At 63.0% G+C, this 53,094-nt stretch carries 58 protein-coding genes and 2 pseudogenes; 20 read left to right on the top strand and 40 right to left on the bottom strand.

Annotation, left to right across the window (positions count from 1 at the left end):
• Positions 1–52: 52 nt before the first annotated feature.
• On the bottom strand, positions 53–265 hold the full coding sequence (locus NKH50_RS12590; protein ID WP_006202520.1) for a cold-shock protein: 213 nt from the start codon (positions 263–265) through the stop codon (positions 53–55).
• A gap of 498 nt (positions 266–763) precedes the next feature.
• On the opposite strand from NKH50_RS12590, the gene NKH50_RS12585 reads away from it, so the two are divergent.
• Entirely contained in the window at positions 764–1,159 is a 396-nt protein-coding gene (locus NKH50_RS12585) for a Kazal-type serine protease inhibitor family protein (RefSeq protein ID WP_352879031.1), read from the top strand.
• Positions 1,160–1,169: 10 nt separating this feature from the next.
• Here NKH50_RS12585 and NKH50_RS12580 read toward each other — a convergent pair whose 3' ends face one another.
• Genes NKH50_RS12580 through NKH50_RS12565 form a run of 4 tightly spaced genes read right to left on the bottom strand, consistent with a single transcriptional unit; the run spans position 1,170 to position 2,118 of the window.
• Positions 1,170–1,394 carry a hypothetical protein gene (locus NKH50_RS12580; RefSeq protein ID WP_254819206.1) on the bottom strand — a complete coding sequence of 75 codons (225 nt, stop codon included), beginning with the start codon at positions 1,392–1,394 and terminating at the stop codon, positions 1,170–1,172.
• 32 nt (positions 1,395–1,426) lie between these two features.
• Entirely contained in the window at positions 1,427–1,564 is a 138-nt protein-coding gene (locus NKH50_RS12575) for a hypothetical protein (RefSeq protein WP_254819207.1), read from the bottom strand.
• Between the two features lie 45 nt (positions 1,565–1,609).
• The gene (locus tag NKH50_RS12570) at positions 1,610–1,855 is read right to left on the bottom strand and encodes a hypothetical protein (protein ID WP_352687863.1); all 246 of its coding nucleotides are present in this window, start codon (positions 1,853–1,855) and stop codon (positions 1,610–1,612) included.
• The gene (locus tag NKH50_RS12565) at positions 1,852–2,118 is read right to left on the bottom strand and encodes a hypothetical protein (protein ID WP_352687861.1); all 267 of its coding nucleotides are present in this window, start codon (positions 2,116–2,118) and stop codon (positions 1,852–1,854) included. The genes NKH50_RS12570 and NKH50_RS12565 overlap by 4 nt, the downstream gene beginning before the upstream one ends.
• A 336-nt stretch (positions 2,119–2,454) precedes the next feature.
• On the opposite strand from NKH50_RS12565, the gene NKH50_RS12560 reads away from it, so the two are divergent.
• The 3 genes from NKH50_RS12560 (at position 2,455) to NKH50_RS12550 (ending at position 4,753) form a co-directional block, all read left to right on the top strand.
• Entirely contained in the window at positions 2,455–2,637 is a 183-nt protein-coding gene (locus NKH50_RS12560) for a hypothetical protein (RefSeq protein ID WP_352737736.1), read from the top strand.
• Between the two features lie 10 nt (positions 2,638–2,647).
• Entirely contained in the window at positions 2,648–2,914 is a 267-nt protein-coding gene (locus tag NKH50_RS12555) for a DUF1488 family protein (protein ID WP_254819211.1), read from the top strand.
• Positions 2,915–3,097: 183 nt separating this feature from the next.
• Entirely contained in the window at positions 3,098–4,753 is a 1,656-nt protein-coding gene (locus NKH50_RS12550; RefSeq protein ID WP_352879026.1) for a tetratricopeptide repeat-containing sulfotransferase family protein, read from the top strand.
• On the opposite strand, the gene NKH50_RS12545 is transcribed toward NKH50_RS12550, so the two are convergent.
• The 6 genes and pseudogenes from NKH50_RS12545 to NKH50_RS12520 all read right to left on the bottom strand — a co-directional run bounded on the left by NKH50_RS12545 (position 4,740) and on the right by NKH50_RS12520 (position 12,655).
• The gene (locus NKH50_RS12545) at positions 4,740–5,093 is read right to left on the bottom strand and encodes a DUF1428 domain-containing protein (protein WP_352508113.1); all 354 of its coding nucleotides are present in this window, start codon (positions 5,091–5,093) and stop codon (positions 4,740–4,742) included. The two genes, NKH50_RS12550 and NKH50_RS12545, sit on opposite strands and share 14 nt — an antisense overlap.
• 78 nt (positions 5,094–5,171) lie before the next feature.
• Complete coding sequence (locus NKH50_RS12540) at positions 5,172–5,600, bottom strand: VOC family protein (protein ID WP_254819275.1); 429 nt, start codon at positions 5,598–5,600, stop codon at positions 5,172–5,174.
• 127 nt (positions 5,601–5,727) lie between these two features.
• On the bottom strand, positions 5,728–5,901 hold the full coding sequence (locus tag NKH50_RS12535; RefSeq protein ID WP_023719167.1) for a hypothetical protein: 174 nt from the start codon (positions 5,899–5,901) through the stop codon (positions 5,728–5,730).
• A 103-nt stretch (positions 5,902–6,004) separates the two neighbouring features.
• A pseudogene (locus NKH50_RS12530) lies at positions 6,005–7,535 on the bottom strand (ABC-F family ATP-binding cassette domain-containing protein).
• A gap of 439 nt (positions 7,536–7,974) precedes the next feature.
• A complete protein-coding gene (uvrB, locus tag NKH50_RS12525; protein ID WP_352879023.1) occupies positions 7,975–11,289 on the bottom strand; it encodes an excinuclease ABC subunit UvrB in 3,315 nt (1,104 codons plus the stop codon).
• A 112-nt stretch (positions 11,290–11,401) separates the two neighbouring features.
• Positions 11,402–12,655: a hypothetical protein gene (locus NKH50_RS12520; RefSeq protein WP_352879020.1), complete on the bottom strand. Its 1,254-nt coding sequence runs from the start codon at positions 12,653–12,655 to the stop codon at positions 11,402–11,404.
• Between the two features lie 143 nt (positions 12,656–12,798).
• Between NKH50_RS12520 and NKH50_RS12515 the strand changes: the two genes are divergently transcribed.
• Entirely contained in the window at positions 12,799–13,839 is a 1,041-nt protein-coding gene (locus NKH50_RS12515; protein WP_352879018.1) for a CapA family protein, read from the top strand.
• 72 nt (positions 13,840–13,911) lie between these two features.
• Positions 13,912–14,883 (top strand): hypothetical protein, encoded by a 972-nt coding sequence (locus NKH50_RS12510; protein WP_352879015.1) that lies wholly within the window; start codon positions 13,912–13,914, stop codon positions 14,881–14,883.
• Between the two features lie 13 nt (positions 14,884–14,896).
• Here the strand turns inward: NKH50_RS12510 and NKH50_RS12505 are convergent, their stop codons facing one another.
• The gene (locus tag NKH50_RS12505) at positions 14,897–15,445 is read right to left on the bottom strand and encodes a YegJ family protein (protein ID WP_352879012.1); all 549 of its coding nucleotides are present in this window, start codon (positions 15,443–15,445) and stop codon (positions 14,897–14,899) included.
• A 135-nt stretch (positions 15,446–15,580) separates the two neighbouring features.
• Between NKH50_RS12505 and NKH50_RS12500 the strand changes: the two genes are divergently transcribed.
• Positions 15,581–17,203, top strand: coding sequence for an FAD-binding oxidoreductase (locus NKH50_RS12500; RefSeq protein ID WP_352879009.1), 1,623 nt, complete (start codon positions 15,581–15,583; stop codon positions 17,201–17,203).
• A gap of 7 nt (positions 17,204–17,210) precedes the next feature.
• Here NKH50_RS12500 and NKH50_RS12495 read toward each other — a convergent pair whose 3' ends face one another.
• The 3 genes from NKH50_RS12495 to NKH50_RS12485 all read right to left on the bottom strand — a co-directional run bounded on the left by NKH50_RS12495 (position 17,211) and on the right by NKH50_RS12485 (position 19,457).
• Positions 17,211–17,726, bottom strand: a complete 516-nt coding sequence (locus NKH50_RS12495) for a hypothetical protein (RefSeq protein ID WP_352879007.1) — start codon at positions 17,724–17,726, stop codon at positions 17,211–17,213.
• Positions 17,727–17,885: 159 nt separating this feature from the next.
• Positions 17,886–19,016 carry a hypothetical protein gene (locus tag NKH50_RS12490; RefSeq protein ID WP_352879004.1) on the bottom strand — a complete coding sequence of 377 codons (1,131 nt, stop codon included), beginning with the start codon at positions 19,014–19,016 and terminating at the stop codon, positions 17,886–17,888.
• Between the two features lie 6 nt (positions 19,017–19,022).
• Positions 19,023–19,457, bottom strand: coding sequence for a DUF4383 domain-containing protein (locus NKH50_RS12485; protein WP_023719157.1), 435 nt, complete (start codon positions 19,455–19,457; stop codon positions 19,023–19,025).
• Positions 19,458–20,193: 736 nt separating this feature from the next.
• Here NKH50_RS12485 and NKH50_RS12480 point away from each other — a divergent pair.
• Positions 20,194–21,132 (top strand): diacylglycerol/lipid kinase family protein, encoded by a 939-nt coding sequence (locus tag NKH50_RS12480; RefSeq protein ID WP_352879002.1) that lies wholly within the window; start codon positions 20,194–20,196, stop codon positions 21,130–21,132.
• A 615-nt stretch (positions 21,133–21,747) separates the two neighbouring features.
• Here NKH50_RS12480 and NKH50_RS12475 read toward each other — a convergent pair.
• The 4 genes and pseudogenes from NKH50_RS12475 to NKH50_RS12460 form a co-directional block, all read right to left on the bottom strand.
• Positions 21,748–22,959 carry a mandelate racemase/muconate lactonizing enzyme family protein gene (locus NKH50_RS12475; protein ID WP_352506696.1) on the bottom strand — a complete coding sequence of 404 codons (1,212 nt, stop codon included), beginning with the start codon at positions 22,957–22,959 and terminating at the stop codon, positions 21,748–21,750.
• Positions 22,956–24,572: a GMC family oxidoreductase gene (locus tag NKH50_RS12470; protein ID WP_352878999.1), complete on the bottom strand. Its 1,617-nt coding sequence runs from the start codon at positions 24,570–24,572 to the stop codon at positions 22,956–22,958. Before NKH50_RS12470 ends, NKH50_RS12475 begins: the two co-directional genes overlap by 4 nt.
• 112 nt (positions 24,573–24,684) lie before the next feature.
• Positions 24,685–25,058: pseudogene (locus tag NKH50_RS12465) on the bottom strand (VOC family protein).
• Positions 25,059–25,085: 27 nt separating this feature from the next.
• Positions 25,086–25,670: a GNAT family N-acetyltransferase gene (locus NKH50_RS12460; RefSeq protein WP_352878996.1), complete on the bottom strand. Its 585-nt coding sequence runs from the start codon at positions 25,668–25,670 to the stop codon at positions 25,086–25,088.
• 482 nt (positions 25,671–26,152) lie between these two features.
• Between NKH50_RS12460 and NKH50_RS12455 the strand changes: the two genes are divergently transcribed.
• The 3 genes from NKH50_RS12455 to NKH50_RS12445 all read left to right on the top strand — a co-directional run bounded on the left by NKH50_RS12455 (position 26,153) and on the right by NKH50_RS12445 (position 28,075).
• Positions 26,153–26,983 carry an MBL fold metallo-hydrolase gene (locus NKH50_RS12455; protein WP_352878993.1) on the top strand — a complete coding sequence of 277 codons (831 nt, stop codon included), beginning with the start codon at positions 26,153–26,155 and terminating at the stop codon, positions 26,981–26,983.
• A 232-nt stretch (positions 26,984–27,215) separates the two neighbouring features.
• On the top strand, positions 27,216–27,611 hold the full coding sequence (locus NKH50_RS12450; protein ID WP_023678380.1) for an acyl-CoA thioesterase: 396 nt from the start codon (positions 27,216–27,218) through the stop codon (positions 27,609–27,611).
• Between the two features lie 143 nt (positions 27,612–27,754).
• A complete protein-coding gene (locus tag NKH50_RS12445; protein ID WP_352646535.1) occupies positions 27,755–28,075 on the top strand; it encodes a hypothetical protein in 321 nt (106 codons plus the stop codon).
• 50 nt (positions 28,076–28,125) lie between these two features.
• On the opposite strand, the gene NKH50_RS12440 is transcribed toward NKH50_RS12445, so the two are convergent.
• Positions 28,126–28,494, bottom strand: a complete 369-nt coding sequence (locus NKH50_RS12440) for a winged helix-turn-helix transcriptional regulator (protein ID WP_352646534.1) — start codon at positions 28,492–28,494, stop codon at positions 28,126–28,128.
• A 90-nt stretch (positions 28,495–28,584) separates the two neighbouring features.
• On the opposite strand from NKH50_RS12440, the gene NKH50_RS12435 reads away from it, so the two are divergent.
• Positions 28,585–29,190 carry an NADPH-dependent FMN reductase gene (locus tag NKH50_RS12435; protein ID WP_352477902.1) on the top strand — a complete coding sequence of 202 codons (606 nt, stop codon included), beginning with the start codon at positions 28,585–28,587 and terminating at the stop codon, positions 29,188–29,190.
• 75 nt (positions 29,191–29,265) lie between these two features.
• Here the strand turns inward: NKH50_RS12435 and NKH50_RS12430 are convergent, their stop codons facing one another.
• Positions 29,266–29,658: a winged helix-turn-helix transcriptional regulator gene (locus NKH50_RS12430; RefSeq protein WP_352878989.1), complete on the bottom strand. Its 393-nt coding sequence runs from the start codon at positions 29,656–29,658 to the stop codon at positions 29,266–29,268.
• A gap of 98 nt (positions 29,659–29,756) precedes the next feature.
• Here NKH50_RS12430 and NKH50_RS12425 point away from each other — a divergent pair, with 98 nt between their 5' ends.
• Positions 29,757–30,737, top strand: a complete 981-nt coding sequence (locus NKH50_RS12425; protein ID WP_352878987.1) for a quinone oxidoreductase family protein — start codon at positions 29,757–29,759, stop codon at positions 30,735–30,737.
• Between the two features lie 49 nt (positions 30,738–30,786).
• Here NKH50_RS12425 and NKH50_RS12420 read toward each other — a convergent pair whose 3' ends face one another.
• The 5 genes from NKH50_RS12420 to NKH50_RS12400 all read right to left on the bottom strand — a co-directional run bounded on the left by NKH50_RS12420 (position 30,787) and on the right by NKH50_RS12400 (position 33,920).
• Positions 30,787–31,464 (bottom strand): HAD family acid phosphatase, encoded by a 678-nt coding sequence (locus NKH50_RS12420; protein ID WP_352878985.1) that lies wholly within the window; start codon positions 31,462–31,464, stop codon positions 30,787–30,789.
• Between the two features lie 281 nt (positions 31,465–31,745).
• Positions 31,746–32,180, bottom strand: a complete 435-nt coding sequence (locus tag NKH50_RS12415) for an FKBP-type peptidyl-prolyl cis-trans isomerase (RefSeq protein ID WP_352878982.1) — start codon at positions 32,178–32,180, stop codon at positions 31,746–31,748.
• 234 nt (positions 32,181–32,414) lie between these two features.
• Positions 32,415–33,140: an SDR family oxidoreductase gene (locus NKH50_RS12410; RefSeq protein WP_352878979.1), complete on the bottom strand. Its 726-nt coding sequence runs from the start codon at positions 33,138–33,140 to the stop codon at positions 32,415–32,417.
• 35 nt (positions 33,141–33,175) lie between these two features.
• Complete coding sequence (locus NKH50_RS12405) at positions 33,176–33,661, bottom strand: VOC family protein (RefSeq protein ID WP_352878976.1); 486 nt, start codon at positions 33,659–33,661, stop codon at positions 33,176–33,178.
• A 73-nt stretch (positions 33,662–33,734) separates the two neighbouring features.
• Positions 33,735–33,920, bottom strand: coding sequence for a DUF1127 domain-containing protein (locus tag NKH50_RS12400; protein WP_254819235.1), 186 nt, complete (start codon positions 33,918–33,920; stop codon positions 33,735–33,737).
• Between the two features lie 204 nt (positions 33,921–34,124).
• Between NKH50_RS12400 and NKH50_RS12395 the strand changes: the two genes are divergently transcribed.
• Positions 34,125–35,018: a transcriptional regulator GcvA gene (locus NKH50_RS12395; RefSeq protein WP_352506712.1), complete on the top strand. Its 894-nt coding sequence runs from the start codon at positions 34,125–34,127 to the stop codon at positions 35,016–35,018.
• A 33-nt stretch (positions 35,019–35,051) separates the two neighbouring features.
• Here the strand turns inward: NKH50_RS12395 and NKH50_RS12390 are convergent, their stop codons facing one another.
• From NKH50_RS12390 to NKH50_RS12380, 3 genes are all read right to left on the bottom strand, one after another.
• Positions 35,052–35,846 carry a class I SAM-dependent methyltransferase gene (locus tag NKH50_RS12390; protein ID WP_352878973.1) on the bottom strand — a complete coding sequence of 265 codons (795 nt, stop codon included), beginning with the start codon at positions 35,844–35,846 and terminating at the stop codon, positions 35,052–35,054.
• Between the two features lie 81 nt (positions 35,847–35,927).
• Positions 35,928–36,401 carry a VOC family protein gene (locus NKH50_RS12385; RefSeq protein WP_352879134.1) on the bottom strand — a complete coding sequence of 158 codons (474 nt, stop codon included), beginning with the start codon at positions 36,399–36,401 and terminating at the stop codon, positions 35,928–35,930.
• A 259-nt stretch (positions 36,402–36,660) separates the two neighbouring features.
• Positions 36,661–38,643 carry an ABC transporter ATP-binding protein/permease gene (locus tag NKH50_RS12380; RefSeq protein WP_352878970.1) on the bottom strand — a complete coding sequence of 661 codons (1,983 nt, stop codon included), beginning with the start codon at positions 38,641–38,643 and terminating at the stop codon, positions 36,661–36,663.
• 367 nt (positions 38,644–39,010) lie between these two features.
• Between NKH50_RS12380 and NKH50_RS12375 the strand changes: the two genes are divergently transcribed.
• Positions 39,011–39,301, top strand: coding sequence for a hypothetical protein (locus NKH50_RS12375; RefSeq protein WP_352506715.1), 291 nt, complete (start codon positions 39,011–39,013; stop codon positions 39,299–39,301).
• Positions 39,302–39,353: 52 nt separating this feature from the next.
• Here the strand turns inward: NKH50_RS12375 and NKH50_RS12370 are convergent, their stop codons facing one another.
• Positions 39,354–39,647, bottom strand: a complete 294-nt coding sequence (locus tag NKH50_RS12370; RefSeq protein WP_352704151.1) for a hypothetical protein — start codon at positions 39,645–39,647, stop codon at positions 39,354–39,356.
• Positions 39,648–39,837: 190 nt separating this feature from the next.
• Between NKH50_RS12370 and arr the strand changes: the two genes are divergently transcribed.
• Positions 39,838–40,245, top strand: a complete 408-nt coding sequence (arr, locus tag NKH50_RS12365; protein WP_352506717.1) for an NAD(+)--rifampin ADP-ribosyltransferase — start codon at positions 39,838–39,840, stop codon at positions 40,243–40,245.
• A gap of 118 nt (positions 40,246–40,363) precedes the next feature.
• On the opposite strand, the gene NKH50_RS12360 is transcribed toward arr, so the two are convergent.
• From NKH50_RS12360 to NKH50_RS12350, 3 genes are all read right to left on the bottom strand, one after another.
• Positions 40,364–41,101, bottom strand: coding sequence for a class I SAM-dependent DNA methyltransferase (locus NKH50_RS12360; protein WP_352878966.1), 738 nt, complete (start codon positions 41,099–41,101; stop codon positions 40,364–40,366).
• 76 nt (positions 41,102–41,177) lie between these two features.
• On the bottom strand, positions 41,178–42,488 hold the full coding sequence (locus tag NKH50_RS12355; protein ID WP_352704156.1) for a hemolysin family protein: 1,311 nt from the start codon (positions 42,486–42,488) through the stop codon (positions 41,178–41,180).
• Positions 42,489–42,547: 59 nt separating this feature from the next.
• Positions 42,548–43,489 carry a LysR family transcriptional regulator gene (locus NKH50_RS12350; RefSeq protein ID WP_352704158.1) on the bottom strand — a complete coding sequence of 314 codons (942 nt, stop codon included), beginning with the start codon at positions 43,487–43,489 and terminating at the stop codon, positions 42,548–42,550.
• A gap of 126 nt (positions 43,490–43,615) precedes the next feature.
• Between NKH50_RS12350 and NKH50_RS12345 the strand changes: the two genes are divergently transcribed.
• Positions 43,616–44,635 carry a zinc-dependent alcohol dehydrogenase family protein gene (locus NKH50_RS12345; RefSeq protein WP_352878963.1) on the top strand — a complete coding sequence of 340 codons (1,020 nt, stop codon included), beginning with the start codon at positions 43,616–43,618 and terminating at the stop codon, positions 44,633–44,635.
• A gap of 42 nt (positions 44,636–44,677) precedes the next feature.
• Here NKH50_RS12345 and NKH50_RS12340 read toward each other — a convergent pair whose 3' ends face one another.
• Positions 44,678–45,385, bottom strand: coding sequence for an LssY C-terminal domain-containing protein (locus NKH50_RS12340; protein WP_352506721.1), 708 nt, complete (start codon positions 45,383–45,385; stop codon positions 44,678–44,680).
• A 250-nt stretch (positions 45,386–45,635) separates the two neighbouring features.
• On the opposite strand from NKH50_RS12340, the gene NKH50_RS12335 reads away from it, so the two are divergent.
• On the top strand, positions 45,636–45,953 hold the full coding sequence (locus tag NKH50_RS12335; RefSeq protein ID WP_352506722.1) for a hypothetical protein: 318 nt from the start codon (positions 45,636–45,638) through the stop codon (positions 45,951–45,953).
• On the opposite strand, the gene NKH50_RS12330 is transcribed toward NKH50_RS12335, so the two are convergent.
• The 3 genes from NKH50_RS12330 to NKH50_RS12320 form a co-directional block, all read right to left on the bottom strand.
• On the bottom strand, positions 45,935–46,774 hold the full coding sequence (locus NKH50_RS12330; protein ID WP_352878960.1) for an extensin-like domain-containing protein: 840 nt from the start codon (positions 46,772–46,774) through the stop codon (positions 45,935–45,937). The genes NKH50_RS12335 and NKH50_RS12330 overlap by 19 nt on opposite strands.
• 115 nt (positions 46,775–46,889) lie before the next feature.
• Entirely contained in the window at positions 46,890–47,855 is a 966-nt protein-coding gene (locus tag NKH50_RS12325) for an extensin family protein (RefSeq protein ID WP_352822126.1), read from the bottom strand.
• A gap of 76 nt (positions 47,856–47,931) precedes the next feature.
• Positions 47,932–48,357 (bottom strand): DUF3775 domain-containing protein, encoded by a 426-nt coding sequence (locus tag NKH50_RS12320; protein ID WP_254819248.1) that lies wholly within the window; start codon positions 48,355–48,357, stop codon positions 47,932–47,934.
• Between the two features lie 236 nt (positions 48,358–48,593).
• Here NKH50_RS12320 and NKH50_RS12315 point away from each other — a divergent pair, with 236 nt between their 5' ends.
• Positions 48,594–49,151 carry a tetratricopeptide repeat protein gene (locus tag NKH50_RS12315; protein WP_254819249.1) on the top strand — a complete coding sequence of 186 codons (558 nt, stop codon included), beginning with the start codon at positions 48,594–48,596 and terminating at the stop codon, positions 49,149–49,151.
• 316 nt (positions 49,152–49,467) lie between these two features.
• The gene (gene greA, locus NKH50_RS12310; RefSeq protein WP_023719113.1) at positions 49,468–49,941 is read left to right on the top strand and encodes a transcription elongation factor GreA; all 474 of its coding nucleotides are present in this window, start codon (positions 49,468–49,470) and stop codon (positions 49,939–49,941) included.
• Between the two features lie 138 nt (positions 49,942–50,079).
• Here greA and waaC read toward each other — a convergent pair whose 3' ends face one another.
• Genes waaC through rfaD form a run of 3 tightly spaced genes read right to left on the bottom strand, consistent with a single transcriptional unit; the run spans position 50,080 to position 52,981 of the window.
• Entirely contained in the window at positions 50,080–51,054 is a 975-nt protein-coding gene (waaC, locus tag NKH50_RS12305) for a lipopolysaccharide heptosyltransferase I (protein WP_352878957.1), read from the bottom strand.
• Entirely contained in the window at positions 51,051–52,058 is a 1,008-nt protein-coding gene (gene waaF / locus NKH50_RS12300; RefSeq protein WP_352822134.1) for a lipopolysaccharide heptosyltransferase II, read from the bottom strand. Before waaF ends, waaC begins: the two co-directional genes overlap by 4 nt.
• Positions 52,031–52,981, bottom strand: coding sequence for an ADP-glyceromanno-heptose 6-epimerase (gene rfaD / locus NKH50_RS12295; RefSeq protein ID WP_352878954.1), 951 nt, complete (start codon positions 52,979–52,981; stop codon positions 52,031–52,033). Before rfaD ends, waaF begins: the two co-directional genes overlap by 28 nt.
• Positions 52,982–53,094: the final 113 nt, after the last annotated feature.

Below are 53,094 nucleotides of genomic sequence, written 5' to 3'. Positions count from 1 at the left end.
CCAAAGCCTTGCAGCATCCTCACACCCGAAAGGACGCGCGGCACGCCGCCGTTCAGGCGGCGCGGAGATTGACCGCTTTCGGACCCTTGCCCATACGGTCGGGCTCGACATCGAAGGTGACCTTCTGACCGTCGACGAGCGTGCGCAGCCCGGAAGCCTCGATCGCCGAGATGTGGACGAACACATCCTTGGCGCCGCCATCGGGCGTGATAAAGCCGAAGCCTTTGGTAGCGTTGAAGAATTTAACGGTGCCGGTCTGGGCCATTGGGGAAACTCCTTCACCCGTGTCAGTCTTGGTGGTTCCGCCCGCCGCCTGGCGCCGTGGGCAAGTCCCGGTGGTTGCTTCGGCAGTCATGCATTGGCGCATGGTAAAACCCCCCGCCGAAAACGGGGCTGTCAGAGATTCACAGTATCGGGGAAAGGTCGTCCAAAACGTTCCGCTCTCCGGGTCGCAAATGCCCGAACACAAAATTTATCGCACGGAAACGTGATGCTTGCAAGATAGAGCCGCGGGCGGCCCAACAGGCGCATCCCGACGCATCGCACCGATAGTCCCGGTTCTCCGCGCGGTCATCGGCCAGACGCAGCCCAGGCATGGTCCAGCAAGCAGGGCCGGTGCTGTTTTGCCTTTGCGCCGGCATACCGCCTTGGTTGGCCATGCCGCCCGTTGCAAACAGGGGTTGCATTTGGCGGCGGAATGACGAGGATCGGCCGGACGCAGGCACCATTTGTGCAGGCACGAGCTTCGAGGGAGGGAACATTCATGCGGTTTCTTGCGGCAATCTTCTCGCGGCAGGGTTTTTCCATCCTGTTCCTGTCGGCAATTCTCGCGGCCTGCACCGTCGTGGTCGATGAGGGGCCGGGGCCGCGCCCGCCACGGCCGGGACCGCAATTCTGCACCAGGCAATATGACCCGGTCTGCGCCAGGCGCGGCGGCGACCGCCAGACCTTCGCCAACGCCTGCCTTGCCGAACGCGCCGGATACCGCATCATCCGTGAAGGCGAGTGCCGTCGCGGTGGTGGCGGCGGGGAGCAGACATTCTGTACCCGCGAATACCGCCCGGTCTGTGCCCGTCGCCATGGCGAACTGCGCACGTTCCCCAATGAATGCGAGGCCCGCGCGGCTGATTATCGGGTCGTCGATGATGGGCCGTGCTAGCGCACCGGCCTCACTGTTCGTCCGGATAGGCACCATCGGCGGGGCCGACGTAGAGCTCGGCGCCGTCCTCGTTGGAGATGCGCAGGCGATCGGGGATCTGCGGCATCATCAGCGTGTGAAGCAGCGTGGCGGCGCCTTGCAGGGCGGCGCGCAGGTTCGGCGCTTCCAGCGACACCCGGTCGAGTGTCGCTTCGTCGGCATCGCGCGAGCGGTAGAACTCGATGACGAAGTTCAAGCACGCCTCCAGCAGATTGTCTGCGATCGACCCTAGCCTTTGGACTTGGGTTTCGTACCGGTCTCCGCCTGCTTGACCGCCGAGCCGAACGGCGAGGCCGGCTTTGCAGCCACCTTGTCCTTCTTGGGCTTGCGTGTCTCGCGGTTGCTTCGCTGTTGACCCTTGGCCATTTCTGATCCCTCGTGCGTGGGTGGTAATGTCGAGAGTGCTATCGCTCAGCCGGCCGGGTTGTCGACCGGTTCGAGATTGTCTTCCGTGGTGACCCGCTCGTGGGTCTCCTGCTCGCTGCGGATGCGGTATTGCGGAGAGCCGTCCTTGACCGGCAGCCGGCTCTTGATCTGGAACAGCTCCGCGGTCTTTTGGACAAGGCCGATGCGGCTCTTCATGCGGACGGTCTGGCCGACGGTGAAGATATGCGACGGCGTATCCGTGCGCCGCGCACTCTGCTGGAAGCGGATCATGTAACATTCTCCTGATCGTGCCGAAGCGCTGCTTCGAGTTCGGCGTGGTCGACGGCGACAAGCTGGCTGGTCGGGCTTTTCACCGTCCTTGACGGCAGGTGGATGAAAGTGGCGACGCGGCGCCAGGCAAGCCACGACATGCCGTCGATCAGTTCCTCGTCGTGGTCGATGTCATACTCGCCGGCCGGCTGTACGCCATCTAGCCCGCCAAGCACGAAAGGTGCCGCGAAATGCGCGATGGAATGAGTGGTGCGGGCAGACATTCCTGTGCCTTGAAGTTTCTTTCCGGCCTGGCCCTGAAAACGGGGCCTGCATTGCGGTACCGGGTATCGGCGATTTGTATGAGTTTTGACGGGCCGAGAACCCCTGACGCCGCGAGGGGACCAAGCACGGCCCAAAAACGGTTCCATACCAATATTCTGAAAATGCGGCTTATTCAAGAAGATTCCGGCTTTTTGCCGCTACCAACGTAAAATTACTTTTCTATGGTTATTTGCGAAACGATGATACGGTGCCCAGAACCTCAAAAAATGTTTGAAGAAGTTCCGGAAGAGTTCCTCCGGCATTTGTGTTTATTTAGGTATGAAGGGAATAGAGTCATGAGTTCCGCAAGAACACCGGATGTCCCGACAGTTGCAGTCGATCCTGTCGTCAAGCCGACAAAGGTCATGTCGCCGCGCCTCACGATAAGAAGCGACGAGGCGGCAAGGCGAAGGATTGCCGACACCGACGGCACGGTGCGGCGGGCGCGCCAGCTTGCCGAAAGCAACCGCCTTATTTGACGCGCAAGCCATGACACTCAATTTTCCCAATCCCAGCCGCTCCTACGACGCTGCGGCCAAGCGCGTTCGTTTCGTCGGGCATGACGGCATGTTCGAAGTCCCGTTCTTTATCGAGGTTACGGCACTTTCGACGGTAAACCCGGCTGCAAGCGGAGCCGAAGCCGAATTCCTCAGTGCCTTCGACGCCAAGCGTTCGTCGATCCACGATATTGCGCGCGAAGCCTACTCGCACGGCCGCAAGAACATGTATGTGCTGACGCCGGCCGACTTTCGGTAAGTTCCCCGGGTTCGGAGGTTTGCTTCGTAGCGACCGCCGTCTGCTCTTGCACGTGCCGCAGCGATGGCCTAGATCGCGGCAGGCGGACAACACGGCAGGTTTCCCATCAACAGAGATCCGAGACAACCGGCAGGCGCACGTTACGGCTCAGGCGGACAGCCGCCGCTGGGGCTTGACCAGTACGTGCAGCGGGCGCTGCAGCTGCACCAGGCGGGGCGCCGGCAGGAAGCCGAGGCGCTTTACCGTCAGGTGCTGGCGCAAAAGGCCAACCACCCGGCTGCTGCGCATTTCCTCGGGCTTCTGCTGCACCAGACCGGGCGCAGCGCCGAGGGGCTGGCGCTGATCGAACAATCGGTGCGTCTGCAGCCGAACAATCCGGATTTCCTCAACAATCTCGGCACCGTGCTGCGCGACCTCGGCCGGGTAGCGGCCGCGGCCGATCTCTTCCGCAAGGTGGTGGCGATTCGGCCGGACCAGTTGGCGGCGCGCGACAATCTCGGCTCGTCGCTGAAGCAGCTCGGCCAATTCGAAGGCGCCGAAGATATTTATCGCGGCACGATCGGCCGCAACCCGTTCCATGTCCGCGCCCGCGTCGGGCTTGCCGAAACGCTGCAGGAAGCGGGCCGGCTGGATGAGGCACTGGCTGTTTTTCGCGAGGCGCTGACGATCCGGCCGAAGGATGCCGATCTTTTGCACGGCCTGGGCGTCGGGCTGATGGAAAAGGGCAATCTCGACGAGGCTGCGGATCTTTTCAGGCAGGCGCTGGCCGTGGACCCCGGCATGGCCAGGGCCTGGCTGATGCTCACGCAGGTCAAGCGCCAGAAGGAGCGCGACGCCGAGCTTGCCCGCATGGAGGCGGAGCACGCCAAGGCGCCGCAAGGCAGCCTGGCGCGCATGCAGCTTTCCTTCGGCCTCGGCAAGGCCAACGACGACCTCAGGGATTATGGCCGCGCTTTCGACTATTTCGCCGAAGGCAACGCGATCCGCCGCCAGGGCATCGACTACGATGCCGGCAAGACGCGCGGCGAGTTCGAGGCGATGAAGGCCGTATTCGACAAGACCTTTTTTGAAAAACACAGGCCGGGCGGGATCGCCGACGACACGCCGATCTTCGTTGTCGGCATGCCGCGATCCGGCACCACGCTGGTCGAGCAGATCATCGCCAGCCATCCGCAGGTCTATGGCGCCGGCGAGCTCAGCATATTGAAGACGGCGGTCGGTAAGCAGTTTCCGCTCAGCATGAAGGGCGGCTTTCCCTGGGGCATCGCCGACATGTCCGACAGGGCCTATGCCGAGGCCGGCCAGGCCTATCTCGATATGCTGCACGCCCGCTATCCAGGTTTTCGGCACGTCACCGACAAGATGCCCGGCAATTTCCTCTTGGTCGGCTTTATCCATATGATGCTGCCGAAGGCCAAGATCATCCATTGCGCGCGCGATGCGGCGGCGACCTGCCTGTCGATCTACAAAGTGCATTTCCGCGGCGACAGCCACCGCTACGGCTACGATCTCGACGAGCTCGCCGATTTCCACAACCTCTACACCGATATCATGGCGCACTGGCACGCCGTGCTGCCTGATGTCGTGCACGACGTTCGCTACGAGGATTTCGTCGCCGACCAGGAAGGCCAGTCGCGGGCGCTGATCGCCCATCTCGGCCTCCCGTGGGACGACGCCGTGCTGTCGTTTCACCAGACCGACCGGCCGGTGCGCACGGCGTCGGCCGCGCAAGTGCGCCAGCCGATGTATCAGGGCTCGGTCGATCTGTGGAAGCGCTATGGCGACCGGCTGAAGCCGCTGCTCAATAAACTTGATCGAGGGGCGCCTACAGCTCGATGAAGGGCTGAAAACCGCCAAAGATCATGCGCTTTCCGTCGAACGGCATGGTCTCCCAGTCCGGCTTGAGGCGCGGATCGGCCATCACCTTGGCCATCACCGCATCACGATGCTGCCTGGATTCATAGACGACCCAGGAGAAGACGACGACCTCGTCTTCCTTGGCCTGCACGGCGCGCGGGAACGAGGTGAGCTCGCCATGGGGTACGTCGTCGCCAATGCATTCGACATAGGCCAACGCGCCATGCTCCTTCCAGACGGCGCCGGCCGTCTGCGCCATTTTCTTGTAGGCATCGAGATTTGCCTTGGGCACGGCCAGTACGAAACCGTCGACATAGGACATCTGACTTCCTCCATGTGATCGTTTTCCTCTCCCTTTAGAGCGGGGAGAGGTGATTTCAGACACAGCCTGTGTTGGATGTTAAGCTGCTTTCACCGGTGCGTTCATTGCCCATTCGACGCCGAACGGATCACGCATATTGCCCCAGCGGTCGCCCCAGAACATCACCTGCAACGGCACGACTTCCTCGCAACCCGCCTCGATGGCCCGCTTCCACCAGGCGTCGATGTCGTCGCTGCCGAGATGGAGCTGCATGGTGTAGCCCTGCGGCTTCACAGCGGCCATTCCATGCTCAGGATAGAAGTCGGAAAGCATCAGGGTCGAACCGTTGATGTGCAGATGGATATGCATGGTGCGGCCCTGTTCATCCGGCGGATAGGCAAAGACCTGCTCGGCACCGAAGGCCTTTTGGTAAAATTCTGCGGCTTTGAAAGCGCCGTCCAGCTGAAGGTAGGGCGTCAATCCGCCAAGCACTTTGGCGGCGGACTGGGTCTGCGGCTGATCATTCATGTCATGCTCCTCTTTGCGTCTGGTTGGCCTTTGCGAACCACAGGACGAACGGAACGGCGAAGATCCTACACGGCCGATGGTTTTTGGATTCGAAATGGCGCCTGCCGCGACGGCCAACTGCCACCTTTCAACCTTCGATGCGAATCCGCGGGCTGTTTTGCGCGTCGACGACGATTTCCGGCCAGCCGATATCTTTGCGCAACTCGATCGGCAATGAAAGGATGGCGCGTTCGCTGCGATAACGGGCGCGAGCCGCCGAGTAACGCGTCACGGCGTGACCTATGGATGACAGAATAGACATGATGCTTTCTCCTCGATTGGCGCCGGCATCACCGTGTCGGCGTCCCAAGGACGTGGCATGCGATCATCATCCGACAGAGCGCCGGATTTTTTTCCGCAATTTTTCAACCGCCCGCTTCGGCTACCTCCTGGAAGAAAGCTTCCGGGCTATCGATCTCGGTCAGCCGCCGTTTCTCGATCAGCCAGAAGCGGTTGCCAACCGCGCGGATGAAGGAGCGGTCGTGCGAGGCAAGCAGGCAGCTCGCCTGACGTTCCAGCAATTCCGCTTCCAGCGCTTCCTGGCCATCGATATCGAGATGATTGGTCGGCTCGTCGAGCAAATAGAAATTGGGATTGGCGAGCCTGAGCGCCAGCATCATCAGCCGCGCCATCTGTCCGCCCGACAGCACGCCGATCCGGCGCTCCTGCATGTCGATGCTGACGCCGACGCCCGCCAGCAACGAGCGGGCGCGCTGCTCGCCGACATCGAATCTGCGCGAGAGCATCGCCAGCGGCGTGTCATCGCCGCTGATGCCCGACAATGCCTGGTCGCTATAGCCGAGCACGGTCGACGGCGTCACCTTCACGCTTTGCGCCACCGTTTCCGGCTCGACGATGGCGTTCCGGATCAGGCCGATCAGCCGTGATTTGCCGACACCGTTACGGCCGAGCAGGACGATGCGGTCGCCTTGGCAGATATGGCGCTTGCCGGTGCTGAACAGAACCGTGCCGTCAGGTGTTCCGACCACCAAGTCGTCGAGCGTGATCAGCACCTTGGCATGGCTGCCGCGATTGGCGAGCTTGATCGCGCCCGCCGATCTTTCGCGGTGTGCCGGCGCTGCCGCTTCTTCCAGTCGCTCTGCCCGCTGGTTGAGCTGCTTGGTCTTGACCGTCAAAAGGTCGCTGCCGGAATTGATGCCGATATTGTTGAGCTTGGCCGCCTGCCGGCGCAGCTGCTGCGCCACTTTCATGTCGCGCTGGAATTTGCGCTCGGTCGAGGCGTCGACCTCGTCCAGCGTAAGCCTCGCCCGCGAATAGGGCAGCGAAAACACCGGCGATTGTTCGGGGCGTAGAAACAGCGTGCGGTTGGTCGTCGCGTCGAGGAACGCCCCTGTCATGGCTGGCGATCACAATCGGCACCTCGCGCGGCAGCGCGTTCAACCAGGTTTCGAGTTGGCTGATCTTGCCGAGATCGAGATGGTTGGTCGGCTCGTCGAGCAGCAGGACGTCGGGATCGGTGACCCAGACGCGGGCGATCAGTGCCAATCGCTGCCAGCCGCCGCTCAAGGCCCGCATCGGCCGCGCGCGCATTGGCTGCGGCACGTCGAGCGAGTCGAGAACCACATCGATGCGCCATTGTTCGCTTTCGGCCTGCTCGGCCGGCAAGACGTCGGCCACCACTTCATGAAAGCTGCGCCCGGCCAGCGCTGCGGGGATGATTTGCTCGACATAGCCGACGCGCAGGCCGCGCGTGCGGGTGATGTCGCCTGATGTCGGCTCCATGTCGCCGGTCAGGCACTTCAACAAAGTGGATTTGCCGCGACCATTGGCGGCGACGATGCCGAGCCGATCGCCGGTGCCGATGGTGAGGTCGAGATTGGAGAAGAGCGGCGCACTCATAGTGACGCCGAGGGACTTGAGGCTGATCAGGGCCATGTCGATTTCTCTGGTCTGTCCGGAGTGAGCTCCGGTTGATGCACTTTGACGGTGCGCAGGCTGGCCATCAGGCTCGGCGTTGCAGCACCACGAAGGGCAGACCAAGAAAATCGAAGCGGGAGAACCCGGACCGTCTCTGGTCAGCCCTGCAAGCAAGCTCGCAGGGCAGAGACAGGGCCGCGCTGACGGTGGTGAGAAAATAACACGCAGCCCTCCTTTCAAGACGTTCAAGTTGTAGAAACTGGCTACACCAAGGGTAGCGCCGATGGCAAGTGGCTAGGCTCCCCCTTCTCCCCTTGCTTGGTGGGAGAAGATGGCCGCGAAGCGGTCGGATGAGGGGCGCTCCAGCTTGGCACCGACGGCGATCCGTCCAGCACCCTCAACCGTCTCGGCGCTGCGCGCCGATCCACCTTCTCCACAAGGGGAGCAGGGAAGCTCGCTACCGTCCCGGCCGACCCGTCTTGCCCGGCCGGCGCTTTTCACGGCGGGCGTCGGCGGGGTCTTCGTAGGAGCCGATGCCAGCGCGCTGGCGGACGATGGGTTTGGCTGAAACGTGGCGTTCCTTCGCGCCCCCCTCTACCCTGCCCTCTTTGCCACCACTTGGCATCTCCCCCACGAGGGGGGAGATTGGCTGTGGTTTCGCCGGCGCTTTTCCCTCGACCGGCTTCTCGGTCCGCCGCACCGTCATCTCGTCCAGTGAGTTCTTCCTGAACAGTGGCTTGGTCGGTTCACCCGGTATACCGAAATCCGAACCGTGCGCTTCCTGCGCCGACTGTTTCTTGAACAGCGAACGGGAGACCGCGCCTGACGGCGTCGGCATGTCGGTCCCAGGTCCCATATCGTCCAGCGAAGGTTTCGCAAACAGCGGCTTCTTGACCGGCACGGCGCCGTCGGCGCCCATTTCGTCGAGCTCCGGCTTGCGGAAGAGGTTGGGCCGGGCAGCCTTGGCCGCCTCTTCGGCGGCATGTGCCTCGTCGAGCTTCCGGAAACGCTCCTGTTCCTCTGCTGTACGATGTTTGGCCACGCCCTTGTTGTGCTTGCCCTTTTCGCGGCCCGAAACCGGGCTTTCCATGTCGGCATATTTGGCCAGCGGGTCGTCCGAGATGGACAGTTCCATCTCGCGCAGCCGCTTGATCTCGTCGCGGATGCGGGCCGCTTTTTCGAAATCGAGGTTGGCGGCGGCGTCGCGCATCTGCTTTTCCAGGGCGTCGAGATGCGCCTTCAGATTGTTGCCCATCATGGCGCCGGCGCTGTCGGTGAACTGCGAAATGTCGGCGCGGACATGATCTTTCTCGTAGACCGAATCGAGAATGTCGGAGATGCGCGACTTGACCGATTCCGGAGTGATGCCGTTGGCCGCGTTCCATTCCATCTGCTTTTCGCGGCGGCGATTGGTCTCGGCCATCGCCCGCTCCATCGAGCCGGTGACCTGGTCGGCATAGAGGATCACCTTGCCGTCGACGTTTCTGGCGGCGCGGCCGATGGTCTGGATCAGCGATGTCTCGGAGCGCAGGAAGCCTTCCTTGTCGGCGTCGAGAATGGCGACGAAGCCGCATTCGGGAATGTCGAGGCCTTCGCGCAGCAAATTGATGCCGACCAGCACGTCGAAGGCGCCGAGGCGCAGATCGCGCAGGATTTCGATGCGCTCCAGCGTGTCGATGTCGGAGTGCATGTAGCGGACGCGAATGCCTTGCTCATGCAGATATTCGGTCAAATCCTCGGCCATGCGCTTGGTCAGCACGGTGACCAGCGTGCGGTAGCCGGCCCTCGTGGTCTCGCGGATTTCGCCGACGACGTCGTCGACCTGTGTCTTGGCCGGGCGCACTTCAACCGGCGGGTCGATCAGGCCGGTCGGGCGGATGACCTGCTCGGCGAAGACGCCGCCGGACTGCTCCATCTCCCAGGCGCCGGGCGTCGCCGAAACCGCGACGGAAAGCGGCCGCATGGCGTCCCACTCCTCGAAGCGCAGCGGCCGGTTGTCCATGCAGGACGGCAGGCGGAAACCATACTCGGCCAGCGTCGCCTTACGGCGAAAGTCGCCGCGATACATGCCGCCGATCTGCGGTATGGTGACATGGCTTTCGTCGATGAAGACCAGCGCATTGTCGGGAATGTATTCGAACAAGGTCGGCGGCGGATCGCCCGGCTTGCGGCCGGTCAGATAACGCGAGTAATTCTCGATGCCGGCGCAGGAACCGGTCGCCTCCAGCATCTCCAGGTCGAAGCGGGTGCGCTGCTCAAGCCGCTGCGCCTCAAGCAGGCGGCCAGCCTTTTCAAGCTCTTGCAGCCGATATTTGAGTTCTTCCTTGATAGACTTGATGGCTTGATTCAAGGTCGGGCGCGGCGTGACGTAGTGCGAATTGGCGTAGATCTTGACGCTCTTCAGCTCGCCGGTTTTCTGGCCGGTCAGCGGATCGAATTCGGTGATCGCCTCGATCTCGTCGCCGAACAGCGAGATGCGCCAGGCGCGGTCTTCCAAGTGGGCCGGGAAGATCTCGATCGTGTCGCCGCGCACCCGGAACGAGCCGCGGACGAAGTTGATGTCCTGGCGCTTGTATTGCTGGGCGACGAGGTCGGCGAGCAGCGCGCGCTGGTCGAGCCGGTCGCCGATCTGCATCTGGAAGGTCATCGCCGTATAGGTCTCGACCGAGCCGATACCGTAGATGCAGGACACCGAGGCGACGATGATGACGTCGTCGCGCTCGAGCAGCGAGCGCGTCGCCGAATGGCGCATGCGGTCGATCTGCTCGTTGATCGAGGATTCCTTCTCGATGTAGGTGTCGGTCCGGGGCACATAGGCCTCGGGCTGGTAGTAGTCGTAGTAGGAGACGAAATACTCGACGGCGTTTTCCGGGAAGAATTTCTTGAACTCGGAATAGAGCTGCGCGGCCAGCGTCTTGTTGGGCGCCAGGATCAGAGCGGGGCGCTGCGCCTCCTCGATCACCTTGGCCATGGTGAAGGTCTTGCCCGAGCCGGTGACGCCGAGCAGCACCTGGGTGCGGTCGTTGCTGTTGACGCCCTCGACGAGATCCTTGATCGCAGTCGGCTGGTCGCCGGCCGGCTCGAAATCCGAGACCATCCTGATGGCGATGCCGCCTTCGGACTTCTCCGGCCGGGCAGGGCGGTGCGGCGTCCACAGCACGCCGTCCTTGTGCAGCGGATTGCCGGATTCGATCAGCGCCGAGAGCGCTGCGACGGTGGCGGTGACGCCGCCCGAGGCCATGGTCTCGGCGTCCTCCAGCGAAATGTCGAGGCCGGCGACAGGATTGAGACCGGCCGCAGTGCGCTCCCGCGCCGAAGCCGCGCCGCCCATCGAGGTGCCGCGTGCAGTACGGCCGGGGGAAGAGGAGCGCTCCGGGATCTTCTTGGCAGACTTGGCGCCTTCCCTCCCCCTCGAGGGGAGGGTGGCGGCGGAGCCGCCGGGTGGGGTCGGTGCGGCAGTGCTCTGCGACCCTTCATGCCGAGCGCTTCCTTTGCCGACCTCCTCTGTCGCCTTCGGCGACATCTCCCCCTCGATGGGGGAGATTTGACGCCCTTCCTTCTCGGCTTCCCGCTCGATCTGCTCGGCCCAGTCGGCAATCGAGCCGGTCAGCGGCGCGCCGGTGAACTCGGCCTGCGGCGCCTCGGCAAAGCCGCCCTTGTACAGGGGCTCCGAGGCATCGAGGAAATCGGTCAGCGGACTGCGCCGCTTGGGCGGCGAAGCGCGCTCGTCATTCGCCGGCGGCGGCGTTTTCTTGTCGGAGAGTCTGGCCATGGCCCGAATATGGGAGGTATCGGCCAAAATGGAAAGAGCGGAGTGGCGGGTGGCGCGAGGCGCAATTTGGCTGCTGACAGCAGGCTGTCAGGAATAGCGTCGACGCGCTCCCTCAATTGAACCAAAGCGCGAACGTCAGAAACCCGGCGCCGCCGAACTGGCGCTGGATCTGGTTGAACCCCTCGCTGGTGAGAATCTTGCCGTGTTCGAGATAGGGCGCGATAGCCGGCCCGGTGATCGACAGCACTAGGTCGAAGGGCTTCGGCTCGTCGAAGAAGCGCTTCATGTTGATGCCTTTGTCGGCGATGCGGAAATGCGGCAGCAAGCTGCGTCCCTCCAGCAGATCCTCGGCCATATCAAGGGCGGCGAGCCAGGCCTGTACCTGCTGCTGGCCGACTTCGAGACCGGTCAGCGGGCTGGCGCCTTTCTGCTGCGGCCCGGGCAGCCATTCGCGGTCATTGTCGGTTTCGGCGCGGATGGCTTTCCAGTCCTCGCGCGACAGCCGGATCATCTCCATCAGATGGCGGCGTGCCGCTTGCCGGCGCTCAGGCTCGACCACTTGCCAGTTGACGAGATGCACCAGGGAGATGAAGTCGGCGAGGCGCCATTCGGACGACAGGATGCCGCCATTCATGCCACCGTCCAGCGGCACGAGCGTATCCTGCAGCGGCAGTTTTGCGCGGGGGAACAGCATGTGGAAGGAGCCGTCGAAGGTGTTTTTGAAATCATGCGCCAGCCAGAAGTCGGCCTGTGCCATCAGGAACTCGGCATAGCCCTGCAGCCAATAGCCGTCGGCGCGGTCGAAGCGGAAGGTGAGGGCGGGTGCGGCCGCGTCTGGCACACCGCCGCCGCGCGACAGAGACGCCATGATCGCGGCGGCACTTTCGTCCGGCGCGATCTGGCCATCCTCGTTGAGATCGATGCCGAGGCGGGTGAGGTCGATGACCATGCCGATGTCCGCGTCGGCGGGCACCGAGCCCAGCGTGGCTGCGGATTTCTCCAGCCGGTCGCGGAAGGCGACGAGAATGGCGCGGAATTGTCCGTAGGTCAGCGGCTCGGGATCGGGGTTGTCCGGCACCGGCAGCCGCATCAGCGGCAGCATGAAGGATTGCGGGCTTTCGAAACCGTGGCGATGCAGGCCGCCGGCCAGGATCTCCAGCGCGGTGAAGAATTCGCCGGCGCCGGCGGCGTAGGCGGCTGCCGGATCGCCTGGCGCGGCGGTTTCAAGCGCGGCAAGAGCGCTGTCGCGCTCAGTCACGGTTTTTGCCTCGAACAGTGCCGCGGCATCCCGCACTGCGGCGCCGGCCGAAGACAGCGGCAGGAAAAGAACGATGGCGCACGCCACCAGCCTGGAAAAACGCGTCATCGTGATCACCCCTTTTGTCGCTCCGCAATGGATCATACACGCATTTGGTTCGCGCGCCTGTAGCCCTGTGGTTCAACGACAACAGTCAGCGCTTCAATCAATCCGGCTGGCGGTCTACACAAGGCAAACCATTGGGCCGTCGCGTGTCGAATTATCCGCTTTCCTACAAACTGTCCTGGCTGCCACGCTTCCTCCGGCCTTCGCTCAATGGCGACGCGCGCGGCTTTGCTCCGGCGGCCGCAGCCCTGCTCGACCCGCCGCCGGCGCGCACGGTGCGGCTGGCTTTCGTCGGCGATATCTCGGCGGTGGCCAATCGCAGCCCGCCGGACTGCGATCCGGCGATTGCGGCACTGCTTGCCTCGGCCGATCTGGTGGTCGGCAATTGCGAAAGCCCGGTGGTGGAACGGCCGAGCGCTGTTTTGGGTACGAGGTTTGGCACGCACCACGCGATGAGCGAGCGGTTTCTTGCCGAGGCACTGGCCGCTGCCGGCATTTCGCGCGAAAAACTGGTGCTGTCGCTGGCCAACAACCACGTGCTCGACCAGGGCATCATCGGCTTCGACGAGAGTGTCGCCGCGCTGGATCAATTAGGCATCCGCACGATCGGCGCTGCGGCTCCAGTCGAGCGGTTTGCGGTTGGAACGCTGACAATAGGCCTTGCCGCCTTTACCTTGTGGCGCAATGCCGACGCGGCTCAGTTCGCGGGCCGTGTCTCGATGGAAAGCAATCCGGCGCAATGGCCGCGCGATGCCGCTTCGGGTGTCGACCTCCTCTGCGCGGTGCCGCATTGGGATTGGGAATTCCGGCATTTTCCACGTGCGAGGACGCGGGCACTGGCGCGGCTTCTGGCCGAACACGGCGTCGGCCTGGTCGCCGGACATCATGCTCATGTCGTGCAGCCGATCGAGCGGATCGGCAAGACGCTCGTCGCCTATGGACTCGGCGATTTCTTCGGCACCGCCTTCGCGCGCCAGCCTTGGCCTGGCCGCATCGGCGCCATTTTCGTCGTCGACATCAGCGCCGATTCCGGCACGCGCGGCGCCATTGCCGCCTACCGGCTGCATGCCTTCATGCGGCTGCGCGCCGGCGATCACGAGCGGCTGGTGCGGGTTGAAATGTTGAAGGGAAAATCAAGGCAAAGGGTTCTGGACCGCCTCGATGCGATCTTCAGTGCCGGGCGCTGACGGCTGCGCTGACGCGGTCCACCAAACCGTTTATCATGCCCAACGCGGGCAGGCTTGTGGCGGCGGTGGGTGATGGAAACTGCGGATTTCATGCCGAGCGAAGCGGTGATCGCCGGCCTCAGGAAGAACATCGAGGCCTATGAGGCCGAAAGAGCTTCGGCCCATCGCCGGACGCGCTTGCGGGTCCCACTTTTCATCGGGCTGGTGCTGGCGTTCGTGGTGTTTGTGGCCTGGCTCTTCAACGGGGTTGCCGACCCGAACGAGCAGTGGGTCTCGACCCCGCATGTGTTCCTCTATGTCGGCGGACTCCTGGCAGCGATCTTGCTCTATTTCCGGGCGATCAAGCCAGCGAGCAAATTGCAGCAGTCGTTTCGCAGCACGCTGTTGCCGACCATCTTCGGTTTCATCGAGGACATGCGGTATCGGAACAACGTCAAGCCGAATTCGTTCGACCGGCTGCCGCGTGAGACGGTTGGTTCGTTCAACCGACAGTCTTTCGACGATGTTTTCTCCGGCCGCTATGAAGGGTTTCCATTCGAACTGTACGAAGCAGATCTACGGGAAGGGACGGGCAAGAGCACGACGGCAGTGTTCAAGGGCGTGATCGTCGCCTTCGAGACGATCGTGCCGTTCCCCGGCACATTGGTGGCCGCGCGCCGGACCAACAAGGTCGTCGGCTTTCTCCGCGGCATCTTCGGCAGCAGGATGCAGGAACTATCCAGCGGCGTACCCGAACTCGACGCCGCCTATGAGTTCCGCACCGACAATATCGAGGCGGCGCGGCCGCTGGTGACCGGCCGGCTGGCGCAGGCGCTGCAATGGCTCGGCGAGACCCGGCCGAACGATCCGGCACGCGTCGCGCTCAACGGCAGCGACGGCTTCCTCCTGCTGCCGCAGGAACGGAATTTCTTCGAGCTGCCGGATGTCTCCACGCGCCTCGACTACACCAGGCATGTCGCGCCGATGATCGCCGATATGGGCGCGATGCTGGCGACGGCGGCTTTGGTGCGCAAGATCGGGGCGAAGGACGAGGAGGCGAGGTAGTCCGGCTGGGCGGTCAGCAATCGAAGCCGCGTTGGCTACGCATGTAGTCGACTTCTTCCTTCGGCATCGACTTGAACATCACACAGACGGTGAAACTGCCAACCTGGTGACCGTTTTTGGTATATCCCCAGTCGGAAATATCGTCTCGGTTGAATTCGACATACTGGCCAGCCACGACGTTGTGGACACTATGTGGCTCATTCGCCAATATCCCCACGAATCCGGTTTCGTTCCGCTGGAACGGGATGACCCAGAAGTGTTCGGTCACATGTCCGTCCTTGATCATCACCTTCAGTTTGAATGTGTCCGTTCCAGGTGGCGGTGTCTGGGATAATGCCAGGAATGCATCCAGGGTGGCACGTGCCTGTGCAGTCGCCGCCGCCATATCTGGATCGTCAGGCGCGACTGCGACGACGCTGTCGTCACCCTGACTGGAGTCGTGAGCCTCGGCGCATATCGGAGCAAGCTCTAGCATCAGGGACAGTATCGCGCGGGACACGAGCTTCATGGAATGGGCGCCCATACAATGGTCAGCATCATCATGGATCCGTTCGATCTTCAATCATAGCGCGAAGCATACCTTAGTTGCAACCATAAGAAAATGCTCCTGATGCCGCAACTGCCGCTAGTTCTGCTACGCACTCCGGCTCTGGTTTTTGCCGGAAACCCGCGCTATCCCTAGGCAGCGAGGGGTATCATGGTCGAAGAACGCAAGGGGTTTCGCCTGTCGCGGCGGCTGCTGCTTGGTGCGACGGTGGTCGGCGGCGCGATGGTCTGGGGCGGGACGACAGTGGCGCGGCTGGCGCGCGGTCCGTCGGGGCAGAAGAATTCCGGGCGCATCGACGACATTGACGGCATCGATCTGGCGCAGAAGCCGCTGGAGGGCCCGCCAGCCTACGATCCGTCGCTGCCATGGCTGACCAAGGGCGGCGACATCAACGATGCCAGCGGCCTGTCGATGACGCCGGTCTACGGCGTTGTCGAAGTCAGCGAGGAAGGCCACATTGCGAGCGCGCTGGCCTTTGCCCGCACCAATGGCCTGAAGGTCTCGGTCGCGGCTGTGCGCCATTCGATGGGCGGACACGCCTTCGACGACAACGCACTGGTCCTCGACATGCGCAAATTCAACAAGGTCAGCGTCGACCCGACTGCGAAGACGATGACCTTGCAGCCGGGCGCGCGCTGGCACGATATCCAGAACCTTTTGCACCCGCGCTTTGCGGTGAAGGCGATGCAATCGACCGACATCTTTTCGGTCGGCGGCTCGCTGTCGGTCAACGCGCATGGCATGGACCACCAGGCCGGCTCGGTCGCCGGCTCGATTCGATCGATGCGGGTGATGCTGGCGGACGGTTCGGTGACAACCTGCTCACCGACCGAAAACACCGAGCTGTTCCGCCACGTCGTCGGCGGCTACGGCCTGTTCGGCGTGGTGCTGGAGGCGACGCTCGACATTGTCGACAACGACGTCTACCGGACCTCGCGCGAGATCATCAAATCGGACGACTTTCCAAGGTTTTTCGCCGAGGTGCTGGAGCCAAACAGGGCGATCGGTCTGTTTTATGGGCACCTGTCGACAGCGCCGGGTAATTTCCTCGAGGATATGATCGTCTACCGCTATGACAAGGTGGCCAACCAGCCGCCGGCCGACCAGCCGGCAATCGGCGAACCGGGTTCAGTCGGGCTCAAACGGGTGATCATCAACCTGGCGAAATGGGGAAGCCTGTTCCAGGAACTGAAATGGTTCACCGAAAAGACGCTGGAGCCGCAATTCGAGAGCTGCACGGTGGCGCGCACGACGGCAATGGCCGAAGGCGAGGCCTGCCTCGTCACCCGCAACAACCCGATGCATGATTCAGTGCCCTATCTGTTCAACGATCTGCTCGATGAGACCGACATCCTGCACGAGTATTTCATCCCGCGCGCCGCCTATAACCCGTTTATCGCCGAAGCGCGCGAGATCCTGCGCAACCAGAGCCTGCCGGTGCTCAACGCGTCGGTGCGCGTCGTCCACAAAGAGGATGTGGCGCTGAATTATGCGCCGGAGCCGGCCTATTCGCTGGTGCTCTACATCAATCAGACGACCGACGCCGACGGCAATGCCAGGATGCGGGCGCTGACAAGGGCGCTGATCGATGTGACGATCAAGCATGGCGGGCGTTTCTTCCTGCCCTACCAGCTCCATTACACGGGCAAGGAGCTGCTTGCGTCCTATCCGGAACTGCCGTCCTTCCTGGCGAAGAAGCGGCAATACGATCCGGGTGAGCTGTTTTCGTCGACTTTTTATCGCGCCATCAAGGTATTGATCGGCACGGCCTGAGCGTCGGTTACAGACCGTCAGGCAGTTTTGCCGCCAGCCAGTTCGCCGAGCGCTTGGCGATGCCGATCGTTGCCGCTGCGGCGCGGCCGAGATCGGTCTTGACAACGGCGTAACCCGCCTTCGTGCGGTAGAGCACGGCGCGGCCGCCATCGACCGCCGCTTCATAGGCGACCGGCCGGACGGCTTTCGTTTCCGTCGCCGTTGCCTGCGTTCCGACGGCAGCACTGGGCCGATGTCTCAGCTCCGGTGGCAACGGGTTTGTCGCGGCCGTGCTGGCCGTCGTCAATTCGGGCTCCGAAGCGGTCGCCGCGAGCTGCGATGACGAAGACGAGTCCTGTGTCCGGCAGATGCCGGAGACCAGCGGATAGTCAAAATTGCGCTCGTGCAGCATCTGGCTTTTCATCGCCGCTTCGCATTCGGCGATGGTCGACCATTTGGCGGGCGTCTCGCCGATATACTCGCAAAGCCTGGCGTCGCAATCGCAGCCGACGATGGTCATGGCGACAAGGGCGGTCTTGATCACGGTCTTGTCCCTCCGAGTTGCCTGGCCCATGTGCGCAGGACAAATTGCTGCGGCGTCATCAATCGTTGCGGAACAAGGCGGGATTTGGCCGCGATTGTGGAATGAGCGTGGCGGAGCATCACGCAACGTCTTGCCGGGGCCGGCTGTGGCCGAAAGGCCTCAGTAATCGTAGACGTGCTCGAGCCTGGCGCCCGCCGTCATCAACGCCGGCAGCACGATGTGCAGCTTGCGCACGGCGACGGTCAGGCCGGTGCGTCGCGTCGAAGGTTCCGCCGGAAGCGGGTAGCTGAACAAGGTGCGTGCACCTTCGGGAACCTTGATTTCGTCGTTGGAAAGCATGGTGACCATGATCTCGTCATTGCCGCCGATCTCGACGAAGGAGACGCCCTTGCCGATCAGGCGCGGAATCATGTCGGTGAACACCTGATAGCGCCTGGTGACGAAGACCGTGCCGTCGGCGCCGAGATCGCGCTCCAGCAAGGTGTCGGGCTCGTTGCGCGTCACCTCGCTGACCGGACCCTTGGCCCAGACGTGAATGTCGAGCAAGGCCGGATCGGTGGTGGCGGCGAGCGCCGACTTGATCAGATCGGCGTAGCCTTGCTTGATGGTGTCGGCGAGGCCGAAGGCGAGCTTGCGTTCGCTGGTACGGACAGCGCTGTCGTCCGCTGCCGGCTGGACGGCGAACAGGCCGGCACGCTTTTCGGCACAGGGAAACTGGTACCACGGCACCTGGTCGAGAAAACCGGCATAGTCCGCCGCCACCTTGGCCTGGTAGATGTCGACGGCGGTGCGCTTGCCGGCGGTCGCTTCGGTGACGCGGCCGACCGTATTTTCATAGGCCCACTGGATGGCGTGCTCGATCGTGTGGCTGGTGCCGATGATCACCAGCATCTGGTGGTTGTCGAGGTTGAACTTGTAGGTGGAGCTGGCGCGGATGACCATCGCATAGTCCTGCCAGAAGCGGCCGATATAGGAGAGATAGGGAAAACCGCTCGGCTGGTTCTTGTCGACGAAGCCGGCATATTCGCGGGCGGCGTAGACGATGGCCCATTCCGGATAAGTAAGAAAGGTCGATTCCTCCGGCCGCTGGTAGCCGGGGATCTCGGCACGGACCTTGTCGGCCAGCGCCTTCGGCGGGGCACCCTCAGCGATGCCCGGCAATGGCGTTGTGTCCAGCGACGGCGTCGTGAGAAAGCCGTAGGCCAGCCCGGCAATCGGGATCAACACGACAATGACGACGAGCCAGAGGATCGCCTTGATGATGCGCTTCAGCCAGCGGAACAGGAACATGGCCGGTCAGGCCGTGGCGAAATGGTCGTACACACGTTTCGACAGCCAGAACCCGACATAGACGGCGAAGCCGCCGATGACGATGTGCGGCAGGTTGGCGAAGAAGCGGGCCGGGAATTCGATGTCGTTCAAGGAGCGGAAGCCGTTGATGAAAATGCCGCCATCGAGGCAACCGGAACCGGTGACCAGGCCGAGCACGCCGTCGAACAGATAGACCGAGCCGAACAGCTTGAAATAGAACACCGCCTGGCGGTGCGAGATGAAGGCGGCCGCCAGCGCCCAGACGCCGGAGAAGGCGTGCAGCAAATCATCATACCATTGCAGCGAGAACAGGCCGAACAGATTGCCGCCGGCATCGTTGAAGGCCGGCACATAGCCGATGGCAACAACGCCGAAGAACAGGAAAGCATAGGCAACAGCAAGCTTCTGGATGAGCGTCATGAAATGTCCCCCTGCCGTCAGCCCTTTTAAGCGGCCCCCGACGGCAAGTGGATAGTAGCTGATTTTGGCGCAGGGTGAAGCGTCGCCGGCAAAATCGTCCGGCGGGGCCACAAGGACAGTCGGCGCCGGGATTTCTCCCAGCGCCTCCCTGTCAGATCAGGACACGGTCGCGGCAGCAACTCCCGAAAGGTGTCGCGCCATGCCGGCCTTGATTTTGACGGTCCTGCCAGTCGCCACCCGAGGGTAGCGTCCGTTCCGGACCACGCCGGTCTCCACTCTTGCGAGCTTTGCCCGGCGCGCCATCGAAGGTTTTTGCCGTCCTTCATGGCAGCATCGGTCCGCCGTCGGCGTTCGCACGCTTTCCGCGGCCCCGTAGGTCTCGGCTTCCATCCCTCCAACAGGCAAGCCTGTTCTCGTTCAGGGCCGTACGGGCCTCAGGAAATCCGCCGTTCCGCTTTGCCTTTCGGCGTGGCGATCGGTAGCCGCCTGAGATGGGTTTAATGTATGTCGGATAAGTGTTTGGCGGAACTGCCGCATGCCTGTGGATAGCGGGATTATCGGGGACTGACCCTGCCAAAACAGCGACTTTCCGATCTCTGCCGCCGCCGGTCGGGATTTTGCCGCCTCGAAGCCGAAACCGCATTGTCGGACATTCGATCTTGCCCCGCGGGCCGGCGCGGGCTTCAATGCCGGCAAATGATTGGAAGGCGTGTTCGATGGCCTTGGGGAGGCGGGCTTGAAGGTCGCGGTGGTTCTCAATCCGATCGCCGGCGGCGGCAGGCTCAAGCGGCATTGGCCCGAGGTTGCGGCGTCGCTGAAAAGACATTTCGGCGATTTCGAGCTGCGTGAAACGCAGGCCGAGGGCGATGCCGAACGGCTGGCGCTCGACCTTGCCGCCATCGGCTTCGAGCTGGTGATCGCGGCCGGCGGCGACGGCACCGCCAGCGAGGTCGCCGACGGGCTGCTGAAAGCTTTCCGAGAAAGCGGCCGGACGGCCGAGCTTGGGCTGCTGCCGTGCGGCGCCGGCATCGACTTCGCGCGCGGGCTCGGCCTGTCGAACAATGTCGACCTGACACTGAAGCGGATTGCCGAGGCCAAAGGGCGCAAGGTCGATGCCGGGTGCATCAGCTATGTCGACGACCACGGCGCGCTGGCCAGCCGCCATTTCATCAACATCGCCAGCCTCGGGCTCTCCGGCGTCACCGACCGTGCCGTCAACGCCGACAAGCGCAAGGGCAAGGTTTCGGCCAAGGCGTTGTTCTATTGGCGCACGGTCTGGGAGTTCCTCCGCTACCGCTTCCAGGACGTTGCGATCACCATCGACGACGGTGCCCCGGTCGAGGCGCGCATGGCACTGGTGGCGGTGGCCAACGGCAAATTCTTCGGCGGCGGCATGATGATCGCGCCCGATGCCGAGCTTAACGACGGCGAGTTTGACATCGTCATTCTGCGCGCCGCCGGCAAGCTGAAGCTGATCTGGGACATCCGCCTGCTCTATGGCGGGCGGCACCGCAACCATCCGGCGATCACCATCCTGCGCGGCAAGAAAGTGGTTGTCGAGCCGATCGGCGATGTGCAAAAGAACGCCGCCCTGATCGACATAGACGGCGAATCGCCGGGTCGCATACCGGCGACCTTCGAGATCCTGCCCGGCGCCTTGACGCTAAGATATTGAATCAAGGCATTGAGGGATTGATTCAAGTTCTTTCGGCGGTGATTCCGGCGATCCGGCCAATGTGCTGAAATCGCGTGACAATTGCCTGATGTCAGGCCTCGAACTTGGCCGGGAAACCGGGCGCGCGAAGATCGGTTCCGATCGCATCTTCCAGAAGCCTGACGATCATGGTCGACCAATTCCTTGAAACAGTGATTTTGGCAGGTGGCGGCCCATCGGCAGCGAACGTCGGTCGTTCCTGTCGGTGGTAAATCGCAAACCCTGGAGATTGGCCGAATCCCCCCCAACTTCGTCATCCCAGGGCGAAGCAGGAGCGAAGCTCCGTCGCGGAGACCCTGGGATCCATGCCGTAACCTTGATCAAAGAGTGCAGCGGAGCAGAATTTTGCACCGCAGCAGCGCTCTGAAGTCGCGGCATGGATCCCGGGGTCTGCGCCGCGTCGCTTCGCTCCTTGCTCCGCCCCAGGATGACGAAGCGATGGGCGTTTGCGCTAATCACCAAGGCATGCGGTCCGTCAACGCAAGCGACCCGTCAAATCCTCTGTGCCGAGGAACCAGGCGCCGGGCCGCGGTCGTAGACGGCGACGGCAAAAGCCGTTGCGGATCAGGCTGGCGCTCACGGCATCAGCGGTGTCTGCATCATCTGCAAATGCAGGTCCTTGCCGGTCCAGGGATGCGCTTCGCAAACGGCTTCATCGAGTTCGACGCCGAGGCCGGGCTCCTTCGACGGGATGACATTGCCGTCCTGCCATTCGATCTTCTTCTTGAGCAGCTTCTCGTGAAATCCGCCCCACTGCTTCAGCGATTCCAGAATGAGGAAGTTGGGCAGCGTCACCGCGAGCTGGATGTTGGCGGCGCCGACGATCGGCCCGCAATAGCAGTGCGGCGCGATCTGGATGTGATAGGCTTCGGCCATGGCGGCGATCTTCTTGGTTTCGAGAATGCCGCCGGAGCGGCCAAGGTCCGGCTGCAGAATGGTCGCCGCGCGGTTCTCGATCACACGCGCGAATTCGAACTTGGTCGTCAGCCGCTCGCCGGTGGCTATCGGGATCGAGGTCGCACGGGCGACCTGCGCCATCACCTCGGGCATGTCGGGCGGCACCGGCTCCTCGAACCACAGCGGGTCATAAGGCTCGATGGCGCGGGCCATGCGCAGCGCCCCCGAAGCTGTGAACTGGCCGTGCGTGCCGAACAGGATATCGGCGCGGGTGCCGACCGCCTCGCGGATCGCCTTGACCATCCGGGCGGAGAGGTCGATGTCGACGAGGCGCGGCTGGTGGCCGTCGAAGGCGGTGTAGGGGCCGGCCGGGTCGAGCTTGACCGCGTTAAAACCCTGCTCGACATATTCGAGCGCGCAGGCGGCGGCCAGATCGGGGTCGTTGTAGACGTTCTTGCCGCGGGCGTCCTCGGAGTGGACGCTGCCGCTGTGCGGGTAGAGGTAGGTATAGGAACGCAGCGTTTCGTGCACCTGGCCACCAAGCAGCTTGTAGACCGGCTTGCCGGCCTCCTTGCCGATGATGTCCCAGCAGGCGATTTCGAGCGCCGAGAAACAGCCCATGCCCGACACGTCGGGGCGCTGGGTGAAGCCTGACGAATAGGCGCGGCGGAAGAAGTTTTCGACGTCGTGCGGATCGCGGCCGACGAGATAGCGCTCTGCCATGTCCTCGACCATTTTTGCGGTGACATGGGCCGAGAAGGTAGCGTTGTAAGCTTCGCCATAGCCGACGATGCCGCCATCGGTGGTGAGCTTGACGAAGATGAAATACTTGCCGCCGATGCCGGGCGGCGGATTGCCGACCACCCAGGTCTTGACGTCGGTGATTTTCATTTCTGATCCTCCAGAACCAGTTCGGCGCCCTTCCATCCGGTCATGATCGCGGCGGCGTTGGTGTTGCCGGTGATGTTGTCGGGAAAGATCGAGGCGTCGATGACGCGCAACGCCTGGATGCCGTGTACCTTGAGGCGCGGATCGACGACGGCGTGCGCCGCGTCCGGCCCCATGCGGCAGGTCGAGACCGGATGATAGACGGTGCCCGAGCGCTTCCTGAAATCCTGGATGAGGTCCGCGTCGGAGGTGATCGAGGGACCGGGCAAAACCTCCTCCTCGATGATCTCGGCGATTGCGGGCATCGAGGCGATCTTCCGGACGAATTTCACCGCCGCCAGCATTTCAGCGACATCCGCCTCGGTCGAAAAGGCGTTGGCGACGATTTTGGGATAATCGCGCGGATTGGCGGAGCGGATCATGATTTCACCGCGGCTCGACGGACGGCAGTTGGACAGCCCGATGGAAAAGCCGGGCCACGGATCGGGCGTCAGGATCGGCCGCTCGCCGCTCTTCGGAATGACGGTCGAGAAGGCTTGGAAATAGAGCTGCATGTTGGGCCTCGTCGCCGCCGGATCGGTGCGGAAGAAGCCGCCGGCATTGTTCATCGACAGCGACAGCGGGCCTGAGCGCAAAAACACGTATTGCATGCCGACCAGCAGCTTGCCCCACCACGGGCGCAGGATCTGGTTGAGCGTCGGCAGCCTGCCCTTGAAGGTGTAGTTGATGCCGACGTGGTCCTGCAGGTTTGCCCCGACATTCTCGTTGGCGTGAACGACAGGAATGCCGAGCGCGCCAAGCAGCGCCGACGGGCCGATGCCGGAGAGCTGGAGAAGTTGGGGCGAATTGACCGACCCCCCCGACAGGATGATCTCGCGCCCGGCGCGGGCGGTTTTCGTGGCGCCATTCTGGAGATACTCGACACCGATGGCGCGCTTGCCCTCAAAAAGGATTTTGGTCGCCAGCGCGTTGATCTCGACGCGGACATTTTTGCGCTTCATCGCCGGGCGCAGGAAGGCGCGCGCCGCCGACATGCGGCGGCCGTTCCTGGTGGTGATCTGGTAGACGCCGACGCCTTCCTGCGAGGCGCCGTTGAAATCCGGGTTGAGCGGCAGGCCGGCTTGATTGGCGGCCGCGAGATAGCGTTTGGTGAGCGGATGGACGGAGGTCGAGCAGTCGGTGATATGCAGCGGCCCGCCGACGCCGCGCCATTGGTCGGCGCCGGCCTGGTTATCCTCCAGCGCCTTGAAGGCGGGCAGCAGGTCGTCGAAGCCCCAGCCGGGATTGCCGGCGTCCCGCCAGGCGTCGAAATCCTCGCGCGCGCCCCTGATCCAGAGCATGGCGTTGATCGAGCTCGAACCGCCGAGCAGCTTGCCGCGCGGCCAGTGGTCGACATTGCCGGCGAGACCCGGGTCCGGCTCGGCCTTGTAGTTCCAGTTGACTGCCGGATCGAAGAAGGTCTTGCCGTAGCCGAGCGGCATCTGCACGTAGAAGCGGCGGTCGCTGCCGCCGGCCTCAAGCACCAGCACCGAGAAGCGGCCCGAAGCCGACAGCCTTTCGGCCAGAACCGAGCCGGCCGAGCCGGAACCGACAATGATGAAGTCATAGGTTTGCATGGTGGATAAAGATGGCCCTGAATTTCGCCCAGCCTAGACGCCGCGGACCGCCGCCATCACCGGAGCTTCCGGCATCGCTTGTGAAAAAAGCGACTGGCGCGCGTTGCTCACGCTATGACGCGACTGCTTTGCGGAAGGCGCGGCTGGAAATTGAAATCGTGTTATCGCATGGGCATGGGCGTTGGCGAAAACATAGCCGCCCGCCTCATGCAGGGCGCCGAATAGCAGGCCGTCCCTGGCGCATTGCGCAGAAAACGCCTGGACGTCCTCGACATCGAAAACCAGTTTAACGGTCGATTGTCCCGACCGCTGTCCTTTGCCAGCCTGGTCGAGCATCAGGCGTGTGCCTCCGGCTGGACTGACCAATTCGACAATACGGTCGCCGTCCTCTCGATGCGCTTTGAAACCGAAATGCTTTTCGTAGAAGGCGACTGTCGCTTCCAGGTTCTTGGCGTAGAGAACAATTCGATTGAGCGCTAAAGCCAATTGTTCCTCCACCAACCCGTCCGAGCATCACAGGCGATGATCGGCAATCTGCCTGAAATCATAGCGCATGATCGGGCGGGCGGGCGTCCTGCGTGCGATCACCCTGAACCCGGCGCGCGCGAAGGTGGAGGCATATCCGCTGCCGGAAGCGCTCGGCGATACGTCGGCATCGAAAGGATAGGCTTCGAGCGCCGGAGCATTTGCGTGCCTTGCGACTTCCAGGGCCTGTGCAATCAGCTGGGATGTTACGCCCCGCCGGCGGTATTGTTTTCGCACGTAGAGGCAGGACAGGGACCAGACCGGCCTGTCATCCACGCGCTTGAGCTGCCATAGCCGATCGAGCCAGGGCAGAGCATCTCGCGGCGTCACCTGGCACCAGCCGACAGCCACATCGCTGTCGAAAGCAAGCAAACCTGGAGGCGGACCATGCTGGACGGCTTGCCGGAACGCTGCCTTGTTTTCCTCACTGGATCGCTTTCGATAAGAACGACCGATCCGCCCGTACATACACCAACAACGACTGCAGACGGCGCTGTCACCGAACAGGTCCTCGAGCGCGGGCCACAGATCGGGCGTCAGTGGGCGAAAGGTAAGCTTGATGTCAGCCGTCATCCGCTATCGATGTTGCCCAGTCTAGCCTGCGCTGCGCGCTACCGCATCATAGATTGCAGTCCACGCGGGTGATGTTCGAAAAGGGGATTTCGCTCAGCATCCCCGCCGTTCTCCGGCCCGGCGCAGAAAATTGATTGCTGCCTAATCTGCAGCAGTTAACTGCATCCCATCGCTATTCCCGCTGTTTATGAGGCGCATTATTGATGCCGCAGGAGTTCGCCGTTGAACCGCGCCGACCCGCTCTTCCACTTCCATGGAGGGGTCCGAGCGGTCGGCATCCGCCCTGGCGGCGATCCTGTAGCCTGCGCCCAGCTTTCAGCTGCAATTCGAAAGACAAGACCATGAATATCAACCGTCGAACGTTCGGCATCGGCACCTTTAGTGCCGGCGCCCTGCTACTTCCCCCGATCAGCCTCTTTGGGAGCAACGCTGCGGCTACCGCCGCCCCGTCTCCGGCTTCGCTTGCGAGCGCCCACAGGTTCATGCTCGGCGACCTCGAGATCACAGCACTGAGCGACGGCTATCTCAATCTCGGCCTCGAACTCTTCCCTTCCGCAGATACCGCTGCCGCCGAAGCGCTGCTGGCAAAGGCATTCCTGCCAAAACCACTCCCGACCTCGGTCAACGCCTACCTTGTCACCAAAGGCGACAGACGGGTGCTGATCGATACCGGCACGGCATCGGCGATGGGGGCCATACTGGGACATATACCAGAGGCGCTCGCCGCCGCCGGCGTCAGGCCGGAAGAAATCGACACGGTAATCATCACCCACCTCCATCCCGACCATGCCAACGGCCTTGTCGGTATTGGCGGCACGGCCGCCTTCCCGGCAGCAGAGGTCGTGGTTGCCGCGCCGGAATTCGCTTTCTGGCACGATGACGGGATCCGGTCCAAGGCGCCCGACCAGATGAAGCCGTACTTCGAAATAGCGCGCAAATCGCTGGTGCCTTACCATGGCAAGGTCCGGAAGATCGAAGGCGAAGTCGAGATCGCGCCCGGGATCAGGGCGTTGCCTGCGCCTGGACACACGCCGGGGCATCTCGCGCTTCGAATTGGCTCTGGTGATGCCAACCTGCTGCTCCTGACTGACGTCATCCACGCCTCCGCACTGCAATTTGTGCATCCGGAATGGGCAATCGCCTTCGACGTGGACCAGGAGGCCGCAATCGCCACACGCAAGAAGGTGCTCGACATGGTGTCGGCGGATGGCCTGCTCGTCGCGGGTATGCACCTGCCCTTTCCAGGCATCGGTCATGTCATCCGCGACGGCAACGCCTATGCCTACGTCCCGACACCCTGGCCCGCTTTGTGAAGCACGCCTATCGGCGAGGGCTTGGTTCTGTCGCGCCATCGGGCGCGCCAGCCTTCTCACCTCGGCCATAGAATGCAATCCTACTGGTTGGGCTCGTCTAGCTGCGCACAGCATCCTTTCAACACTGTCGACCGATACCCGAACTTCAGGCCGCGACACCATTCAATGACGTTGACCTGTCCGTGCCGCGACGGTACGGGGTCTGGGCGATCGGTTCGAGAGGATTGGCCAAATGGTGCACTACGCGGACGGGCGGCCGATCGGCGATCTGACGCTCAGGACGCTGGCTATGCCTTCGGACGCCAATGCGGCAGGCGACATTTTTGGCGGCTGGGTGATGGCGCAGATGGATCTCGCCTGCGGCATCCGCGCCGCCGAGCGCGCCAAGGGCCGCGTGGTGACGGCGGCGGTGAAGGAAATGTCCTTCGCCAAACCGATGAAGATCGGCGACACGCTGTGCATCTATACGCATGTCGAGCGCGTCGGCCGCACCTCGATGACCCTCAAGGTCGAGGCCTGGGCGCAGCGCTATCTCTCCGACCTGATGGAGAAGGTCACCCATGCCGACTTCGTCATGGTGGCGCTGGACGGCGAAGGCAAGCCGAAGGCGGTTCCGGCCGAAGGCTGACCCGGCCTGATTCCAGAAGACGGATTTAGACAGCAGTCTCTCCCGCGCGGGGGATGCGGACAGCGATCCCGCGTGGTCTTTGGCTAACGGGTTCCCGCATGCGCGCCTGTAGCGCGACCCACGGGATATTGGGAGGAAAGACAATGCGTCAATACCTGCTGAACGCTGCCCTGGCGGGTGCCTTTGCAGCCTTGCTCTGCCTGTCCTCCGCAAGCGCTTTTGCCGAGGTCAAGAAAGGCGATCCAGGCGCCACCTGCACGTCGGAAAACCGCACCATCAACGGGCAGGCGGCCAAGTGCGAGATCTGCTCGGCAACGAAATGCGACACCAGCGGCACGACGGTGAGCAATTGCCGCAAGGAGACGACCACGACCTGCACGATTGGCGGCAAGGTGGTCAGTCCCAACCCGAAATGGAACCGGATCGAGAAGCTGCCGAAGAGCAAGATGCAGTTACAGCAGTAGGGCTCGTCCGGAGGCTCCCCGACAGGTTCAAACCCTTACAGCGCAAGGGTTCAGCTGTGCATGGCGTCGAATTTTTCTCGCGCGGCCTTGACGCGCTCGGTGTTCTTGCGTGCCCATTCGCCGAGCGCATCGACCGGCACCAGCAGCTCGTAGCCAAGATCGGTCAATTCGTAGTCGACCCGCGGCGGGATGGTCGGGAATACGGTGCGGGTGACGAAGCCGTCGCGCTCGAGCCCGCGCAAGGTGGTGGTCAGCATCTTTTGCGAAATGCCGCCGACCGCGCCGCGCAGCTCGTTGAAACGCAGCGGCCCGTTGCCGAGTTTGCCAACGACGAGCACAGTCCATTTGTCACCGACGCGCTGCAGGATTTCCGAGACGGCGCGGCAGTCCTCGGTGCGGTACGGGTGCCTTGGTAACAAAAAAGTGCCTCCTTGCACATTGAGCGGCCAGTTACTCATATAGCTCAGGTATCTAAACGATACCAGTATTGCTGTAAGGAGAGCCCCTCTATGTCAAAACCCAAAATCGCCATCGTCATTGGTTCGACCCGCGCCGCGCGCTTTGCCGACGTGCCGGCCCAATGGATTGCCAGGATCGCCAAGTCGCATGCCGATATCGACGTCGAAGTCGTCGACCTGCGCGATTTCCCGCTGCCGTTCTTCGATGAGGTCGCATCCTCCGCCTGGGCGCCGTCGCAGAACGAAGTGGCGCAGCGCTGGCAAAAGAAGGTCGCCGGATTCGACGGCTTCATCTTCACCGCCGCCGAATACAATCATGGCCCGACGGCCGTTCTGAAGAACGCCATCGACTACGCCGCCAACGAGTGGAACAAGAAGCCGGCCGGCTTCGTCGGGTATGGCAGCGTCGGTGGCGCGCGCGCGGTCGAGCAGCTGAGGCTGCATGCGGTCGAGTTGCAGATGGCGCCGGTGAAGTCCGCCGTACACATCTCCTGGGCCGATTTCCTTGCGGTCAAGCAAGGCGACAAGAAGCTCGACGAGTTCGAGCACCTCAACCAGGCGGCAACCGCGCTGGTCAACGACATTGCATGGTGGGCCAGGGTGCTGAAGACGGCGCGTCAGGCCGATGCCGTCGCCGAGGAAGTCAAGGCGGCCTGAGCATAGGTTCGAACAGTCCTCCCAAGGATTAATTCTCCCAAGCATTGGGGCGGCGCATGCGCCGCCCCTTTTGTTTCACACGGCATGGGCGTCCTGCGCTTGCCGTGGCCTGATGATGCAATCGGCAAGGCGGTCCATCTCATTCAACTCGTCGGCGTGATGCTGGCCCCACTGGCAAAGTGCCAGCAGGATCGGCTCGAGGCTGAGGCCGAGCCGCGTCGCCGAATACTCGACGCGCGAGGGGATCTCGGCAAAGATCTCGCGGCGGACGAGGCCGTGCTCTTCCATTTCGCGAAGCTGCTGGATCAGCACTTTCTGGGTAATGCCGGGCATCAGCGCCTGCAGCGCCGACAGCCGCCGGGGCCTGTCGAAGAGATGGTACAGGATGACGGCCTTCCAGCGGCCCGAAATCACTTTCAGCGCGCGCTCTGCCGGCAGCATCGGCAGCCTCTTGATCAGCTTGGTCATGGTCACCTCCCGGTCAGCAGCGGACAAATCGGTGTGTAGTCGAAGCCAGGCAGATAGTGGCAAACAGCGGCCGATGCCAATAACGATCGGTGCCTGCGATGAGAGCCATTCAACTGAACCGTTTCGGCGAGCCCGACGTTCTCGACATAGTCGCGGTGCCGAAGCCCGAGCCGCAAGCCGGCGAGGTCCTGGTCCGCGTTCATGCGGCCGGCGTGAATTTCTTCGAAGTGCTGATGCGCGCGGATCGCTATGCGGTGACGCCGCAGCTGCCGATGATCCCTGGTGTCGAGGCCGCCGGGATCGTGGAGGCGCTTGGGCATGGGGTGGAGGCTTCCTTGCTCGGCATGCGCGTCGCTGCGCCGTTGTTCGCCTCGAGCCAGCCGTTTGGCGGCTGTGCCGAGTATGTGACGATCGACGCAAGCCTGGCCGTGCCGCTGCCCGATGCGCTCTCGTTCGAAGACGCGACGGCATTGATGGTGCAAGGGCTGACGGCGCTGCATCTATCGCGGCAAAGCCGGCCGGCCGGCAAATCGGTGCTGGTCGCCGCTGCCGCGGGTGGCGTCGGTTCCTTGCTCGTCCAGCTTGCCAAGCGCGCCGGCGCGAGCCGTGTCATCGCGGCAGCCGGCAGCAAGGCCAAGCTCGATCTTGCTTTGTCGCTGGGAGCCGATGCCGCCGTCGACTACAGCAACACGGATTGGCCGGAGCACGTCCGGGCAGCGACAGGTGGCGCTGGCGTCGACACCATCTACGACATCGTCGGCGGCCCGCTTACGGCGGCCGCGCTCGAGGCCCTTGCGCCTTGTGGAGAGCTGGTGTTTGCCGCACTTGGCAGGTACGCGCTCGGCGCCCCGCAGATGGAGGCGATGATCGGCCGCAACCAGTCGCTGAGGGGTTTTGCCCTGCTGCCGTTGCTGTCTACGGACGGGCTCCGTGACGGCCTTTTGGAACTTTTCGGTCTGGCCGCTGGTGGTCAGCTTGTGGTGACCAAAGGTGGCCGCTTCCCGCTCGACCAGGCCAGCCATGCACACCGCCTGCTGGAGGAGCGCGGCGCGACCGGCAAGGTTGTCTTGATACCTTAGCAGGTGCTCGGCAAGGAGCCGAGGATCCGGGCTTGTGCCGTTCCGGCCGTCAGCGAACCCGGTAGAACGGATTTGGCAGCAGGAACAGCTTCTCGGCATGCCCGCCGAACAGGTCGGATGGCTGGTCACCGACATTGGCAATTATCGTGTAGCCGGCCTTTTCGATTTCGGCCCTTATGGGTGCCTTGAAATCTGCGGCGGAGCCGTATTTGGCCCCAGGCTGGACCATGTAAAGGTGCTCGTAGCCGGCATAGCCGGCCGACTGCAGGTTCTGTTCGGTTGCCTGACGCTGGTCCTCCGGACGTCCGGTGATGAAGAACACCGCGACTTTCGCCGTTTGCGCCTGCCGGAAGACCTCCAGCACCGGGTCAATGGCCGGATCCTTCGCAAGCTGGTCCCAGGCGGCCCAGCCACAGGGACCGTCGATTGCGATGTCGCAGGCGCCGCCGATCGGGCGGCCGAAATTGTCACGTGTGATCACTTCCCAGTTGGCCAACGCCGTCTCGTCGATGTCGAGCACCAGTGCGGGGCGAGGCACCTCCATTGCGCGGTTGACGACCCAGTCGCCTGCCTGCTTCGCCACAGCGGCAAGGTCGCGATCATAGTCGCCGGAATCATGATAATTGGCAGCCGCCAGCATCGCATCGCCGACATTGGCTGGCTGGGACGGGCTTGTGAGAAGGAGCGAGTCGGAACGCGCCGGCCCAGGAACATTTGTGCCGATCATCAGCACCATTGCCCCGGCACGCGCAATTCTATTCCAACCAATCGCCCGCATCACGAGACTTTGCGGTCACGAGAAGTCGGCTGTCAAGCGAGGTCTTCCACAGGTCCTCGAGACTGCGACATTGAATTGGACATTCCAGATGCCGAATGTCTCTATGGGTTGCTGCACGCTACACGATTTCCGCCGCCGCGGTCTTTGCCTCCGACAGGCGACGCACCGCCGGAACCGCCGGTCGAAATGCGTCACCCGAAAATCATGGCCGTTACGCGCTTTGCCGTGCCCTACGCCGCCTGAACGATCTCGACCAGTTCAACGTCGAACACCAGATCCCGTCCCGCCAAAGGATGATTGCCGTCGAGCTTGACGCTGGTGTCGTCCACGCCGACGACTGTTAGCGGCATCGGGCGCCCCTCTGGGGTTCTGACCTGCAATCGAGTGCCGAGATCGACGTTGATGTTGTCTGGTACGCGGGCGCGGTCGACGGTCATGACCGCTTCGGGGCGGTGGGGGCCATAGGCGGCGTCGGCGGGAATGGTGACGGTGCTTTTCGCGCCCACCTCCATACCCTCGACATGGGTTTCGAGACCGGCGATCACTTGTCCTTCACCCAACGTGAATTGCAGCGGTTCGTTGCCGGAAGAATCGAACTGAGTGCCGTCAGCCAGGCGGCCATTGTAATTGATGCGCACGGTGTCGCCATTCTTGGCCTGTGTCATGATAGCCATCCTTTGAAAGTTTCGGGGGGCCGGCCAGAGCTCACGGTCCCGTCCTCAATCATCCACGCACTCGGGTGCGCGGCGCGAAACGCTAAAACTAGGGACCTGGCTGCCGATGTAAACCCCGATTGGGCTACGCCGGCATGATCCGCCGGCGTTCGTCGCCTTCGGCAGGAGTGCGCCGGTCTAGCAGTCATACCGGCTCTAGCCATTCAGGCAGCGTGCAAATGGCGGCTAGATCAGGTTATGGCCGCCATCGATGCGGATTGTCTCGCCGGTCGTGAACTCGCTTTCCATGAGGTAGACATAGGCGGCGGCGACGTCCGCGGCGGTCGGAATTTTTCTCGATGGCAACCGGGCAGCCATGTCGGCAAAGAAGCTGGATTTGGCTTCTCCAACGATATCCCACATGGGTGTGTCGACCCATCCGGGCGACACGACATTGACGCGCGTCGGGGCCAGTTCGAGCGCCAGGGCGCGGGCGAAGTAGCTGAATGAGCCGGCAATCGCGGAGACGACTGAGCCTCCCGGCACCGGTGGCCGATCCTTGTTGATACCCGAGGTGAAGGTCATGGAGCCACCGGCCTTCAGGGTGCGCACAGCGTGCTTGGAGAGCATGACGGCCCCAATCAGCTTGTTATCGACGAAGCCTCGCACAGCTTCCATGTCGGTACTGCCGATAGGATCGCCGGGCGGCAGTGTTCCGGCGGTCGATACCAGGTGGTCGAAGGGACCGATCTCCTCGAACAGGCGAGCGACGTCCGCTTCGTCGGTCATATCGGCAACCAAGCTGGTCACGTGCCCCGCATTGAGCGTCCGTTCGGCCGCCTGCAGTTTCGCGGGCGACCGGCTGACGATCACGACCTTCGCTCCGCAATTGAGAGCAGCTTTCGCGACGCCGAGACCGATGCCGGAGCTGCCGCCGATGACGATGACTTTCCTGTCCACGAGCGATGTCATGGGAGGTCTCCATTCGTTTGCGATTTCGGTGAGGGTCAAGCTTTGCCGTCGTAGGCGGCTTCGAGGTCGGCGATGATGATCTTGCGCATCCCGTACATCGCCTGCCGGACGCGGTTGACCTTTTCGCGATCCGGGTCGGCACTGAGCCGCGGCAGGATTTCCGGGATGACCTGCCAGTAGACGCCGAACTTGTCGGTGAGCCAGCCGCACGGTTGTTCCCTGCCGCCGCCGGCGGTGAGCGCCTCATAGTAGTAGTCGGTCTCGGCCTGGTCCCTGGTCTCGATGTAGAGTGAGAGCCGCTCGTTGAAAGGCGGCTGCGGCCCGGCATTGAGCGCTGTAAGGTGCAGACCCTCGAGCTCGAAATCGAAGGTGGCATGCGGGACCGTCTTGTTGGTTCCGGACACCCAGTCGGTGTATTCGAGCGTCTGGAGCGCTTTGCTGTTCCTGAAGACCGAGAGATAGAAATCGCGGGCCTCCTTGGCGTCGGTATTGAACCAGAGGAATGGGTGGATGGTGGCCATGTCCGTTCTCCGTTAATTCCTTGCGGCAGCGATCTTTGGCGAACGGCCTGTCCGCTGTTGCTTTCATTCAGGCTTAGCGGTGATCCGACGGCCGATAGACCGAGCCGTCCCAGTCGCGGGCAAACCCGAGGTCTTCGAGCCGGCGGGTCGAGAAGCGTGCAATCTGGCGCTCGGTCCGGCGCCGGCTGCTCGAGGCGAGGATGCGGCCGGCCATGCCAGTCAGGACGTCGACGATGGGTTCAACTCGTTTGGCATTCATGGTGCTCTCCCAGAGTGGCGGCAGTTTTGGTTTCAGCAGTTGCCCCGCGACTTTCGTCAGCGAGAGTATCAGTCACATCAAATCGCTTTTTGCAGCGGCGGCGAATGACTGATTACGCGAGCAAACATGCCGTTCTCCGGCCTGGACGACAAACGACTTATCGGCGACAATGTGTGAGCATCGCTCACACATAGGTATCGATCCATGCCCCGGAAGCTGCCTCCCCTCACCACCTTGCCGAGCTTCGAAGCTGCGGCGCGCCTGTTGAGTTTCTCCAAGGCGGCAGAGGAACTTCATGTCACCCACGGTGCGATCAGCCGGGCGATCAAGAACCTTGAGGATCAGCTCGGTGTGCAGTTGTTCGAGCGCGGTACGCGTTCGGTGAGCCTGACCGCCGTCGGCGAGCCCTATGCGCGGGCGGTGCGCGAGGTGCTCGACCAGTTGGCCGCCGCCACTGCTGCGGCAACGGCCCGCTATTCGAGCTCGACACTGAACGTCAGCACCTCCGATGGCTTCGCGGGGAGATGGCTGGTGCCACGCCTCTACCGCTTTCACCGTGCGCATGGCGACATCGATGTGCGGGTTTCGACGAGCGGGAAGCTGACCAACTTCCTCGGCGACGGCATCGATGTCGCCGTCCGTTATGGCAGCGGAAACTATCCGGGGCTCACGTCGGAGTTCCTCACCGGCGAGGAGGTGTTTCCAGTGTGCAGCCCAAAGCTTCTTGAGGGTGCGCATCCGCTCCGCACGCCTCAGGACCTCAGACACCACACGCTGATCCGTGACAGCTTTCCGATCGACTGGGCGACCTGGCTGGCGAGCGCCGGGGTCGAGGGCGTGGACCCGCAGAGCGGGATTACCTTCGACTCTGCCACCTTTGCCATGGAGTCGGCCGCACAAGGCGAGGGGGTGGTGCTGGGTCGGACCATGCTGGTTGCGGCGGACCTCGCCGCCGGGCGGCTTGTCCGCCCCTTCGGCCACGCCCTGAAATCCCCTTCCAGCTTCTATCTCGTCTACCCGCCGGAGGCGATCCGTCAGCGCAAGGTCAAGGCTTTCAGGGATTGGCTGCTTTCAGAAGTCACGCCGCAAATGGACTGACGGGAAGGCCCAGAGAAAAGGATCGTCTACGGGTCAATCGCCCGGTGACTGTCGGCTCGCGCGAACTGCGGTGATGATCCAGGCACGCGAGTCGAAAAGCACACCGTCCGCGGTCAAGTGCGCGTCGAGCAGATCGCGCAACCGCCGTAGCGCCGCGTCGACATCCATATCCGCGCGGGCGAGCGGATCCTTGACCAGTTGCAGGCCAAGCAAAGCGTCATAGGCCGCATCGACGTCCTGGCCGTAGAAGACCGGCTCACGCACTTCGGCAAAGTCGACCGAAACAAAGCCGGATGCACGCAAGATCTCCGCGGTGATGGCGGGGTCGCCAAGTGAAAATGGGGTGGCGGCGCCCACCGATATGGCGGACCCCGGCGCAATCGCCCGCTGAATGGCAGTCGCCCACTCGTTGCGGTCCTGGCCCTGCCATACCATCCACACAAGACGCGCCCCCGGTCGCATCGCCCGGCCGATATTGGCGAACGCCGCCGCCGGATCGGCAAAGAACATCACACCAAAGCGACTGATGCACAGATCGAAGCCGGCAGGCGGAAATACCAGCAATTGCGCATCGCCGCGCTCGAAGGCGACGTTTCGCAATCCTTCTTCGGCGCTACGGCTCCGGGCGATCTCGAGCATCCGCGCCGATACGTCCACGCCGAGCACGCTGCCTTCCACCGCGACACGGGCGGCATCACGAGAGGATTGTCCCGAACCGCATCCGATATCGAGCACGCAATCGCGCGTTCCCGCCTTGACCGCAGCCCTGAATACCTCGTTGTGCCGCCGCAGTTCGGCGTCGTAAAACTCAGCGCAGTTCAACACCATCGCACGCCTGTCTGGAGGTGGGCCGGCAGCATTTCCGGCCGCTCTGCCCTGATCTTTTCGCGTCGGGCTAACCCCGAACTGTCAGCCGCGCCGCGCCGCCTCGATCGCCGCAACGTCCATCTTCTTCATCTCCATCATCGCTTCGAATGCGCGCTTTGCTTCATCGCCGCCGGCGGCCATCGCTTCGGTCAGCACGCGCGGCGTGATTTGCCAGGAGATGCCCCATTTGTCCTTGCACCAGCCGCACGCACTTTCCTGGCCGCCATTGCCGACTATGGCGTTCCAATAGCGATCGGTCTCCTGCTGATCGTCGGTGGCGATCTGGAAGGAGAAGGCTTCGTTGTGTTTGAACGCGGGGCCGCCATTGAGGCCGAGACAGGGGATGCCGGCCACCGTGAACTCGACCGTCAGCACGTCGCCCGCCTTGCCGGACGGGTAGTCGCTGGGAGCGCGGTGGACGGATTTCACCGAGCTGTCAGGAAAAGTCTCGGCATAGAAGCGGGCCGCAGCCTCGGCGTCCTTGTCGTACCAAAGGCAGATCGTATTCTTGGCGATTGTCATTGCTGGTCCCTTTGCTTTCGAAATCAATCTGGGCTTTTGAAAATCAACCCGGGTTTTTCACAGCTGGCCTCGGCGTTGCACCGGGCATGGAAATGCGCTCGTGCCATCGATGTTCCGACAGCAACTGCCCGGAACCAAGGTACCACGGCTGGTGCTTTCAGGACCAGATGCGGGCAGTGACTCGAACCGGAGATCCGCCTAGTCCGACCGGCGGCCTCACTTTTTGGGTAGGGCCGCGCCGCTTTGCTCAAGGTCACGCTGGCTTTCCGTTGGCGCGCCGTTGCCTCAGAAGGCGCATGAGCAAGTTCCGTCTGTCCTTGCGCGGGACGAGTTCGATATCGCTGACGAGTTTTGCGCCGCCCTTGTGCCGCTCCAATGTGATCTTGCGGCTGTGGAAAGCTTCCAGCTCGGCGCGATGCGCTACGCTTATGATGGTGACCTTCGGCAATTCGCGAATGATCATCTGCATCATGTTGTCCTGGCTCTTCTCATCGAGTGCCGACGTTGCCTCGTCCAGCACGATGATATCGGGGCGGTGCAGCAGAAGACGCGCGAAGGCGAGGCGCTGCTTTTCGCCACCCGACAAGGTCTGGTCCCATGGGGCGTCCTCCTCAATCCTGTCGTTGAGGTAGTCGAGTCCCACCTTGTCGAGCGCAGCCTTGATCTTATCCAGCGTCCAGCTGTCGGCGGCGCCTGGATAGGCGACAGCGCGGCGAAGGGTCCCGGTCGGGATGTAAGGCCGTTGCGGCAACATGAACAGCCGTCTGTCGGCGCGGATGTTGACGCTGCCGCTACCCCATGGCCACAGACCGGCGATGGCCCGCACCAGTGTACTCTTGCCCGAGCCGGATTCGCCGGCGACGAGCACCCGCTCGCCTGGTTCGATCACGACCTCGGTTTCCTTGACCACGGCGGTGCCGTCGTCGAGCGACACGGATAGATTGTTCAGGCTGAGCATCGCATCGCTGCCGGTCTCGCCGCGCTTTATGCGTCCCAGCGTGTTGCTCTGTTCCGCCCGCTCGAGCCCGTCGAGCGACATCATCAGCGAGGCGATGCGCCGTGCAGAGGCATTCCAATCGGCGAGACGGGGATAGTTGTCGACCAGCCACCCGAACGCGCCCTGCACGATGGCAAAGGCCGAGGCAGCCTGCATGACCTGCCCAAGTGTCATGCTGCCTTCGAGGAACTTTGGAGCGCAAAGCAAAACCGGCACGACAGGCGCAAACAGGCTCGACCCTTGGGACACCAATGCCGTGCGCATGTGCTGGCCTGCAAGGAGCGCCCATTGCCTGAGCACATGGGCGAATGTCTTGTCCATGCCGCTGCGCTCCTCCTCCTCGCCGCCGAGCAATGCGATACTCTCGCCGTTTTCCCGCACGCGCGTCAGCGAGTAGCGGAACTCGGCTTCCGCCTGATTTTTTTCTCCGGAGAGGTGGACGAAATGGCGGCCGATGACCGCCATCGAAGTGGACGTGATCGCGGCATAGAGCACTGCGGTGATGACCAGGAAGCCGGGAATGGTGACGGTCGAACCTGCAATCGTCAGGGTCAGGGCGCCGCCGATCGTCCACAGCACCACGATGAAGGTCGAGGCCGACAGAAATGCGACGATGACACCGGCAATGAAATCGACCGGCGATTCGGTGGCAATCCGCAAATCCTCGGCGATGCGGGCTTCGGGGTTGCTGTGGTCGCCGCCGACGAGGTTCAGCTGATAGTAGCGGCCGCTTGCCAGCCAACGCGCGATGACCGCCGTGGTGAGCCAGGAACGCCAGCGGCGCTGTATCTTCATGCGAAAGAAGACTTGTGCCACCACAAGGCTGGCGCTTCCGAGCACGAGTGGCAGGAATACGGCGCTCAGCCAATATACGGTGTGGGCATTGCGTTGCTCAATGGCGTCGAAAATTGCGCGATTCCAGACATTGATCCCATACTGGAAGCCGACATTGGCGACGATCAGGACCAACAGCCCGATCGTCAACGGCCAGGCGACCCTGTCGCCACTGCCGCTCCAGTAACCGCGGGCGCTGATCCAGAAGCGCTTAAGCAGATATCTCTTGCGCGCCCGCTCGGCCTCTTCAGGTGTCAGCTTAGGATCGGGTTCGGTGACATCCGGCGGCGGCGCGGGCTTGCCGACGACCTCGGACGCGACCTCGACAGTCGTCTGGCGCGACTTCTCGGCATCGCGCGATTGGGCGCCATCAACCGATTTCAGCTTGAATTTAGCTTGGGGCATCCGGCGATAACGGCTTAAAAATCAGAAGGTTTCATAGCGTCCGCTCGAGATGCCAGATGCCAACAACGCCAAGGCTTCGCAGCTGTTCCGGTGCTCGCAGCAGCCTATGGTCGTTCCCGATGACAGGCTTTGATCGTTGCGGGGCAGAATTTGCTCAGGCTCTCAAGATTTGTCCGCATGCTGCATTCGAAGAGGCTGGACGCAAGCGGCGCGAAAAGTGCCATCGGCCCGAGTCAACAGGATCGAGGAGGAGAGATCATCTCGATTGCGATTGCGAGCATTTGCTGCCCAGCCGGACCGCGCCAGCCCCGAATTCCGGAACAAGGGTGCGATTTTGCCGTTGAGCCAGAAACCGGAAGCGACCCGCATGTCCGAATTGCCGAATGAAGAGATCGAAGGGCGGCTGAACGCCCAGCGCGAGACTCTGGCGCTGGTCGTTGCGCTGCTTGCCAGCAAGGATACGGCACCCGAGCGAATATGGGCCGAACTGGAGGCCCGTTTTCAGTTTCAGAACAGTCAGGAGGACCCTGGCGTCCTGCCAAGCCGCGCATTTGCCATCGAAGCTACGAAGATGCGGGAGTTCAAGCTGATCGCCGAAGAGGCGCAGGCGCGCAATGCGGAATGGAACGGCAGGGACAAGCCACAGGGCGCCAGCTGAAACCCCGGAGAGTGGATGCAGGACCGGCCATTTTACGATGACTGAGCAAGCGTCAGCTTTGCTGCAAAAGTGTACGTGCCAACTCTTGCCATTCCTCGTCAAGCGTTAAGGTCGACGGCGCCGCGTTGCTGCGGCGATACCAATATTCCGCATTCGACTGGTCGCCTTCCTTGCGGTGGAGATAGGCATGCACGTGCATGCCCGCCGTATTGTCGCGCTGCTGCGCGCACTCGTGCGCCTTAGTCCAATCGCCCTTTGCATCCCACCACAACGCCTGCAGGGCAGGGCTCAAGCCGGCTGGCGGCTGTGGTTTTGCAATCGAATCCCTGAAGGTTTGCAGATCCATTTTTCCACCATAGCGACGTTCAGGGCGCCGATAATACCCGCACCGGCAGCCGACCGGAAGCGTGCTTTGGGCGGGACGACCGGAATGGGGGGACGTCCGATAACCGAACGGCCAGACGGTTGATTCGATGACGTGCATGAAATAGTGCGCACCACAACACCATGACGCCTGAGACAGCGAGGATGAGCCGATGACAGCCCCCGACAAGCCGCGCCAATTCTACCACGGCACCCGGGCCGACCTTAAACCGGGAGACCTGATCGAAGCCGGTTACAGCTCCAATTACGGGGCGCGAAAGCAGGCAGCCTGGGTCTATCTAACCGGCACTCTGGATGCCGCTATCTGGGGTGCAGAACTGGCCGCCGGTGACGGACGCGAAAGGATCTACATCGTGGAACCAACCGGCCCGGTCATGGACGACCCCAATCTTACGGACAAGAAATTTCTCGGCAATCCGACGCAGTCCTATCGCTGCCGCGAGCCGCTCAGGATCACGGGCGAGGTCACCGAGTGGCAGGGCCACTCCCCCGAGCGGCTGAAAGAGATGAAGGACCATCTCGAACGGCTGAAGGCACAAGGCATCGAGGCGATCGATTGAATTGCCAAGTTTGGCCCTAGCCTACGGTCGGCAGCAGTCCCCGCGAAATACGGCTCCACGTCCGCAATGGGTCCGCGAGTTGTCGTTGCTTGCAGGGCTGGAGAGCGGATGCTCCTTTTCATCCCATCGCGAACGTGATGATCTCTGGGCTCGAAGGGCCAAGTGGGCTGCCGTCAAAGCCGCCGAATTGCTGTTCGATCCGTAGCCCCGCGTTCCCCAGCAGGCTCGATAAGGCGTCCGTCTCGAAGAATCGCAAGGTGCTGCGACTAACTTGCGGAAGGCTCGGATGCTTTCCGCCGAACCTGTGGGTGAATGTCACCGTCTGTCCATCGAACGGCATGATCACCTCTGTTGTGATCTGCACCAGCGACCCGTCAGGCAGCTCAACGACGACCGCATTTTCGGGTGTCCAGTGCTCCCACGCCCGCACCGAAGGGTTCCGCGTTTCGAACGCGAAGCATCCGCCTGGCACAAGGGCGTGTCGGACAGCCGCCATGAAATCCCTCAGGTCTTCGTCGCTGACAAGGGCCTGGAATGCGTGCCCCGTCATCACAATGAGATCAAACTCAGCTGTCCAGCCGGCCGATTGGAGATCGCCGAGAACCCATTCGATATCCGCGCGTGTTCGTGCGCGATTCAACACGCCGGGTGCTGGGTCGATGCCGCAGAGCCGCCCTGAATGTCCGGCCAGGCGTGCCTCGTGAAGGAGGGTGCCCGTTCCACATCCGACATCAAGCACCGCGTCTGCTGTTAGAATGCGGGGCAGGTAGAAATCATAGTCGTCGCGCGCAGATCTCGGGTGCCAGGCATCGTAGACGGCAGCGAGATATGGGTCGGCGAAAAGGTGGTCGACCATAGGCGGTATTCCCAATCAACTTTGACTGTGCGAGCGGTGTCGCCGCGAGCATATAGCCCATAAGTCGCGTCGATCGTTACCGCACGACCTCGCGGTGGCGGCCGGGCAGGCGGGTGGCGATGAGCTTGTCGATGCGGCGGCCGTCGAGGTCGACGACCTCGAAGCGCCAGCCTTGCGCGTCGACACATTCGCCGGTCGCCGGCAGATGGTGCAAATGCGACAGCACATAGCCGGCGACGGTTTCGTAGTCGCGGTTCTCGGGCAGGTCGATGCCGAGGACCTCCGCCATCTCGTCGGCCTGCATATAGCCGGCGAGCAGCCATGAGCCGTCCTCGCGCTTGACGGCGTTTTCCTCGTCGCCGGCGTCGAGGTCGGAACGGAAGACGCCGGTGATCGCTTCCAGAATGTCGGCCGGGGTGACGATGCCTTCGAAATGGCCGTATTCGTCATGCACCAGCGCCATCGGCACGTCCGATTCCTTCAGCGTCGCAAGCACGTCCAGCGCGTCGGCCTGGTCATGCACGATTGGCGCGGCGCGCACGTGCCGGCGCGGGTCGAGAGCGCGGCCGCCGAGCATTGCGGCCAGCACGTCGCGGGTCTGGACGACGCCGATCATGGCGTCGACGCCGCCGTCGCCGGCCGGCAGGCGCGAATGCTGGGTGTCCATCAGCAGCTTCCTGATGGCCGCCTCGTCGGATTGCAGATTGATCCAGTCGACCTCGGTGCGCGGCGTCATCACCGCGCGCACGGCACGGTCGCCGAGCCGCATGACGCCGGCGATCATCCGCCGTTCGTCGGATTCGATGGTGCCGTGGTGCTCGGCTTCGGCGACCAGCATCTTGATCTCCTCGTCGGTGACCTTGTCCTCGCTCTGGCCGCGCTGGCCAAGCAGCCACAGGAGGGCGCGGCCGGAAAAATCGAGCAGGAAGACCAGCGGCGCCGAGACGCTGGCGAGGATGGTCATTGCCGGGGCGACCCTGACGGCTACCCGTTCGGGGTCGCGCAATGCGATCTGCTTGGGCACCAGTTCGCCGATGATCAGCGAGCCATAGGTGATGAGGGCGACGACGATGCCGACGCCGAGCGGATCGGCGAGGCTTTCGCGGATGCCGGCCGACGCCAGGGAGGTGGCCAGCCGCTCGCCGAGCGTGGCGCCGGAAAAGGCACCGGACAAGACGCCGACCAAAGTGATGCCGATCTGCACCGAGGACAGGAATTTTCCCGGATTGGCGCCGAGCGCCAGGGCCCGGCCGGCGCCCTTGACGTTGCGGTCGATCATCGTCTTGAGGCGCGCCGGCCGCGACGAGACGATGGCGAGTTCGGACATCGACAGAAGGCCGTTCACGCAGATGAGGACGACCACGATGGCAATTTCAGCATAAAGCATGCCGGGTCCATAGCATTGCCGCGCGGTTTTCGAAAATAGGACGGTCGCGCTTTTTAAATTTAGCGAGCCGGGCAATCAGGCGGCATCCATGCCGCATCCCAGGGCGGCGCGGAAAAATGCTCGATCAGGGCGTCGACGACGACGCGCACCTTTGGCGCGAGATTGCGTGTTACCGGCCAGATGGCATGCACCACGGTGTTTTCGACAAGACAGTCCGACAGAACCATTTCGAGCTCGCCGCGCCTGATGCTGTCGGCCGTCAGCCATGTCGGCAGATAGACGATGCCGCAGCCGGCCAGTACCGCATCGAGCATCGGTTCGCCGTGGCCGAGCACCAGCCGCGCCTTGGGCGCGAATTTTTCGAGACGGCCGTCGACATGCCTGACGGTCCAGGGGTGGACCGTGCCGTCGCGGCCGTAGCCGATGAGGCTGTGCCTGGCCAGGTCCTCGATCGATAGCGGCCTGCCATGGGCGTCGAGATAGGCGGGGGCGGCGCAGATGGCCGAACGTTGGGCATAGATGCGGCGCGCGGCGATCGACAAGCTGTCGTCGAGGTCGCCCATACGCACCGCCAGGTCGATGCCTTCCTCGATCAGGTCGACGCGCCGGTCGTTGAACGAGATTTCCATCGTCAGGTCCGGGAATTTTTTGGAAATGTCGAACAGAACCGGGGCGACGCACCGCCGGCCGAAGGCCAAAGGCAGGTCGACGCGCAGCCGCCCGGAAGGCACCTGCTTGCGCGAAGCCAGCAGTGACTGCGCGGCTTCGATCTCGGCCAGTGCCCTGACGCAGGCTTCGTAATAGCTCAGGCCCTCACTGGTCGGGCTCAGGCTGCGGGTGGTGCGGTTGAGCAGGCGAACGCCCAATCGCTGTTCCAGCTGCGCGATCGACTTGCCGACCGCCGATTTCGTGACATGCAGCCGCGCGCCGGCGCCGGTGAAGCTGCCGGCCTCCACCGCGTGAACGAATGCGACGATGCCTTGCAAATCGGCCGATTCCAATGAAGCGCTCCTATTGTAGAGTTTTGCTCCTTAATCTGTTGCATAACATGCCACATGGAAGCACTTTTCTCCATAGTGAAACGGCATAAATGTCTCGCGCACCATCAACCACGGAGCGCGAACCAAATGAGCACCCAAAACAGATCCTGGCAGATGACCGGTTTCGGCCTGTCCAGTTTGAAGCCGGCCGAGGGAAAGCTGCCCCGACCCGGGCCGCATGATCTTCTGGTACGCGTCACAGCGGTATCGCTGACTTACAAGGACAGGATGATCGTCGATGGCGTGCTGATACCGGACCTCAGCTTGCCGTTCGTGCCGACATCGGACGCGGTTGGCGAAGTTGTCGCCACCGGCAGCGAAGTCAGCCGCTTCGGCATCGGGCAGCGCGTGCTCGGTCAGGTGATCGCCGACTGGCCGGACGGCAACGCCCCGCCGGTGCTGCACAAGCATACGCTTGGTTCGTCACTGCCCGGCATGCTGTCCGAGCATGTGCTCTTTCACGAGGATGCCGCCGTGGCGGCGCCGCCGTCGCTCAGCGATGTCGAGGCATCGACGCTGCCGATCGCGGCGCTGACGGCGTGGTTCGCGCTGGTCGAGGCGGCCAAGCCTATCCCGGGTGAGACCGTTCTCATCCAGGGCACCGGCGGCGTGTCGCTGTTTGCGCTGCAGTTCGCCGCCGCTTTCGGCCTGCGCGCCATCGTCACCTCGAGCAGCGACGAGAAGCTCGAGCGGGCAGAAGCGCTCGGCGCCTGGAAGGGGATCAATTATCGCAGCCATCCGGCATGGGACGAGGTCGCCCGCGAGCTGACAGACGGCGCCGGCGTCAGGCACGTGCTGGAGATGGTCGGCGGCGACAATGCGCGGCGCTCGCTCAATGCGCTGGGCGCCGACGGCAGGCTGTCGCTCATCGGCCTTCTCGGCAGCATGGAGCTCAGTTTCCCGATCATTCCGTTCCTGCGCAACCGGATCGTCGTGCAGGGCATATCGATCGGCCACCGCCGCGCCTTCGAACGAATGAACCAGGCGATCGAGACGCTCGCGATCAGGCCGGTGATCGACAGGGTGTTTGGCTTCGACGAGGTGTCGCAGGCATTCGAGCGTCTGGAGACCGGACCGTTCGGCAAGATCGTGATCACCGTCCCCTGAGCCCATCGGGCGAAATGGCTGTCAGACGGGCCGATTGCGCGCCTACGGCAGTTGCAGCAGTACGCCGATGATGGCCTTGCCGTCGGTGAAATAGGGATCGCCTTCGCCGTTGCGCCCGGTCTTTGTGGCGCCGACCCCTGGTATGTCGCTGGTCGAGATCAGCATGCCGGCGGCGGACAGGTCGCGCATCAGCCCATCGCGCTCGGCGTCGATGTCGGGGCCGATGTGATGAGTGATCGCGCCGGTGTCATGGCTGAGGCCGACGCCGCGGTCAAAGCTTGCCGAGCCAAGCCAAAGCGGCCGGCCGTCGTCTCCGGTCGCAGCGGTCTGCCAGAAGCGGACGTGGTGGCGCCGGTCGGCGCTGTCGCCGACCGGCTTTTCGAAGGCTAGGTCCTGGGCGCGGCCTTCGAACAGCAGCCGGCTGACCGGCGCGTCGGGATAGGGGCGGTCAAACAGCACGCTTTCGCCGATCTCGATCGCCGTCTTCAGCGAGACCGCGTCTGCCGTATCCCAGCCGGCGACGGCAAAAGCATGGACAAGCTCCTTCTTGGTGCCGACAAGGCCGACATTGATCGGATCGCCCGGAATGCCTTGCGGCGTGTGCGTCACCATCTCGAATTGCTGATTGCGAAAATTGCGGTCCCGTAACGTCCAGAACTCAGGCGCGGCGAAATAGGCGAGCGAAAGATAAGCGGCACAGCATGCCACCAGCCAGGTCGTTGCACGTCGTCGAAGGCTTCGTTGGCTCATGCATTGGCTCGAACTGGCAGGCCCGTCGGGCCGTCGAAATCCTTGGCAAGCGGCGCGCAGCCGGTCTATCCTCATATTTTAGCATGAAATGGCGTAGAACCGGCTAGCACGAATGAGGGCGTGATGGAGGGTAAACCGGCGCGCGGCACTGCCATGGCGTTGACCGCCGACCTTATCGCGCTGGTCGAACGGGTCGAGCCGGATCCCGGCCCCGAGCCGGGGACGACCGAGCATAGCGACGCGGAGTTCGATGATCTTGTCGAGCAGCTGCTTCTGGAATACCGGCGCCAAAGCGCTCTGGGTCTTTGCCTACGGCTCGCTGATCTGGACGCAGACGCTGGCGCGGGCAGCCGGACATTGGGGTTCGTCCGCGCAGTATCTGTTCCGCACCGTCAGCATGCTCGAGGAAAGCGGAATCCGCGACAGAAACTTGTGGCACGTCCAGGACCTGGTGGCGCAGCATGGCTTCCACCGGCGGCACACAACGCGGCTGATCCAGGCGCTGTTGCACGAAATAACTTGTCGCATTTCATCTGAAAACCGGAACGGTCAGCGGCAGGCGCGGTAGCCGTTCTTGCGATTCTTGATGTCGAAATGGAAATGGTTGCGGTGGTCGTAGTTGTAGCCGGGGCCGAGCACGGTGGTGAAATACTGGCAGCCGTCGGCCCGCACATTGTTGAGGAAGCCGCGCATGCGGAAGGCGAACAGGCCGGGCTTGCGGACGTCGATGTCGTCGCCATTGTTAAGCTCGATGCTCATCACGTCGAGCGCATTGCCCTTGCCGTGTTCCGACAAAACACCTTCGCCGGCGATCCTGCGGCAGGAATAGCTCGAGCCCTGGTGGATGGTCTTGACGCCTGAAAAATAGCGCCAGCGGGCCGACGGGACGAGTTCATTCCTGGTCCAGCCGGCAAAGCTGGCGGCCATGTCGCAGGTCAGCGTCGCGGCCGGCTTCAGCGCGACGCTGCCGATGGCCGAGACCCTGACCGGATAATCGATGCCGCATTGGCCTTCATGGATCGGCGCGACGTCGGTGTAGACGACGCCGAGGCGTTTCAGCTCCTTGCGGCAATCGATCTCTGCGGCCGGCATCTGTTCGGCCGGCGACATCGGATTGTCCATGCGCGGATAGGCGGCCGTCATATAGGGGTTGGATGGGACGAGGCGCTGCATGCCGGAATCTTGCAGGCCGGAATCTTGCTGGCCGGAATAGGGCGGAACGGCAGCGGTCTGGCTGCCGACGTCGACGGCCGGCTGCAGCGACAGCACGCTGCCGGTGTTGCAGGCGGAGACCGCCGCAATGGCAAGCACGACGGCAAGCCTGCCGGCCATGCGCGCGCGTCCTGTGTGCCGCGCAGCGACAAGCGCAGCGCGAATTAGCCCGGCCATCGGAAGGGTTCCTGTCCCCAGATGGCACAGACTCTAAACCTGAAGAGTAAAGGAAAAATCAGCGGCGCCGTTCACGCCTGCGGCCAAATTGCGGCGCCCATTATCACGACCCGCGTCATTGGCAAAACGTGCCGCCATTGCGGCGCGGTTCGAGGTCGAAGTGGAGATGCTGCGAATGATCGGCGTCGCTGCCGGGGCCAAGCACGGTCTTGAACGGTCCGCAGGCTGCCTTGCGCACTGTGTCCAGGAATTTCGCGTCCTTTTCTGGCGGCGCCGGGCCGACATCGATCTCCTTCCCGTCCGAAAGCTTGAAGCTGGCGATATCGAGCGCATTGCCGAAGGCGTGCTCCGACAATTTGCCGCCACCATTGCGCGACCGGCAGACGAAGGCGGAGGCCTGGCCGATCGATTTGAGGTCCTCGCCAAACTCCGCTTTGGCCGCAGGCTGGATGACGGCAGCAGCAAAGCGTGCGGCGGCCTCGGCCATCTGGCAATTGAGCTCGGGCTCCGGACCGATGGCGATGGATTTGCCGAGCGTCTTCAGCACGATCGGGTAGGGGATCGAGCAACCGACCGCCGCATCGCGCTCGGGCTTGCGCTCCGCGAAATCGACGCCCATCGATTTCAGCCGCCTGCGGCAGGCCAATTCCTCGGCCGGCATTTCTTTCTCGGCAATTGCGACCGATCGAGGATCGGGAAGGATTTCTTGCTCCGCCTTTTTGTCTGCCTCGGCCGGGTTTGGTGGCGCGACCGATGGGTTTGCCGGCGGCTCGGCCTGCGCCGGCTTTTCAGGCGGCTGTGGTGCGATCGCCGGCGGCTTCGGCTGCTCGGTCCTGGACTGGCCATTTTGGGGCTGATCGTTTTGAGGCTGACCGTTTTTGGGCCGCTCAGCCTCCGGAGCGGGGCGTGGTTCGGGGACCGGGATCTCGGTTGGTGCTGGCGGAGTGACTTGCTGGTTGAGTTGCGGAACCGGTGCGGTTGGCGGCAACTCGGGCGCCTTGGCTGAAACGGGTCCCGCCAGCGGCGTAGCCGCAACGGCCAGCAGCAATCTGCCCAATCTGAAAAAGCCAAACGCCGCCATTGTATCGCAACGGCCAGAATGCAGGGAAGTTGCCTTGGGCGAGGGGGGCTGGCGATCACAATCGGTAACCGCGCTGTTACGCGCCGATCGCTTCCAGCCCCTCCTCGAGCCAGTCCGCCAGCAGCGGCATGCCGAGTAGATATTTTGCCGTGCGCTTGTTGGCGCGCTCGCGGGCGGCGGTCAGCGCGTCCGTCCATTCCGTCGCGTCATAGTCGCCGCGGCCAACCCAGGCCAACGCAATCAGTTCGGCCGCTTCGTCGACATTGAGATCGTCGATCAGCTCGCGCAGTTCTTCCTCGGTGAGATCTTCGGAGCTTTCCTCGGCAAGGCCGTCATGATGGTGGTTGTCGTGCGCGTTGCCGTCGAGCTCTACCTCGTGCTCGGCGCCGTCGGCATAGTCTTCGTTGACGGCGGCGCTGAGCGCCTTCGCCTTCAGGATGAACAGGCGCACGGTGTCGGGACCGATCGAAAGCTCCCAGTCTCGTTCAACGCGTTGCTGCACCGGCCGTCTCCCTGCTTCGTGCTCGGTCGGCCCGATGATAGCGGATTTGCAGCGCTCGTCACGTTCTCTTGCGCGTGGGCGTTAATCGTGAACCATGATTTATGATGCCCTCTCTTCCCGGAATAAGATGGCCTTGCTGGGAGAGATCGCGGTTTTGAGATAGGACGACATTTTCCGGGACGAAACGGCTTTGGCCCGGCGTTAGTGTTGCATTGTCAGGTTCAAAGGAGAGTGTAATGCGCAGACGATTGCTGATTTACGCCATGGCCATTGCCGCCCTGCCGCTGATTGCGGCTCCGGCGTTTTCGGCTGGTGAAGGCGGGGGAGGTGGTGGCGGCGGCGGCGGCAATGGCGGCGGCGGCCAGAGCCAGTGCAAGAAGGGGGAGGCCTGGGACAAGAAGCAGAAGAAATGTGTCTCGCCGAAGCAAGGTATGCTGGATGACGACAGCATCTATGATGCCGGTCGCGCGCTGGCGATGGATGGACGCTATGACGAGGCGATCGCCGTGCTCAGCCTCGCCGCCAACAAGCAGGACCCGCGCATCCTCAACTATCTCGGCTATTCGCACCGCCATTCCGGCCGCGTCACCGTCGGCCTCGGCTATTACGAGGAAGCGCTGCGCATCGACCCGAACTACACGCTGGTACGCGAATATCTCGGCGAGGCGCACCTGCAGATCGGCGATCTTGCCGGCGCCCAGGAACAGCTCCGCGAAATCGAGAAGCGCACGGGCAAGGGATCTCGCGAATACGGCATGCTGTCGGAGCAGATCGATCATTTCATGAGGAGCTGATCCGACCTCCGGACGCTGCTCATACCGGCTGCGGCGATCGCAGCCGGTTTTTTGCTGTGCTCGCATGCTGCTCCGAACTGGAATTTGGCATCACGGTACACGTGATGCGCTCCTTGACGTTAGGTCAGCCGCGCAATCGGTGGATGATTTTTCAAAATCCGACTTTTTGGACGTGAAAAACCCGCGAAGATTGCTATATCTTGCAAAGATTGTGGTGAGACGGTTCCGTTAGCGAGGCTGCCGGACCGTTTTCTTTTTGTACCATCGACAAGGTCGCTCCCGATTACGGGGGCGGCGGCAGGAAAGGTCAGGCATTATGAACAAGGTCCCGATGACAGGCGAGGGGTTCGCGTCATTGAAGGAAGAACTGCGCTGGCGCCAGCAACAGGAGCGGCCGCGTATCATCGAGGCGATTTCCGAAGCGCGCTCGCATGGCGACCTCTCCGAAAATGCCGAATATCACGCGGCAAAAGAGGCACAGAGCCTCAATGAGGGCCGGGTCAACGAACTCGAGGACCTGATCGCGCGGGCCGAGGTGATCGACGTCACCAAGCTCAGCGGCGACAAGGTCAAGTTCGGTGCCACCGTGGTGCTGGTCGACGAGGATACCGAGGAGAAAAAGACCTACCAGATCGTCGGCGACCAGGAGGCCGACGTGAAGTCCGGCCGCATCTCGATCTCCTCGCCGATCGCGCGCGCCCTGATCGGCAAGGAAGTCGGCGATGCCATCGAGGTCAACGCACCGGGCGGCGCCAGGGGCTACGAGATCGTCCAGGTGCAATTCATTTAGAACCTTTTGATAATTCTACTCTGGCGGCCGACTAGCGCGGTTTTCTGCGCTTCCGGTGCTCACGTACTTTAAGTACGCTCCGCTCCGGTTCTCGAAAACCACGCTATTCGACTCGCCAGAGCGAATTCTGAAAAGGTCCTATACAGCGCCTTGTAATTTAAGCGCCAGCAATCTCTCAGCTTCCGCCATTACCGCCGGCGGCGTGACGCTGCGGCCAGGCGCGGCCAGTAGTGTCGATGCGAACGGCCCGCGCGGGCCGGTCAGGCCGGGCTCCGTCGCCAGGAATACAGCCACCGTCGGCACGCCGAAGGCGCTGGCGAGATGGGTCAGGCCGGTGTCGGCACCGATGACCAGCGTCGAGCTGCCGATGACGGCGGCGATCTCGGCAAGCGGCGATCTGGGAACCACCACGGTTTGCGAAACGGCGCGGGCGATCGCTTCGGCAACCGCCTGTTCCCGGTCGTTCGACCAGGTGGTGACCGGGGTCATCTCTCGTGCCACGAGAAGCCTGGCGATTTCGATCCAGTCCGCAACCGGCCATTTCTTGTCCTCGCGGCTGGTGCCGTGCAGCAGGAAGGCTGTCTTTTCGCCGACAAAAGTCGATTTTCCGGCTGGCGGCACGATCCCCGATTCGAGCCGGGCAAAATCCGGCTCGTAGCCGAGCGCCAGCCCGAACAGGCGTCTCGTGCGCTCGATGGCATGCAGGCCGACCGGCACCGCGTAGCGATGGCCATAAAACAGGCTCGCCGAAGGCTCGCGGGCGCTCGAGCGGTCGAAGCCGGCGATCGGTGCTGCCGTCAGCCGCGCCACCAGCGCCGATTTCAGCAAGCCTTGTGCATCGAGGACGAGGTCGTAGCGGGACGCGCGCAAGGCGCTGCGCAGGCCGACCACTTCCCGCCATGTGCCGGGCTCGAGCAGCTTCCCGCGCCAGCGCCGGATCGCCACGCTGTGGATGGTTTGGATGGCTGGATGCAGCGCCGCGATGCCGGCAAAGGCCTCTTCCACGCACCAGTGGAAGGAAATATCCGGGCGAGCGCGGTGCGCGTCCTCGACTGCGGGAAAGGTGTGGATGACGTCGCCCATCGACGACGTCTTGACGATCAGCACCTTCATGCGGCGGCCGGCATTTCCAGCAGCCGCTCCGCCGCCGCCACGACACGTTCGACCTCCAACGTCTTCAGGCAGTTGAGATGACCGAGCGGGCAGATTTTTTTGTGGCAGGGCGAACAGGACAGGCCGAGCCAGACCAGTTCGCGGCGCTCGGCGAGCGGCGGCGTGTTGTCGGGCGAGGTCGAGCCGTAGACGGCGACGACCGGCGTGCCGACGGCGGCGGCGACATGCATCAGCCCGCTGTCGTTGGAGACGGCGAGCCTCGCCGCGGCGATCAGGTCGATGGCATCCTCCAGCCGCGTCTGGCCGGCAAGGTCGGAGGCGCCCGGCGCCTGCGCTGCGATTTCAGCCGTCACCTCAGCGTCGTTCTTCGATCCGAACAGCGCGACGCCAAACCCTTTGGCCATCATCTCGCGGGCAAGGCCGGCATAGTGTTCGCTCGGCCAGCGCTTGGCCGGGCCGAATTCTGCGCCGGGCATCAGTGCCACGAATTTCCCCGCCGTCAGCCCGAAACGGCTGAGCAGTGCCGCCTGGCTGGCTTGATCGACAGCGAGCTTCGGCGCCTGGAAGGCGCCGCCGCGGGCAAGGCTGAAATAGGCCTGCGCGGTGCGCCGTTTCAGGCGATCGGGCAACGGCACGATGTCGGTCAGCAGCCCGTAGCGCATTTCCTTGAGATGGCCGACACGGCGCGGAATGCCGGCAAAGAACGGGATCAGCGCCGACTTCCAGCTTCCCGGTAGGACAAAGGCCATGTCGTAGCGGCCGCGCAGCAGGCGGCCGAAGCGCCTTCGGACGCGGAATTCGAACGCGCCGGATGGCAGCGGCAGGTCGATCTGCTGGCGGATTTCGGGCATGCGCTTGACCAGCGGTGCTGCCCACCCCGGCGCCAGCACGTCGATGGCGGCGTTCGGATGAAGCTCCCTCAGCGCCTGGAACAGGCACTGCGCCATCACCATGTCGCCCACCCAGCGTGGGCCGATCACGAGGATCGTTGGGCTTTCAGCCATTCGACATAGTCTCTGACGCCGGTTTCCACTGTGCGGAACTGGCCATTGTAACCGGCTGCGCGCAAGCGGGACATATCAGCTTGCGTAAAGCTCTGGTAGCTGCCCTTGAGGTGGTCGGGAAACTCGATGAATTCGATCTGGCCCTTGCCGAGCGTATCGATCACCGTTTCGGCAATGGCGCGAAACGGCTGGGCCTTGCCGGTACCGCAGTTGAAGATGCCGCTGGAACCGCGTTTCCACAGCCACAGATTGACGTCGGCGACATCGCCGACATGGATGAAGTCGCGGCTCTGCTCGCCGGGCCCGAAACCGCCATAGGCGCCGAACAGCTTGGGGTTTTCGCCGCGTTCGACCTGGTTGAACAAATGGAAGGCGACAGAGGCCATGGCGCCCTTATGCGCCTCGCGCGGACCGTAGACGTTGAAATAACGCAGGCCCGCCACCGGCGAATGGTCGGTATCGAAAACGGTGCGGCGGACATAGTCGTCGAACAGCTTTTTCGAATAGGCATAGACGTTCAGCGGCCGCTCGCATTCCGGCTCCTCGCGAAACTCGGCGCCGCCGCCATAGACCGAAGCGGACGAGGCATAGAGGAAGGGTACGCGCAAGGCCAGGCAGGCGTGCAGCAGGTGCTTCGAATAGGTGTAGTTGCCCTCCATCATGAACTTGCCGTTCCATTCGGTGGTGGTCGAGCAGGCACCCTGGTGGAAAACCGCCTCGATGCGGCCGAGGTCACCGGCCTCCATCCGCGCCAGAAAGTCGTCCTTGTCGAGATAGTCGGCGATCTCGAGGTCGGCGAGATTGGCGATCTTGTGGCCGTCGGTGAGGTCGTCGACGACGAGGATGTCGCTGAAACCGTCGGCGTTGAGCGCGGCGACGATGTTGGAACCGATCATGCCGGCGCCGCCCGTGACGATGATCATATTAGTACGCCCTGACTTGCCGTTGCTTGCCGATTCCGGCCCTTATAGGGGAGGCCGGCAGGCCTGTCGATAAAGCAGGTGGCGGGGCGGTTGGATGAGCGCCACAGTGCCGC

The organism is Mesorhizobium sp. M1027 (assembly GCF_040318745.1).
Taxonomy (GTDB): Bacteria; Pseudomonadota; Alphaproteobacteria; order Rhizobiales; family Rhizobiaceae; genus Mesorhizobium.
The sequence above is the reverse complement of the archived record's forward strand: the minus strand, read 5'-3'. Positions and strand labels throughout refer to the sequence as shown.

What these genes read in the sequence shown, in the direction of transcription:
- NKH50_RS12335 (WP_352506722.1), top strand. Translation starts at nt 45,636, where the DNA reads ATGATCTTGTCGAGCAGCTGCTTCTGGAATACCGGCGCCAAAGCGCTC.
- uvrB (WP_352879023.1), bottom strand. Translation starts at nt 11,289, where the DNA reads ATGGCCAGACTCTCCGACAAGAAAACGCCGCCGCCGGCGAATGACGAG.
- NKH50_RS12455 (WP_352878993.1), top strand. Translation starts at nt 26,153, where the DNA reads ATGCTCGGCGACCTCGAGATCACAGCACTGAGCGACGGCTATCTCAAT.
- NKH50_RS12375 (WP_352506715.1), top strand. Translation starts at nt 39,011, where the DNA reads ATGTCCGAATTGCCGAATGAAGAGATCGAAGGGCGGCTGAACGCCCAG.
- NKH50_RS12460 (WP_352878996.1), bottom strand. Translation starts at nt 25,670, where the DNA reads ATGACGGCTGACATCAAGCTTACCTTTCGCCCACTGACGCCCGATCTG.
- NKH50_RS12555 (WP_254819211.1), top strand. Translation starts at nt 2,648, where the DNA reads ATGACACTCAATTTTCCCAATCCCAGCCGCTCCTACGACGCTGCGGCC.
- NKH50_RS12450 (WP_023678380.1), top strand. Translation starts at nt 27,216, where the DNA reads ATGGTGCACTACGCGGACGGGCGGCCGATCGGCGATCTGACGCTCAGG.
- NKH50_RS12330 (WP_352878960.1), bottom strand. Translation starts at nt 46,774, where the DNA reads ATGGCCGGGCTAATTCGCGCTGCGCTTGTCGCTGCGCGGCACACAGGA.
- NKH50_RS12355 (WP_352704156.1), bottom strand. Translation starts at nt 42,488, where the DNA reads ATGCTTTATGCTGAAATTGCCATCGTGGTCGTCCTCATCTGCGTGAAC.
- NKH50_RS12345 (WP_352878963.1), top strand. Translation starts at nt 43,616, where the DNA reads ATGAGCACCCAAAACAGATCCTGGCAGATGACCGGTTTCGGCCTGTCC.
- NKH50_RS12540 (WP_254819275.1), bottom strand. Translation starts at nt 5,600, where the DNA reads ATGAATGATCAGCCGCAGACCCAGTCCGCCGCCAAAGTGCTTGGCGGA.
- NKH50_RS12490 (WP_352879004.1), bottom strand. Translation starts at nt 19,016, where the DNA reads ATGTTCCTGTTCCGCTGGCTGAAGCGCATCATCAAGGCGATCCTCTGG.
- NKH50_RS12575 (WP_254819207.1), bottom strand. Translation starts at nt 1,564, where the DNA reads ATGGCCAAGGGTCAACAGCGAAGCAACCGCGAGACACGCAAGCCCAAG.
- NKH50_RS12445 (WP_352646535.1), top strand. Translation starts at nt 27,755, where the DNA reads ATGCGTCAATACCTGCTGAACGCTGCCCTGGCGGGTGCCTTTGCAGCC.
- NKH50_RS12590 (WP_006202520.1), bottom strand. Translation starts at nt 265, where the DNA reads ATGGCCCAGACCGGCACCGTTAAATTCTTCAACGCTACCAAAGGCTTC.
- NKH50_RS12470 (WP_352878999.1), bottom strand. Translation starts at nt 24,572, where the DNA reads ATGCAAACCTATGACTTCATCATTGTCGGTTCCGGCTCGGCCGGCTCG.
- NKH50_RS12340 (WP_352506721.1), bottom strand. Translation starts at nt 45,385, where the DNA reads ATGAGCCAACGAAGCCTTCGACGACGTGCAACGACCTGGCTGGTGGCA.
- NKH50_RS12420 (WP_352878985.1), bottom strand. Translation starts at nt 31,464, where the DNA reads ATGATCGGCACAAATGTTCCTGGGCCGGCGCGTTCCGACTCGCTCCTT.
- NKH50_RS12315 (WP_254819249.1), top strand. Translation starts at nt 48,594, where the DNA reads ATGCGCAGACGATTGCTGATTTACGCCATGGCCATTGCCGCCCTGCCG.
- NKH50_RS12430 (WP_352878989.1), bottom strand. Translation starts at nt 29,658, where the DNA reads ATGACCAAGCTGATCAAGAGGCTGCCGATGCTGCCGGCAGAGCGCGCG.
- NKH50_RS12435 (WP_352477902.1), top strand. Translation starts at nt 28,585, where the DNA reads ATGTCAAAACCCAAAATCGCCATCGTCATTGGTTCGACCCGCGCCGCG.
- NKH50_RS12405 (WP_352878976.1), bottom strand. Translation starts at nt 33,661, where the DNA reads ATGGCCACCATCCACCCATTCCTCTGGTTCAATACCGACGCCAAGGAG.
- NKH50_RS12475 (WP_352506696.1), bottom strand. Translation starts at nt 22,959, where the DNA reads ATGAAAATCACCGACGTCAAGACCTGGGTGGTCGGCAATCCGCCGCCC.
- NKH50_RS12585 (WP_352879031.1), top strand. Translation starts at nt 764, where the DNA reads ATGCGGTTTCTTGCGGCAATCTTCTCGCGGCAGGGTTTTTCCATCCTG.
- NKH50_RS12400 (WP_254819235.1), bottom strand. Translation starts at nt 33,920, where the DNA reads ATGAATGCCAAACGAGTTGAACCCATCGTCGACGTCCTGACTGGCATG.
- NKH50_RS12510 (WP_352879015.1), top strand. Translation starts at nt 13,912, where the DNA reads ATGGAAACTGCGGATTTCATGCCGAGCGAAGCGGTGATCGCCGGCCTC.
- NKH50_RS12535 (WP_023719167.1), bottom strand. Translation starts at nt 5,901, where the DNA reads ATGTCTATTCTGTCATCCATAGGTCACGCCGTGACGCGTTACTCGGCG.
- NKH50_RS12370 (WP_352704151.1), bottom strand. Translation starts at nt 39,647, where the DNA reads ATGGATCTGCAAACCTTCAGGGATTCGATTGCAAAACCACAGCCGCCA.
- NKH50_RS12395 (WP_352506712.1), top strand. Translation starts at nt 34,125, where the DNA reads ATGCCCCGGAAGCTGCCTCCCCTCACCACCTTGCCGAGCTTCGAAGCT.
- arr (WP_352506717.1), top strand. Translation starts at nt 39,838, where the DNA reads ATGACAGCCCCCGACAAGCCGCGCCAATTCTACCACGGCACCCGGGCC.
- NKH50_RS12570 (WP_352687863.1), bottom strand. Translation starts at nt 1,855, where the DNA reads ATGATCCGCTTCCAGCAGAGTGCGCGGCGCACGGATACGCCGTCGCAT.
- NKH50_RS12545 (WP_352508113.1), bottom strand. Translation starts at nt 5,093, where the DNA reads ATGTCCTATGTCGACGGTTTCGTACTGGCCGTGCCCAAGGCAAATCTC.
- NKH50_RS12565 (WP_352687861.1), bottom strand. Translation starts at nt 2,118, where the DNA reads ATGTCTGCCCGCACCACTCATTCCATCGCGCATTTCGCGGCACCTTTC.
- NKH50_RS12410 (WP_352878979.1), bottom strand. Translation starts at nt 33,140, where the DNA reads ATGACATCGCTCGTGGACAGGAAAGTCATCGTCATCGGCGGCAGCTCC.
- greA (WP_023719113.1), top strand. Translation starts at nt 49,468, where the DNA reads ATGAACAAGGTCCCGATGACAGGCGAGGGGTTCGCGTCATTGAAGGAA.
- NKH50_RS12520 (WP_352879020.1), bottom strand. Translation starts at nt 12,655, where the DNA reads ATGACGCGTTTTTCCAGGCTGGTGGCGTGCGCCATCGTTCTTTTCCTG.
- NKH50_RS12500 (WP_352879009.1), top strand. Translation starts at nt 15,581, where the DNA reads ATGGTCGAAGAACGCAAGGGGTTTCGCCTGTCGCGGCGGCTGCTGCTT.
- NKH50_RS12425 (WP_352878987.1), top strand. Translation starts at nt 29,757, where the DNA reads ATGAGAGCCATTCAACTGAACCGTTTCGGCGAGCCCGACGTTCTCGAC.
- NKH50_RS12380 (WP_352878970.1), bottom strand. Translation starts at nt 38,643, where the DNA reads ATGCCCCAAGCTAAATTCAAGCTGAAATCGGTTGATGGCGCCCAATCG.
- rfaD (WP_352878954.1), bottom strand. Translation starts at nt 52,981, where the DNA reads ATGATCATCGTCACGGGCGGCGCCGGCATGATCGGTTCCAACATCGTC.
- NKH50_RS12390 (WP_352878973.1), bottom strand. Translation starts at nt 35,846, where the DNA reads ATGGTGTTGAACTGCGCTGAGTTTTACGACGCCGAACTGCGGCGGCAC.
- NKH50_RS12325 (WP_352822126.1), bottom strand. Translation starts at nt 47,855, where the DNA reads ATGGCGGCGTTTGGCTTTTTCAGATTGGGCAGATTGCTGCTGGCCGTT.
- waaC (WP_352878957.1), bottom strand. Translation starts at nt 51,054, where the DNA reads ATGAAGGTGCTGATCGTCAAGACGTCGTCGATGGGCGACGTCATCCAC.
- NKH50_RS12415 (WP_352878982.1), bottom strand. Translation starts at nt 32,180, where the DNA reads ATGACACAGGCCAAGAATGGCGACACCGTGCGCATCAATTACAATGGC.
- NKH50_RS12560 (WP_352737736.1), top strand. Translation starts at nt 2,455, where the DNA reads ATGAGTTCCGCAAGAACACCGGATGTCCCGACAGTTGCAGTCGATCCT.
- NKH50_RS12360 (WP_352878966.1), bottom strand. Translation starts at nt 41,101, where the DNA reads ATGGTCGACCACCTTTTCGCCGACCCATATCTCGCTGCCGTCTACGAT.
- waaF (WP_352822134.1), bottom strand. Translation starts at nt 52,058, where the DNA reads ATGGCTGAAAGCCCAACGATCCTCGTGATCGGCCCACGCTGGGTGGGC.
- NKH50_RS12485 (WP_023719157.1), bottom strand. Translation starts at nt 19,457, where the DNA reads ATGACGCTCATCCAGAAGCTTGCTGTTGCCTATGCTTTCCTGTTCTTC.